At 65.1% G+C, this 56,193-nt stretch carries 50 protein-coding genes (2 of these 50 only partly in view); 32 read left to right on the forward strand and 18 right to left on the reverse strand.

Features of this window, described 5'->3' with window-relative positions:
- On the reverse strand, positions 1–370 hold the 5' portion of the coding sequence (locus ACIPHN_RS14165; protein WP_400437132.1) for a GlxA family transcriptional regulator. The gene continues 602 nt to the left of window position 1, outside the view; only the first 370 of its 972 coding nucleotides appear in the window; the start codon lies at positions 368–370; the stop codon falls past the left edge of the window.
- Positions 371–563: 193 nt separating this feature from the next.
- On the opposite strand from ACIPHN_RS14165, the gene ACIPHN_RS14170 reads away from it, so the two are divergent.
- Positions 564–1,298: a M24 family metallopeptidase gene (locus ACIPHN_RS14170; RefSeq protein WP_400437134.1), complete on the forward strand. Its 735-nt coding sequence runs from the start codon at positions 564–566 to the stop codon at positions 1,296–1,298.
- Positions 1,299–1,365: 67 nt separating this feature from the next.
- Here the strand turns inward: ACIPHN_RS14170 and ACIPHN_RS14175 are convergent, their stop codons facing one another.
- Positions 1,366–3,225: an ABC transporter ATP-binding protein gene (locus ACIPHN_RS14175; protein WP_400437136.1), complete on the reverse strand. Its 1,860-nt coding sequence runs from the start codon at positions 3,223–3,225 to the stop codon at positions 1,366–1,368.
- A 377-nt stretch (positions 3,226–3,602) separates the two neighbouring features.
- On the opposite strand from ACIPHN_RS14175, the gene ACIPHN_RS14180 reads away from it, so the two are divergent.
- From ACIPHN_RS14180 to ACIPHN_RS14195, 4 genes are all read left to right on the forward strand, one after another.
- Positions 3,603–4,259: an HD domain-containing protein gene (locus ACIPHN_RS14180; protein WP_400437137.1), complete on the forward strand. Its 657-nt coding sequence runs from the start codon at positions 3,603–3,605 to the stop codon at positions 4,257–4,259.
- 82 nt (positions 4,260–4,341) lie between these two features.
- Positions 4,342–6,132: an ABC transporter ATP-binding protein/permease gene (locus ACIPHN_RS14185; protein ID WP_400437139.1), complete on the forward strand. Its 1,791-nt coding sequence runs from the start codon at positions 4,342–4,344 to the stop codon at positions 6,130–6,132.
- A gap of 125 nt (positions 6,133–6,257) precedes the next feature.
- A complete protein-coding gene (locus ACIPHN_RS14190) occupies positions 6,258–7,106 on the forward strand; it encodes a D-amino acid aminotransferase (protein WP_400437140.1) in 849 nt (282 codons plus the stop codon).
- 182 nt (positions 7,107–7,288) lie between these two features.
- Positions 7,289–7,570: a DUF493 family protein gene (locus tag ACIPHN_RS14195; RefSeq protein WP_017452757.1), complete on the forward strand. Its 282-nt coding sequence runs from the start codon at positions 7,289–7,291 to the stop codon at positions 7,568–7,570.
- Between the two features lie 100 nt (positions 7,571–7,670).
- On the opposite strand, the gene gcvA is transcribed toward ACIPHN_RS14195, so the two are convergent.
- Entirely contained in the window at positions 7,671–8,591 is a 921-nt protein-coding gene (gene gcvA / locus ACIPHN_RS14200) for a transcriptional regulator GcvA (RefSeq protein WP_400437142.1), read from the reverse strand.
- 186 nt (positions 8,592–8,777) lie between these two features.
- On the opposite strand from gcvA, the gene ACIPHN_RS14205 reads away from it, so the two are divergent.
- From ACIPHN_RS14205 to ACIPHN_RS14230, 6 genes are all read left to right on the forward strand, one after another.
- A complete protein-coding gene (locus tag ACIPHN_RS14205) occupies positions 8,778–9,173 on the forward strand; it encodes a DUF2917 domain-containing protein (protein ID WP_400437144.1) in 396 nt (131 codons plus the stop codon).
- A 35-nt stretch (positions 9,174–9,208) separates the two neighbouring features.
- The gene (gene lipB / locus ACIPHN_RS14210) at positions 9,209–9,907 is read left to right on the forward strand and encodes a lipoyl(octanoyl) transferase LipB (RefSeq protein WP_400437146.1); all 699 of its coding nucleotides are present in this window, start codon (positions 9,209–9,211) and stop codon (positions 9,905–9,907) included.
- 38 nt (positions 9,908–9,945) lie between these two features.
- Entirely contained in the window at positions 9,946–10,944 is a 999-nt protein-coding gene (gene lipA, locus ACIPHN_RS14215) for a lipoyl synthase (protein WP_400437147.1), read from the forward strand.
- A gap of 182 nt (positions 10,945–11,126) precedes the next feature.
- A complete protein-coding gene (ribA, locus tag ACIPHN_RS14220) occupies positions 11,127–11,819 on the forward strand; it encodes a GTP cyclohydrolase II (protein ID WP_400437149.1) in 693 nt (230 codons plus the stop codon).
- 147 nt (positions 11,820–11,966) lie between these two features.
- Entirely contained in the window at positions 11,967–13,139 is a 1,173-nt protein-coding gene (locus tag ACIPHN_RS14225) for a CobW family GTP-binding protein (RefSeq protein WP_400437151.1), read from the forward strand.
- A 156-nt stretch (positions 13,140–13,295) separates the two neighbouring features.
- Positions 13,296–16,136: an EAL domain-containing protein gene (locus ACIPHN_RS14230; RefSeq protein ID WP_400437153.1), complete on the forward strand. Its 2,841-nt coding sequence runs from the start codon at positions 13,296–13,298 to the stop codon at positions 16,134–16,136.
- Between the two features lie 69 nt (positions 16,137–16,205).
- Here ACIPHN_RS14230 and ACIPHN_RS14235 read toward each other — a convergent pair whose 3' ends face one another.
- Positions 16,206–17,141, reverse strand: a complete 936-nt coding sequence (locus ACIPHN_RS14235; protein WP_400437155.1) for an AEC family transporter — start codon at positions 17,139–17,141, stop codon at positions 16,206–16,208.
- Positions 17,142–17,214: 73 nt separating this feature from the next.
- Positions 17,215–17,919 carry a GntR family transcriptional regulator gene (locus ACIPHN_RS14240; protein ID WP_400437156.1) on the reverse strand — a complete coding sequence of 235 codons (705 nt, stop codon included), beginning with the start codon at positions 17,917–17,919 and terminating at the stop codon, positions 17,215–17,217.
- Between the two features lie 180 nt (positions 17,920–18,099).
- Here ACIPHN_RS14240 and mnmC point away from each other — a divergent pair, with 180 nt between their 5' ends.
- Entirely contained in the window at positions 18,100–19,965 is a 1,866-nt protein-coding gene (gene mnmC, locus ACIPHN_RS14245; protein WP_400437158.1) for an FAD-dependent 5-carboxymethylaminomethyl-2-thiouridine(34) oxidoreductase MnmC, read from the forward strand.
- On the opposite strand, the gene ACIPHN_RS14250 is transcribed toward mnmC, so the two are convergent.
- Both ACIPHN_RS14250 and ACIPHN_RS14255 read right to left on the reverse strand, forming a co-directional pair.
- Positions 19,962–20,300: a YXWGXW repeat-containing protein gene (locus ACIPHN_RS14250; protein ID WP_400437160.1), complete on the reverse strand. Its 339-nt coding sequence runs from the start codon at positions 20,298–20,300 to the stop codon at positions 19,962–19,964. The two genes, mnmC and ACIPHN_RS14250, sit on opposite strands and share 4 nt — an antisense overlap.
- A gap of 272 nt (positions 20,301–20,572) precedes the next feature.
- Positions 20,573–21,547: a GNAT family N-acetyltransferase gene (locus ACIPHN_RS14255; RefSeq protein WP_400437161.1), complete on the reverse strand. Its 975-nt coding sequence runs from the start codon at positions 21,545–21,547 to the stop codon at positions 20,573–20,575.
- A 243-nt stretch (positions 21,548–21,790) separates the two neighbouring features.
- Between ACIPHN_RS14255 and ACIPHN_RS14260 the strand changes: the two genes are divergently transcribed.
- Positions 21,791–23,398, forward strand: a complete 1,608-nt coding sequence (locus ACIPHN_RS14260; RefSeq protein ID WP_400437163.1) for an NAD(P)/FAD-dependent oxidoreductase — start codon at positions 21,791–21,793, stop codon at positions 23,396–23,398.
- A 108-nt stretch (positions 23,399–23,506) separates the two neighbouring features.
- On the opposite strand, the gene phaP is transcribed toward ACIPHN_RS14260, so the two are convergent.
- From phaP to ACIPHN_RS14275, 3 genes are all read right to left on the reverse strand, one after another.
- Entirely contained in the window at positions 23,507–24,076 is a 570-nt protein-coding gene (gene phaP / locus ACIPHN_RS14265) for a TIGR01841 family phasin (protein WP_400437165.1), read from the reverse strand.
- Positions 24,077–24,296: 220 nt separating this feature from the next.
- A complete protein-coding gene (locus tag ACIPHN_RS14270) occupies positions 24,297–25,550 on the reverse strand; it encodes a patatin-like phospholipase family protein (RefSeq protein WP_400437167.1) in 1,254 nt (417 codons plus the stop codon).
- A 115-nt stretch (positions 25,551–25,665) separates the two neighbouring features.
- Positions 25,666–25,878 carry a DUF3717 domain-containing protein gene (locus tag ACIPHN_RS14275; RefSeq protein WP_400437169.1) on the reverse strand — a complete coding sequence of 71 codons (213 nt, stop codon included), beginning with the start codon at positions 25,876–25,878 and terminating at the stop codon, positions 25,666–25,668.
- 221 nt (positions 25,879–26,099) lie between these two features.
- Between ACIPHN_RS14275 and ACIPHN_RS14280 the strand changes: the two genes are divergently transcribed.
- The 4 genes from ACIPHN_RS14280 to ACIPHN_RS14295 all read left to right on the forward strand — a co-directional run bounded on the left by ACIPHN_RS14280 (position 26,100) and on the right by ACIPHN_RS14295 (position 30,981).
- A complete protein-coding gene (locus ACIPHN_RS14280) occupies positions 26,100–27,335 on the forward strand; it encodes an SfnB family sulfur acquisition oxidoreductase (RefSeq protein WP_400437171.1) in 1,236 nt (411 codons plus the stop codon).
- A 49-nt stretch (positions 27,336–27,384) separates the two neighbouring features.
- On the forward strand, positions 27,385–28,647 hold the full coding sequence (locus tag ACIPHN_RS14285) for an SfnB family sulfur acquisition oxidoreductase (protein WP_400437173.1): 1,263 nt from the start codon (positions 27,385–27,387) through the stop codon (positions 28,645–28,647).
- Between the two features lie 18 nt (positions 28,648–28,665).
- Positions 28,666–30,045: an LLM class flavin-dependent oxidoreductase gene (locus ACIPHN_RS14290; RefSeq protein WP_400437174.1), complete on the forward strand. Its 1,380-nt coding sequence runs from the start codon at positions 28,666–28,668 to the stop codon at positions 30,043–30,045.
- Positions 30,046–30,192: 147 nt separating this feature from the next.
- Positions 30,193–30,981 (forward strand): MetQ/NlpA family ABC transporter substrate-binding protein, encoded by a 789-nt coding sequence (locus ACIPHN_RS14295; RefSeq protein ID WP_400437219.1) that lies wholly within the window; start codon positions 30,193–30,195, stop codon positions 30,979–30,981.
- Positions 30,982–30,996: 15 nt separating this feature from the next.
- Here the strand turns inward: ACIPHN_RS14295 and ACIPHN_RS14300 are convergent, their stop codons facing one another.
- Complete coding sequence (locus tag ACIPHN_RS14300; protein WP_400437175.1) at positions 30,997–32,466, reverse strand: aspartate/glutamate racemase family protein; 1,470 nt, start codon at positions 32,464–32,466, stop codon at positions 30,997–30,999.
- 267 nt (positions 32,467–32,733) lie between these two features.
- Here ACIPHN_RS14300 and ACIPHN_RS14305 point away from each other — a divergent pair, with 267 nt between their 5' ends.
- Positions 32,734–33,669 (forward strand): DMT family transporter, encoded by a 936-nt coding sequence (locus tag ACIPHN_RS14305; RefSeq protein WP_400437177.1) that lies wholly within the window; start codon positions 32,734–32,736, stop codon positions 33,667–33,669.
- A gap of 11 nt (positions 33,670–33,680) precedes the next feature.
- The gene (locus ACIPHN_RS14310; protein ID WP_400437178.1) at positions 33,681–35,015 is read left to right on the forward strand and encodes a DUF2863 family protein; all 1,335 of its coding nucleotides are present in this window, start codon (positions 33,681–33,683) and stop codon (positions 35,013–35,015) included.
- Between the two features lie 10 nt (positions 35,016–35,025).
- On the opposite strand, the gene ACIPHN_RS14315 is transcribed toward ACIPHN_RS14310, so the two are convergent.
- Positions 35,026–35,355: a hypothetical protein gene (locus ACIPHN_RS14315; protein ID WP_400437180.1), complete on the reverse strand. Its 330-nt coding sequence runs from the start codon at positions 35,353–35,355 to the stop codon at positions 35,026–35,028.
- A gap of 407 nt (positions 35,356–35,762) precedes the next feature.
- On the opposite strand from ACIPHN_RS14315, the gene ACIPHN_RS14320 reads away from it, so the two are divergent.
- From ACIPHN_RS14320 to ACIPHN_RS14335, 4 genes are all read left to right on the forward strand, one after another.
- On the forward strand, positions 35,763–36,608 hold the full coding sequence (locus ACIPHN_RS14320) for a transporter substrate-binding domain-containing protein (RefSeq protein WP_400437182.1): 846 nt from the start codon (positions 35,763–35,765) through the stop codon (positions 36,606–36,608).
- A 252-nt stretch (positions 36,609–36,860) separates the two neighbouring features.
- Positions 36,861–37,349 carry a type II toxin-antitoxin system PemK/MazF family toxin gene (locus ACIPHN_RS14325; RefSeq protein ID WP_400437184.1) on the forward strand — a complete coding sequence of 163 codons (489 nt, stop codon included), beginning with the start codon at positions 36,861–36,863 and terminating at the stop codon, positions 37,347–37,349.
- A 295-nt stretch (positions 37,350–37,644) separates the two neighbouring features.
- Complete coding sequence (locus ACIPHN_RS14330; protein WP_400437185.1) at positions 37,645–38,790, forward strand: helix-turn-helix domain-containing protein; 1,146 nt, start codon at positions 37,645–37,647, stop codon at positions 38,788–38,790.
- Between the two features lie 81 nt (positions 38,791–38,871).
- Positions 38,872–40,674 carry an NAD(P)/FAD-dependent oxidoreductase gene (locus tag ACIPHN_RS14335; protein ID WP_400437186.1) on the forward strand — a complete coding sequence of 601 codons (1,803 nt, stop codon included), beginning with the start codon at positions 38,872–38,874 and terminating at the stop codon, positions 40,672–40,674.
- A gap of 164 nt (positions 40,675–40,838) precedes the next feature.
- Here ACIPHN_RS14335 and ACIPHN_RS14340 read toward each other — a convergent pair whose 3' ends face one another.
- Both ACIPHN_RS14340 and ACIPHN_RS14345 read right to left on the reverse strand, forming a co-directional pair.
- Complete coding sequence (locus ACIPHN_RS14340) at positions 40,839–41,612, reverse strand: amino acid ABC transporter ATP-binding protein (RefSeq protein ID WP_400437187.1); 774 nt, start codon at positions 41,610–41,612, stop codon at positions 40,839–40,841.
- A 10-nt stretch (positions 41,613–41,622) separates the two neighbouring features.
- On the reverse strand, positions 41,623–42,288 hold the full coding sequence (locus ACIPHN_RS14345) for an amino acid ABC transporter permease (RefSeq protein ID WP_198984234.1): 666 nt from the start codon (positions 42,286–42,288) through the stop codon (positions 41,623–41,625).
- Positions 42,289–42,620: 332 nt separating this feature from the next.
- On the opposite strand from ACIPHN_RS14345, the gene ACIPHN_RS14350 reads away from it, so the two are divergent.
- Positions 42,621–43,412, forward strand: a complete 792-nt coding sequence (locus ACIPHN_RS14350; protein WP_400437188.1) for an SDR family NAD(P)-dependent oxidoreductase — start codon at positions 42,621–42,623, stop codon at positions 43,410–43,412.
- Positions 43,413–43,472: 60 nt separating this feature from the next.
- Positions 43,473–44,738, forward strand: a complete 1,266-nt coding sequence (locus ACIPHN_RS14355; protein WP_400437190.1) for a D-amino acid dehydrogenase — start codon at positions 43,473–43,475, stop codon at positions 44,736–44,738.
- Positions 44,739–44,744: 6 nt separating this feature from the next.
- On the opposite strand, the gene ACIPHN_RS14360 is transcribed toward ACIPHN_RS14355, so the two are convergent.
- The gene (locus tag ACIPHN_RS14360; protein ID WP_400437192.1) at positions 44,745–45,188 is read right to left on the reverse strand and encodes a hypothetical protein; all 444 of its coding nucleotides are present in this window, start codon (positions 45,186–45,188) and stop codon (positions 44,745–44,747) included.
- Positions 45,189–45,398: 210 nt separating this feature from the next.
- Between ACIPHN_RS14360 and ACIPHN_RS14365 the strand changes: the two genes are divergently transcribed.
- Positions 45,399–45,974 carry a cell division protein FtsI gene (locus ACIPHN_RS14365; protein ID WP_400437193.1) on the forward strand — a complete coding sequence of 192 codons (576 nt, stop codon included), beginning with the start codon at positions 45,399–45,401 and terminating at the stop codon, positions 45,972–45,974.
- Between the two features lie 135 nt (positions 45,975–46,109).
- Here ACIPHN_RS14365 and ACIPHN_RS14370 read toward each other — a convergent pair whose 3' ends face one another.
- On the reverse strand, positions 46,110–46,775 hold the full coding sequence (locus ACIPHN_RS14370) for a flagellar basal body L-ring protein FlgH (RefSeq protein ID WP_400437195.1): 666 nt from the start codon (positions 46,773–46,775) through the stop codon (positions 46,110–46,112).
- Between the two features lie 313 nt (positions 46,776–47,088).
- Here ACIPHN_RS14370 and folE point away from each other — a divergent pair, with 313 nt between their 5' ends.
- Together folE and ACIPHN_RS14380 are read left to right on the forward strand one after the other, a co-directional pair.
- The gene (folE, locus tag ACIPHN_RS14375) at positions 47,089–47,832 is read left to right on the forward strand and encodes a GTP cyclohydrolase I (RefSeq protein WP_400437197.1); all 744 of its coding nucleotides are present in this window, start codon (positions 47,089–47,091) and stop codon (positions 47,830–47,832) included.
- 2 nt (positions 47,833–47,834) lie between these two features.
- Positions 47,835–48,260: a BLUF domain-containing protein gene (locus tag ACIPHN_RS14380; protein ID WP_400437199.1), complete on the forward strand. Its 426-nt coding sequence runs from the start codon at positions 47,835–47,837 to the stop codon at positions 48,258–48,260.
- Between the two features lie 78 nt (positions 48,261–48,338).
- On the opposite strand, the gene ACIPHN_RS14385 is transcribed toward ACIPHN_RS14380, so the two are convergent.
- Positions 48,339–49,559, reverse strand: coding sequence for an HD-GYP domain-containing protein (locus ACIPHN_RS14385; protein WP_400437200.1), 1,221 nt, complete (start codon positions 49,557–49,559; stop codon positions 48,339–48,341).
- A gap of 296 nt (positions 49,560–49,855) precedes the next feature.
- The gene (locus tag ACIPHN_RS14390; RefSeq protein WP_400437202.1) at positions 49,856–51,283 is read right to left on the reverse strand and encodes an MFS transporter; all 1,428 of its coding nucleotides are present in this window, start codon (positions 51,281–51,283) and stop codon (positions 49,856–49,858) included.
- A gap of 268 nt (positions 51,284–51,551) precedes the next feature.
- Here ACIPHN_RS14390 and ACIPHN_RS14395 point away from each other — a divergent pair, with 268 nt between their 5' ends.
- From ACIPHN_RS14395 to ACIPHN_RS14410, 4 genes are all read left to right on the forward strand, one after another.
- Positions 51,552–52,796, forward strand: coding sequence for an ArgE/DapE family deacylase (locus tag ACIPHN_RS14395; RefSeq protein WP_400437204.1), 1,245 nt, complete (start codon positions 51,552–51,554; stop codon positions 52,794–52,796).
- Between the two features lie 174 nt (positions 52,797–52,970).
- On the forward strand, positions 52,971–54,449 hold the full coding sequence (locus ACIPHN_RS14400) for an ATP-binding protein (RefSeq protein WP_400437205.1): 1,479 nt from the start codon (positions 52,971–52,973) through the stop codon (positions 54,447–54,449).
- The gene (locus ACIPHN_RS14405; RefSeq protein ID WP_400437207.1) at positions 54,439–54,939 is read left to right on the forward strand and encodes a hypothetical protein; all 501 of its coding nucleotides are present in this window, start codon (positions 54,439–54,441) and stop codon (positions 54,937–54,939) included. The genes ACIPHN_RS14400 and ACIPHN_RS14405 overlap by 11 nt, the downstream gene beginning before the upstream one ends.
- Before the next feature lie 54 nt (positions 54,940–54,993).
- Positions 54,994–56,193: the 5' portion of a sigma 54-interacting transcriptional regulator gene (locus ACIPHN_RS14410; protein ID WP_400437208.1), read on the forward strand. 183 nt of this gene lie beyond the right edge of the window; 1,200 of the gene's 1,383 nt are visible here — the first part of the coding sequence; its start codon is at positions 54,994–54,996; its stop codon lies off the right edge, out of view.

The raw sequence follows: 56,193 nt of genomic DNA on the forward strand, positions 1-56,193 counted from the left end.
CATCGAGCAGCCCGGCGCGCGCCAGCAGGAAGGCGCCATTGCAGATGGAGCCATAGCGTGTGGCGCCATGTGCCTGCGTACGCAGCCAGGCGCACAGCGCGGCATCCGGCGCCTGTGCGACCAGCACCGGACCTCCGGCCACCAGCAGCAGGTCGCTGGCATCGGTGACCTCGCGGTAGTGCACATGGGGCGTCAACTGCAAGCCATTGGAACAGGTCAGCGGCCCCGCGCTCGCATCGCCGCCAATGACGCGCAACTGGTATTGCTGCGCCGGCAGCAGGAAGCGGTTGGCCTCGGCGAAGACATCGAGAGGACCGCTGAGATCCAGCGATTGCACTCCCGTGAACGCCAGCAGGGAAACAGTAGACATGGCACGCAGACAGGTGAGGGGTGGAACACCCTGCAGATCATACGCGCGCCGTGATGTCGTGCCGATGCTGGCAGGAATTTGCGTCAGCCTGGCCGGAAAGTGCTGCATGCGCGACTTGGAAATGCGCATCGGGATTTCGATAATGAAGACCTGACGCCATCTCCATCTTCATCTCATCCAGAAAGGACGCATCATGCAAGACACCCTCCAGGCATCGCCATTGCTATCTCCCACTCCTTCTTCGGCAGAGGAGGCGGCGCTGGCCGAGCGCGTCGGTCCGGCGTTTTCTGTCGAGGGCATGCTGGCGGCACGCCAGGCCACACGCAAGGCGATCACGGCGATCGCGGCGCGGGTAGAGCCGGGCATGCTGGAAGAGGATGCCGTCGCGATGGCCAAGGGCGTGCTGCATGAATCGGGCCTGACGCTGTCATGGCATCCCACTCGTGTGCGTTTCGGCCGCAATACCACCCGCGCCATGCGCCAGCCCTCGGAAGCCGGCGTGGTGCTGGCGCCGGATGACCTTTTCTTCATCGATATCGCCCCCCGCTGGCAGGGCTTCGAAGGCGATGGTGGTGCGGCCTTCGCGGTCGGCCAGCACGAGCCCTATCAGCGCTGTGCCAGTGATGCCCAGGCGCTGTTCCACGAATTGCGTGGTCTCTGGCGTGAAGACGGCCTGACCGGACGGGCGCTCTACGAACATGGCCGGCAATGGGCGCAGGCACGTGGCTGGGTGCTCAACTTCGACCTGCCTGGTCACCGGATCTCGGACTTCCCGCATGCGGCCATCCATACCGGTGCGCTGGCCGAGTTCGATGCGGCGCCGACATCGATGCGCTGGATCCTGGAAATCCATCTGCGCCATCCTGAGTTGCCCTTCGGCGCCTTCTTCGAAGACATGTTGCTGGAGGATGAATATTTCGAGCGCTGAGGGCGTAGCGGGACGAAAAAAAACCGCCCGGTTGTCACCGGACGGTCGTTGGCGGGGCGGCCTGGGCTCAGGCCACGGCGGCCTCGGCCTCGCTGTCTTCCTCACCCAGGAAGCCCCCGCTCTGATGCGCCCACAGCCGCGCATAGAGACCATTGGCGGCCAGCAGTTCGCTGTGCGAGCCCTGTTCCACAATGCGGCCCTGGTCCAGCACGATGAGCCGGTCCATGGCGGCAATGGTGGAGAGCCGGTGCGCGATGGCGACCACGGTCTTGCCTTCCATGAGCTTGTAGAGGCTGGTCTGGATGGCGGCTTCCACTTCCGAATCCAGGGCGCTGGTGGCTTCGTCCAGCAACAGGATGGGTGCGTCCTTCAACATCACGCGGGCAATCGCGATACGCTGGCGCTGGCCTCCCGAGAGCTTCACGCCGCGCTCGCCCACATGGGCGTCGTAGCCGCGGCGGCCCTTGGCATCGGCCAGGGTGCCGATGAAGTCGTGTGCCTCGGCGCGCTGGGCGGCGTGGATCATCTCGGCATCACTGGCATCGGGGCGGCCATAGGTCACGTTCTCGCGCACCGAACGATGCAACAGCGAGGTGTCCTGGGTCACCATGCCGATCTGCTCGCGCAGGCTGTCCTGGGTGACATGGGCGATGTCCTGGCCATCGATGGTGATGCGGCCACCCTCGATATCGTAGAAGCGCAGCAGCAGGTTGACGATGGTCGACTTGCCGGCGCCGGAGCGACCGACCAGGCCGATCTTCTCGCCGGGGCGGATCACCAGGTCCAGCTTGTCCACCACCGGGCGGGGCGAGGCACCGCCATAGCTGAAGCTGACACCCTCGAAACGCAGTTCACCGCGCTGCACCTGCAGCGGCCGGGCGTCGGGCGCGTCCTTGACCTCGTGCGCGCGCGCCAGGGTGTTGATGCCATCCTGCACCGTGCCCACGTGTTCGAACAGCGAAGACATTTCCCACATCACCCAGTGCGCGATGCCGTTCAGGCGCAGCGCCATGGCCGTGCTGGCCGCTACCGCACCCACGCCGACCTTGCCCTGCGTCCACAGGTATAGCGAGACCCCGGTGGCGCCGATGATGAGCACCATGTTCAGGATATGGTTGACCACCTCGAAACCCGACACCAGACGCATCTGGCGATGCACCGTGGTGAGGAATTCGCGCATGGCACTGCGGGCATAATCGGCTTCACGACCGGCATGCGAGAACAGCTTGACGGTGGCGATGTTGGTATAGGCGTCGGTGATGCGACCGGTCATCAGCGAACGTGCATCGGCCTGGCTGCGCGCCACCTTCGACAGGCGCGGCACGAAGTAGCGCAAGGCCACCGCGAAGGCGGCCAGCCAGATGAAGAAGGGCGCCAGCATCCACATGTCGAAGCTGCCGACCACGCCGATGAGGGTGGCGAAGTAGATGGTGATGAACACCAGGATATCGCCCACGATCATGCAGAAATCGCGCACCGCCAGCGCCGATTGCATCACCTTGGTGGCGACCCGGCCGGCGAACTCGTTCTGGTAGAAACTCATGCTCTGGCTGAGCATGAGACGGTGGAAGTTCCAGCGCAGCAGCATGGGGAAGTTGCCGGCCAGGGTCTGATGCTTGTAGAGCGTCTGCAAGCCGATCAGCAAGGGGCTGGCGGCCAGGATCAGCAGCAGCCACAGCAGGGTATGGCTTTCCTGCGCCCATAGTTGCGCGGGCTGCACCTTGGCCAGCCAGTCGACGATGCGGCCGAGGGCGGCGAAGAGCATCGCCTCGAACACGCCGATGATGGCCGTCATCAGGGTCATGGCGGCGATGTAGGGGCGCACGCCCCGGGTACAGAACCAGATGAAGCGCATGAAGCCGCGCGGCGGCGGCAGCGGCTGCGTTTCCGGATAGGGATGGACCAGTTTTTCGAACCAGTTGAACATGCAACAAACTCCACAAGATCAGGTGGCGGGCGACGGCGGCGCAGGGCGGCACGGGGGCCGTGGTGAGGCAGGGCAGCGATGCAGCGCAAGCGGCGCGGTCGTACGTCTTTCTATCGTGCGCACCGCAAGGGGACTCGTTCTCGGGTCCAGTGCGCGCTAGGTCATGCGCGGCCGGCGGATCCTTGCTGCTCTGTGGCAAGTGGATCTTCGGGCATGGCCGCGGAAAAGATGGAAGCCGAATGATCTCACATGCCGCCGGCTTGCGTGTGCGGCATCGCCGAAAAACACTTGTCGGAAAATCCGAACGGTGGCCAGCCGTAGCCGTCGGGGGCTTTGTGCGACACTGGCGGATTCGTGACCTCCCTAGCCGATCTGCCATGAACCTGTCCCAGGCCGCCGCTGCCTTCTCTCCCTTCGAACCCCTGGCCCACAGCTTGTTGCCGCATGTCTTCGACGACGCCGGCGATGGCTCGCATGACGTGACGCATCTCCTGCGCGTGTGGCACAACGCCTGCCGCCTGCAGGCCGAGGAGGGCGGTGAGCTGCGCATCCTGCTGGCGGCGGTGTTGCTGCATGACTGCGTGCGGGTGGAGAAGAATTCGCCGCTGCGCAGCCAGGCCTCGACCCTGTCGGCGCAGCGCGCCGGCGAGATCCTGCAGGCGCTGGACTGGACGCAGGAGGACATCGCCCGCGTGGCCCATGCCGTGCAGGCGCACAGCTACTCGGCCGGGTTTGCCGCGCAGACGCTGGAGGCGAAGATCGTGCAGGATGCCGACCGGCTCGATGCTATCGGCGCCATCGGCGTGGCGCGCTGCTTCTATGTGGCCGGGCGCATGGGCTCGGGTTTGCGTGAGGCCTTCGATCCGGCGGCGGCCCATCGCGAACTGGATGACCGCCGGTATGCGCTGGATCATTTCCCGCTCAAGCTGTTTCGCCTGGCCGAGGGTTTCCAGACCGCCAGCGGTGCGCGCATGGCGCAGGAGCGGGAAGCCTGGATGCGCGACTTCGTCGAGCAGTTGCTGGGCGAACTGTAAGGCCCACATTCAGCCCAGCTTAAGTCTGTGTTAAGTCTGCCCCGGCAAGCTGGACAACAATTCCAAATTCCAGGACTCCGCCATGACCGATCGCCAGCCCTCTCCGCCATCGCCACCGCCGCCACCCACCCTCGCCAGGGCCACCCGTGCCGAGATCTGGCGCCTCATCAAGCCCTTCTGGGTGTCCGAGGAGAAATGGCGCGCCTGGGCGCTGCTGGCGGCCATCCTGGCCTTGAACCTGGGCATGGTCTACATCAACGTGCGGCTCAATTCCTGGAACCGCGACATGTACAACGTGCTGCAGTCGCGCGACTATCCGCAGTTCAAGTCGCTGCTGTGGCAATTCTCGGGGCTGGCCTTCGTGTTCGTGGCCATCGCCATCTACAGCGTCTATCTCAAGCAGGCGCTGCAGATCCGCTGGCGCTACTGGATGAGCACGCGCTACCTGGATCGCTGGCTGGCGCATCGTGCCTACTACCGCATCGAGCAGGACCAGGCCGGACGCCTCTCCGACAACCCCGACCAGCGTATCGCCGAAGACCTGCATGCGCTGACCTCCGATACGCTCTCGCTGGTGCTGGGTTTCATCTCCAGCAGCGTGACCCTGTTCTCCTTCATCCATATCCTGTGGACGGTCAGCGGCCCGCTGGCGTTTTCGGCGTTGGGCCAGTCCTGGGTGATCCCCGGCTACATGGTGTGGTTCGTGATCGCCTATGCCACCGTGGGTTCGGGCGTGGTGTGGTGGATCGGCCGGCCGCTGGTGGGTCTGAGCTTCAACCAGGAGCGCTTCGAGGCCAACTTCCGCTTCGGTCTCATCCGCGTGCGCGAGCATGCCGAGGCCGTGGCCCTGTATCGTGGCGAAGCGCAGGAACGCGCCCAGCTGACCGCGCGCCTGGATGACATCCGTGGCAACTGGTGGAACATCATGACGCTGACCAAGCGCTTGAACGTGGCCGTCAATTTCTATGGCCAGTTTGCGGTGATCTTCCCCATGCTGGTGTCGGCGCCGCGCTATTTCTCCGGGGCTATCTCGCTGGGCGTGCTCATGCAGATCAGCGATGCCTTCGGCCAGGTGCAGGATGCCTTGTCCTGGTTCATCAATGCCTTCACCACGCTGGCCAGCTGGAAGGCCAGTATCAACCGCCTGGCCGGCTTCAATGCTGATGTCGAGCGCGCCACCGGCATGCCCCGCACCATCGAGGTGGCACCGCATGCCGGCACGGCCGTGACGGTGGAAGGCCTGCAACTGTCCTTCCCGGATGGCGCGCCCATGATGCGCCGCCTGGATGCACGGGTGGAATCGGGCGAGCATGTGCTCATCAGCGGTCCTTCCGGTTGCGGCAAGTCCACGCTGATCCGCGCCATGGCCGAGCTGTGGCCCTTTGGCGCAGGGCGTATCGGGCTGCCGGCCGGGGCGCCGGTGATGTTCCTGCCGCAACGCAGCTACCTGCCCATCGGCACGTTGCGCGCGGCGCTCTCCTATCCGGCCGCCGAGGGCAGCTTCGACGATGCCCTGATCACGCGCTACCTGGCGCTGTGCCGCCTGTCGCACCTGGCCGGACGGCTGGATCTGGCCGCCAACTGGAGCCAGGCGCTGTCGCCGGGCGAGCAGCAGCGGCTGGCCTTCGTGCGGGTGTTTCTGAACCGCCCCAGCCTGGTGTTCCTGGATGAGGCCAGCAGCGCCATGGACGGCGAGACCGAGGAAGCACTCTACGGCGCCTTGCCGCGCGAATTGCCGGGCGTGACCGTCATCAGCATCGCCCACCGCGAGACGCTGGCGCGCTTCCATGACGTGCGCTGGAAATTCCTGCCCGGGGAGGCCGGTAAGGTCGGTGAAGAAGGTGGTTTCCGGGTCGAAGCGGCGCCGCTGTGAGCCAGCGTAGCCGGGCAGGGTTATACCGTTTTTGCATAGGGTGTAACATTGCCCCGTGCAAAAATGGTTCGATCGCGGCTTGCGTGCGCGCCCCCTTCCTGTTCCCGACCTCTGGAAAATCCATCATGAACGACCCCATCGTCTACCTCAACGGCGAATTCACGCCCCTGTCCGAAGCCCGCATTCCCGTGCTGGATCGCGGTTTCATCTTCGGTGACGGCATCTACGAAGTCATCCCCATGTATCGCCGCAAGGCTTTCCGGGGCCAGCAGCACCTGGCGCGGCTGTTCCGCAGCCTGGCCAGCATCGGTATTCCAAATCCGCATAACGAGGCCGAGTGGATGGAGATCATCGGACGCGTGGTCGAGGCCAATGGCCTGGAGGATCAGATGATCTACCTGCAGATCACCCGTGGCGTGGCCAAGCGCGCCCATGCCTTCCCCAAGGAAGTGGTGCCGACCGTGCTGATCATGACCAATCCCATGGCCTTGCCGCCGGCCTCGGCCATCGAAAAGGGCGTGGCCTGCGTGACCCTGGAAGACCGCCGCTGGCTGAACTGCCAGATCAAGTCCACCTCGCTCCTGGGCAATGTGCTGGCGGCGCAATTCGCGGCCGAGCATCAGGTGACCGAGGCGATCCAGTTCCGCGATGGTTTCCTGTCGGAAGCCTCGTCCTCCAATGTGTGGGTGGTCAAGGGTGGCAAGATCGTAGCGCCCCCCAAGGACAACCTGATCCTCGAAGGCATCCGCTATGGCTTGATGGAAGAGCTGTGCGCCGAACAGGGCATCGTGCTGGAAGCGCGCCGCATTCCGCGCGAGGAAGTGCTGGCGGCCGATGAGCTCATCATTTCCTCGGCCAGCAAGGAAGTCTTGCCGGTGGTCACCCTGGATGGCCAGCCGGTGGGCAATGGCCAGCCCGGTCCGGTGTTTGCCAAGGTGTACGCGGCCTACCAGGCGGCCAAGGCGCGCCTGTAATCCGTTTGCAGCTTGTCATGATGGCGGGCGGCCTCGAGGTTTTCTGCACGTGGGGCCGTCGGCATGGCGTAGAATGCAGGCATTCCCCACGTATTTCCTCCGCTTGAAGCCGGCCGGTTCGTCCCCATCTGAGGACATTGAAACCAGGAGCGCCCAGGCGGACAACGCCAAGGCGGTTTGCCATGACTATGCCCACTATTTCCCCTGAAGAATCCCTGATCGAGTATCCCAGCGACTTCCCCATCAAGGTAGTCGGGATCACCCACGATGCCTTCGCCGAGACCATTGTCGCCATGGTCATCGAGCACGATCCCGAGTTCCATGCGGGCAAGGTCGAGATGCGTCCGTCCACCCAGGGCAAGTACCTGTCGCTGACGCTGACCGTGCGCGCCACCAGCCGCACCCAGCTCGACAACATCTATCGCGCGCTCTCCACGCACGAGATGGTCAAGTTCGTGCTCTGAGCACGGATCGCGTTTTGCCCGCGAGAAACCGGCGCAGCCTGCCAGGCGCGCCGGTTTTTTGTTGCCTGGTCCCGATGCCGGTGCAGCCTCGCCGTCACGCTCACCCCGGCCAGGCGGGGCTGGCGTGGAATTGCGCCATCTCCTCGCTGATCCAGCGCTTGAAGGCCGCTACGCCCGGCTTGTCCAGTCCTTCCGGCAGGTGCACCAGGTAGTGTGCCTCTTCGCAGCGCCAGGCCACGTCGAACAGGCGCACCAGTTCGCCGCTGGCAATCTGCTGGGCCGCGATCAGGTGGCGTGACAGCGCCACGCCCTTGCCATCGGCGGCCTGGCGCAGGGTCAGCGAGGAATCCTCGATCACCAGTCCGCCACCCGGCTCGGGCAGGTCCAGGCCTGCCTCCCGCAGCCAGGGCAGCCAGGACTCGCGCGTATCCATGCGCAGCAGGGTGCAGTGCGCCAGGTCGGCCGGACGCGCCAGCTTCTTGCTGCGCGTGCCGCGATAGGTGGGGGCGGCCACCGGGTAGTAGTAATCGTCGCTGAGTTTTTCCACCACCACGCCGCTGTAGTGGCCGCGCCCGAAGCGCAGGCCCACATCCACCCCGTCCAGGCGCAGGTCGGCCAGGTGGCTGCCCGATTGCAGTACCACCTCGATCTCGGGATGGGCGTCGATGAATTTCCATAGCCGTGGCGCCAGCCAGCGCGAGGCAAACGAGGGCGTGGCCGAGATCACCAGGCGCTGCTGGCGGTTCAGGCTGCGCAGATGCTCGGCGGCCACGGCGATCTCGGAGAGCGACTTGCGGATGGTGGCGGCAAAGCGCTGGCCGGTCTCGGTGATGGAGATGCGCTTGCCGTGGCGGGTGAACAACTGCAGGCCCAGGTCTTCCTCCAGCGCTCGCACCTGGTGGCTGATGGCGCCGGGGGTGACATGGACTTCCTCGGCCGCGCGCGAGAAGCACTCGTAGCGGGCGGCCGCATCGAAGGCGCGCAGGGCGGCCAGGTTGGGGAGCTTGCGCAGGTCTGCCATGTTCATTCCCTTGTGAATTTAATTCGCAATGAGGCCGAATATATATCGTTTTGCTGCGCCCGTGCGGCTTCCTACAATGACAGCACATTCAACACAGTCTCAGGCATTTCAGCTCTGAAAGCCGCACCCGGTCGGGCAAGTCGGCGGGGGCGAGGCTTGCCCGGCGCAACAGCAGAGGTGTCCGCCATGTCAATTCCATTCACAAATGAAAGCAGCATCGCCAGGCTGGAAGAAGGCCAGACCCTGGCCCATCCCCTGCGCAGCGCCGTGCGCATCCGGGTGCGCAGTGGCCTGGTCTGGCTGACGGTGGAGGAGGGCGGCGCCGATGTCTGGCTCAGTCCCGGGCGCGATTTCGATTTCCACGGATGCGGGCTGGCGGTCTTCGAGGCGGTCCGCGGCGCGGCCGAGTTCGAGGTGGTGCCGCTGCCGGGATGGGGTGCGCGCCTGTGGCGCTTCATCAGGGGGCCGGGCCGTCCGTTGGCATCGACGGCTACGCCTGCGGCTGCGTCGGCTTGCCCCGACGCTGGCGATACGGTACGTATCAGCAGGTTGTTGCCACGCGGACTGATCCGCTGGTTCTGACACGGGAAGGACCGAATTTCGCTACACTGGCGGGCATGCAAACCGCTCTACCCACCGCCGCTGCTGCTACCGCCGGCACCGGCGCACGCCTGCCGGAGATCATCCGGCGCGGTGTCGAACCCTACGAGGCCAGTTTCGCCGCCATGCGCGCCTACACCGACGCGCGTGACGGCGACAGCGCCGACCAGCTCTGGATCGTCGAGCATCCGCCGGTCTACACGCTGGGCCTGGGGGCCGATCGCGCCCATGTCCTCCATCCCCACGACATCCCCGTAGTGCAGACCGACCGCGGCGGCGAGGTCACCTACCACGGCCCCGGCCAGGTGGTGATCTACCTGCTCATGGACCTGCGCCGCCACCGCAGCGGGGCGCGCCTGTTCGCCCGCGAATTCGTGCACAACATCGAAGAGGCGGTGATCGACACGCTGGGGGCGTATAATCTGGCCGGTGAACGCAAGCAGGGGGCGCCCGGCATCTATGCCGCCGACGGCCCCTGGCAGGGCGCCAAGGTGGCGGCCCTGGGCTTGAAGATACGCGGCAACGGCTGCACCTACCATGGGGTATCGCTGAATGTGGCGATGGATCTGGCGCCGTTTTCCTGGATCAACCCCTGTGGCTACGAAGGCCTGGCCACCGTGGACATGCAGACCCTGGGGGCCAAGCAGGCCCGCCTGGCCGATGTCCAGGACTTGCTTGCCAACCAACTGATCGCCCGCTTCGCGGGCATGGCTTGAGCCTCCAGCGCGGTGCGCCCGAGGCCGGAACGACCGACATGACTACCGATATCACTCCTGCAGCAGATTCCTCCTCCAATGCCAATGCCGCCGGTGCGGCCCGCGTGAACCCGCTGGACAAGCAGAAGGGCGCCGGCAAGACCGCCTGGATCCCGATCAAGGTGGTGGCCGCCGAAAAGCTGAAGAAGCCGGACTGGATCCGCGTCAAGGCCGGCTCGCCGACCACGCGCTTCTACGAGATCAAGGACATCCTGCGCGCCAACAACCTGGTGACGGTCTGTGAGGAAGCCTCCTGCCCCAACATCGGCGAATGCTTCGGCAAGGGCACCGCGACCTTCATGATCATGGGTGACAAGTGCACCCGCCGCTGCCCGTTCTGCGACGTCGGCCACGGCCGACCCGACCCGCTGGACCCCAACGAGCCGGAAAACCTGGCCAAGACCATCGCCCAGCTGCGCCTGTCCTACGTGGTCATCACCAGCGTGGACCGCGACGACCTGCGCGACGGCGGCGCCGCCCACTTCGCGGCCTGCATCCAGCGCGTGCGCGAGCTTTCGCCCGAGACCCGCATCGAGATCCTGACCCCGGACTTCCGTGGCCGCATGGACCGCGCCCTGGAAATCCTCAAGATGGCCCCGCCGGACGTGATGAACCACAACCTGGAAACCGCTCCGCGCCTGTACAAGGAAGCGCGCCCGGGTTCGGACTACGAATACTCGCTGAGCCTGTTGAAGCGCTTCAAGGACCTGCATCCCGAGGTACCGACCAAGTCCGGCATCATGGTGGGCCTGGGCGAGACCGACGAGGAAGTGCTGCAGGTCATGCGCGACATGCGCGCCCACAATGTCGACATGCTCACCATCGGCCAGTACCTCATGCCCAGCGGCGATCACCTGCCGGTGCGCCGCTACGTGCACCCCGACACCTTCAAGATGTACGAGGAAGAGGCCTACAAGATGGGCTTCGTGCACGCCGCCGTGGGCGCCATGGTGCGTTCCAGCTACCACGCCGACCAGCAGGCGCACGGCCTGGTGTAAGCCGGCCGGCCATCGCGCCGCAAGGCCCCGCCGCGTGCGGGGCTTTTTGTTGCGCCGGGGAAATTCAAATTCCCCGTACAAGTCGCTCAGGTGGCTTGTACGGGACAGCGGGGGCGCTGAAAGAAACCCGGCCGCAAGGTAAGATATGCGGTTCTCAGCATTCGTCTCGAAAGCAGGTTGTCATGTCTTCACCGATCGCACCGGCCGCGACAGCGCCGGAAGAAAAACTGGAATTCGTCAGCTCGTGCAAGTTGCCCATGCCCTGGGCCACTTTCGAGCTGCACGCCTTCTATGATGAAATTTCCGGCAAGGAACATCTGGCCCTGACCCTGGGCGACGTGGGCAATGGCGAACCGGTACTGGCGCGCGTGCATTCCGAGTGCCTCACCGGCGATGCCCTGTTCTCCCAGCGCTGCGATTGCGGCGCCCAGCTGGAGTCGGCCCTGAAGAAGATCGCCAAGGAAGGTCGCGGCGTGCTGTTCTACCTGCGCCAGGAAGGGCGTGGCATTGGTCTGTTGAACAAGATCCGCGCCTACCACCTGCAGGACCACGGCGCCGATACCGTGGAAGCCAATGAACGCCTGGGCTTCCCGGCCGACATGCGGCGCTACACCATCGTCTTGCCGATGCTGGCGCACCTGAAGATCAACAGCCTGCGCCTGATGACCAACAATCCGCGCAAGGTCAAGGCGCTGGAAGACAGCGGCATCACGGTGGCCGAGCGCATCGCCCACATCGCCAACCACAATCCCTTCAATATCGGCTACCTGGGCACCAAGGCGCGCAAGCTGGGCCACCTGCTGCCGGGCCTGGGCAAGGCCGAGGCATCGCCGCAGCCCGAGAAGGCATCGCTGGATGCGCATGACAATGAGTGATGGCACATCGATGCTCGCCTGAGGGCGGCCCTCGCTGAAGAGACGGACCCGGGTGGTCCGTCTTTTTTTTTCCGCGCCGGGTCTGGGTTCCTGACGCATCGGTTAGCATGGGGGCTGGACTGTCTTCCCTCATCCCGTCTTTACACCATGAACCCATCCGTACCCGCCAGCGAGGCGCCCATTCCCGTCTCGCTCCTGACCGGCTTTCTCGGCAGCGGCAAGACCACCTTGCTCAACCACCTGATCACCCAGCCGGAGATGAAGGACACGCTGGTCATCATCAACGAGTTCGGCGAGATCGGCCTGGATCACCTGCTGGTGGCGCACAGCCAGGAAGAGACCATCGTCGAGATGAGCAGCGGCTGCCTGTGCTGCACCATCCGTGGCGACCTCAAGAAGACCCTCAAGGACATCACCTGGCGCTTCGCCGAAGGCGGCCAGCGGCGCTTCAACCGCGTGGTCATCGAGACCACCGGCCTGGCCTCGCCCACGCCCATCCTGCATACGCTGATGACCGACCCCTTCATCTCGGCGCGCTATCGCCTCGATGGCGTCATCGTCACGGTCGATGCCGTCAATGGCATGTCCACGCTGGACAACCACATCGAGGCGGTACAACAGGCGGCGGTGGCCGATCGCCTGCTGCTGACCAAGACCGACCTGGCCGATGGCGCTACCCTGGCCGCCCTGCAGGCGCGCCTGCGCACGCTCAATCCGGGCGCGCGCCAGTTGCAGCCGCAGATAGGGCAGATCGCCGCCGCCGAGCTGCTGGATGCGGGTTTGTTCAAGCCTGGCGAGAAGATGCCCGACGTGGCCCGCTGGCTCAACGAGGAAGCCTTTGCCGAGAAGGCCGCGCACGAGCACCATCATCATCACCATGGTCACCATCACGGCCATGGTCATCATGACCACCACGATCATCATGACCACGATGATCACGCGCATGACGTCAATCGCCACGACGACCACATCCGCGCCTTCTGCTTTACCTTCGACGAGCCCATCGATCCGGTGCTCTTCGATGAATGGCTGAGCTTGCTGGTCGGCTTCAAGGGGCCCAACATCCTGCGCATCAAGGGCATCCTCAATCTCAAGGGCGAGCCGCTGCCCACCGTGATCCACGGCGTGCAGCACATCTTCCATCCCACCGCCACCCTGCCGGCATGGCCCTCGGAAGATCGCCGCAGCCGCATCGTCTTCATCACCCGTGATGTCGAGCAGGCCACCATTGCACGCTCCTTCGATGCCTTCATGCAGGCCCAGGCGATCGAACGCGAGGCGCGCGAACAACAGCAGGCGCGCAACAGCGTGGCCTATTGAGGCCGGCCTGGGTGCTAAACTGTTTCCGGGTGGAAAGTGCCGGGGCGGCGGCAAGGGTTTTTCTTGTCCGTTGGTTAAAAATATCTCCCACCAGGCCGATAACGAGGGATGGGCCGGATTATGATCGGCCTCTCATAGGGAAATAACGATTCGTTTATGCAGCGTGTGATCAACAAGCTGGGGGCAACGTTGTCGGCATCGCTCACGCTGGTGCTGGGACTGTGCGCCACCGTGACGGTATTCGTCGCCACCAGCCACCTGGAAGAAGATGCGGTAAGCCTGGACTTCGAGCGCCGGGCCGGCTTGCGTGCCTTCACCATCCAGCGTGGACTGGAGGAGGCCGTCCAGGTGCAGGCGGTGGTGAACCATTTCTATGCCACCGTGGGCGATCCCAGCCGCGAACAGTTCGAGAGCTTCACGCGGCCCCTGCTGGAGCGCTATCCCTATGTGCGCGCCTTCAGCGTGCAGCGCTTCGTGCCGGATGAGGACCGCCTGGTCTTCGAAGCCCTGCGCCAGGGCACCGTGCCCGACTTCCAGATCACCACCATGGTCGATGGCCGCGCCCAGCGCGCGCCGCAGCAGCCGTCCTACCTGGTGGTCGACTTCATCGAGCCCACCGCCGGCAACCAGGCTGCGCTGGGGCTGGACGTCTCGCACAACGCCACCATCATGACGGCGCTCTCGGCGGCCCTGGCCAGCGGTCGCCCGGCCTCGACCCTGCCCACCCGGCTGGTGCAGTTCGCGCCGGAAGAGCGTGGCCTGCTGGTGATCCAGCCGGTCTACCGTGGTGGCGTGCAACCCACTGACCTGGCCGCGCGTCGCGCCGTGCTGGTGGGCGATACCACCGCCGTGCTGGAACTGGGCAGCCTGGTGCAGAAGATCCTCGACGGCGCCGGCCTGATGGCCGACCACGAGATCGGCTTGCGCATCTACGTCGGCCCGCAGGCCGATGACAGCAGCCTGGTCTACCACCACGATAGCGCGGCCCAGGAAGCCCAATGGGTGGACCAGATCCTCAAGCCGGGCAGCCTGTTCCGGCACCCCTCCAAGACCGTCTCCAGCTTCGACATCGCCGGCCAGACCTGGCATGTGGAAATCAGCATTCCGCCACGTTCGTTGTTCTCAGACCACTACGGGTCGCTCCTGATCCTGCTGGTGGGCGTGATCGCCTCGCTGCTCGGGGCGGCCTACATGCGCGCCCTGTCGATGCGCTCGGCGCGCGTGCAGCAACTGGTGGAGGTCAAGACCGCCGAGCTGCGCACCGCCAATGCCCTGCTCTCGGACGACATCAAGGCGCGCCGCGTGGCCGAGCGCGCCCTGCGGCTGCGCCATCAGGCCATCGAGGCCAGTGCCAACGCCATCCTGATCCTCTCGGCCCAGCAGCCCGACTACGCCATCGAATACGTCAATCCGGCCTTTGCCCGCATCACCGGCTACAGTGCCGCCGAGGCGGTGGGCAAAAGCATCCGCTTCCTGGAAGGCCGGGACAGCGATCCCGAGGGCTTCGAGACCGTCTGGATCGCCATGCGCGAACAGCGCGAGCACAACGTGGTCATGCGCAACTACCACAAGGATGGCTCGGAGCTGTGGAACGACTTCTATATCGCCCCGGTGCGTGACGAGAGTGGCGTGGTCACCCACTTCGTGGCGGCGCTCTACGACATCACCTCCATGAAGCGCTACGAGGCCGAACTGGAATTCCAGGCCAGCCGCGACACGCTCACCGGCCTGATCAACCGCCACATGCTGCGCCATCACCTGGAGCAGGCCATCGGTGCGGCCGAGAGGCAGAAGCAGGCGCTGTGGGTGGTGTTCGTGGACCTGGACCGCTTCAAGTTCGTCAACGACACGCTGGGCCACAAGGCCGGCGACACCCTGCTGCGCACCGTGGCCGGACGCCTGCGCGCGGCTGTGCGCGAAGCCGATTCGGTGGCGCGCCTGGGCGGTGACGAATTCATCATGATCCTGCCCGAGCAGGATGATCTCTCCCTCGACACCCGCAGCCTGCAACGCATCATGGATGCGGTGGCCGCCCCCGTGACCCTGGGTGGGCATACCCTGTTCATGACCTGCAGCCTGGGCGTGGCCTGCTATCCCAACGATGGCACCGATGGCGAGACCCTGATCAAGCATGCCGACATCGCCATGTATCGCGGCAAGCAGACCGGCCGCAACAATTTCCAGTTCTATACCCCGGCCATGAACGAGCAGGCGCTGGAACGCCTGCGCATCGAAGGCGACCTGCGCAATGCGCTCGACCACGGCGAGTTCCTGCTGCATTACCAGCCCAAGGTGGACCTGGCGTCCGGCCGCGTCATTGGCAGCGAGGCGCTGATCCGCTGGCAGCATCCGCAACTGGGCATGGTCTCGCCGGCGCGCTTTATCGGCCTGGCCGAAGAGACTGGCCTGATCCTGCCCATCGGCGCCTGGGTGGTGCGCGCAGCCTGCACGCAATGCCGCCAGTGGCAACTGTCGGGCTTCGACGATATCAGCGTGTCGGTGAACCTGTCGGTGGGCCAGTTCCTGCAGAAGGACCTGGTCTCCTCCATTGCCGACGTGCTGCAGGACACTGGCCTGCCGGCCGCCTCGCTGGAGCTGGAGTTGACCGAGAGCCTGATGATGACCGACGTCGAGCACGCCATCGGCATCCTGGCGGGTTTGAAGAAGCTGGGCGTGCGCCTGTCCATCGATGACTTCGGCACCGGCTATTCCTCGCTGGCCTACCTGAAGCGCTTCCCCATCGACGTGCTCAAGATCGACCGCTCCTTCGTGCGCGACATCACCATCGATGCCGACGATGCGGCCATTACCGCCTCCATCATCTCGCTGGCGCGCCACTTGAAATTGCGCGTCATCGCCGAAGGCGTGGAGACCGACGAGCAGCTCGACTACCTGCGCCACTATGGGTGCGACGAGATCCAGGGCTACCTGTTCAGTCCGCCGGTGCCGGCCGACAAGTTCGAGCAGATCCTGCGCCAGGATCGCGTCATCCTGTAGGCACGGCAGCATCCGCATCAGGGCCGCACGGCAATGCCGCTGCGGCCTTTTTTCATGGGCGCGGGGGCGTCAGTGGTGAGCGATCCAGGCCAGGATCAGGGCGATGGTGGGCAGCGACAGCGTGGTCGAGATCAGGATGGCGCGCGACATCACCGTGACCTCGCGCTGGTACAGCTCGGCCAGCATGAACGGTCCGGTGCCGATGGGCATGGCCGCCAGCAGCACGGCGCTGTCGGCCCACACGCGTGGCAGCGGCAGTATCCAGTAGGCCAGCACGGCCGTGATGGCCGGTTGCAGCAGCAGCTTGAAGGCCACCAGCAACGATACCGACACCCGTGCGCGTTGCGCCACCGGCTGCGCCAGGAACAGGCCCAGCGACACCAGCGCACAAGGACTGGCCGCACCGCCGAGGATCTTGAACAATTGCTGCACCCCGCTGGGGATGGTGACGCCCGAGAGCGCCACCGCGATTCCCGCCACCGGCGCGATCATGATGGGATTGCGCAGCAGCGAGCGGCCCACCTTGGAGACCGTCTGGCCCAGTCCGGCCTGGGCATGCAGGCAGGTTTCAAGCAGCACGATGGCCACCGCGAAGAGCAGGCAGGCCGTCATCACCATGGCGATCACCGAGGGCGGCAAGCCATCGTGGCCGAAGGCGAGATAGCACAGTGGAATGCCGATGAAGCCGACATTGGCATAGGAGCTGCCCAGGCTGTCGATGATGATGTCGGGCGCGGCGGCCTGCTGGCGCGTGCGCAGCCAGGCCGTCACCAGGAACACCACCGCCACGCCGATGGCGAAGACGGCAATGAAGCGCAGGTTGGCGAAGTCCGCTGCGGTCAGGCGCGACATCGAATCGAACAGCAAGGCCGGCAAGGCCAGCCAGATCACGAAGCGGTTCAGTTCGCTGGCCGCCCCCGCCGAGAGGATGTTGCGCTTGCGGCAGGCCCAGCCCAGGAAGATCAGCGAAAAGATCGGGAAGACGATGTTGAAGATGGCGAGCATGGCGGCGCGCAGCCCGGCTGCGCCCTGGTTGTCGGTGTGCTGGAAGGGGGCGAAGTGGCGTGGAGCAGGGTGCTCAGGCCTGCTTTCTCTTGCCGGCGTAGTGTTCGCCGGTCAGTACGTGGGCCAGGTGCTCGGCCGCGCTCTCGGCATGCTGGCGCGCCAGCTTGTCGGCCACCGCCGGGCGAGCGTCGAGCATGGCCTGCAGGATCGCTGCGTGCTCATCCCAGACCGCGATGTGCGAGCGCACGTCCGAGGACAGGATGGCGCCCATGGCACGGCGGATGTGCTGCCAGTGCAGGGCGGTGGTCTCGCCCACCATGGGATTGCCGCAGCTGCGATAGATGAACTGGTGGAAATCCATGTCGGCCCGGATGCGCGCCGACAGGTCGCTCATGTCGGCCAGGTCGCGCCCGGCGGCCACCAGCGCCAGCCCCTCGCGCTCACCGGCGGCGCGCAGCTCGGCATCATGGCTCCAGCGTTCGGCGCTGGTGCGCGCAGCCAGGCCATCGAGCACCGAACGCACCTGGTAAAGCTGCATCAGGCGCAGTGGATCGAGCGCGGTCACCATCACGCCCTTGCGCCCGGCATCCTCGATGAAGCCCTCGCGCTTGAGGATCTGGAAGGCCTGCAGGATGGGCTGGCGCGATACCCCCAGCTGCTCGGCCAGGCCCTCCTGGGTGATCTTGGCATTGGGCGCCAGGCTGCCGGTGCAGATGGCATCCAGGATGGCGTGGTAGACCTGTTCGATAAGCTGCGTGGGGGCGTCGATCTTGTACATGGAAAAGGGCAGGCAAAAGGGCCGGCAAAAAACGGGGTGGACGGAAAGGGATTCTCCATTTCCGTGTTCTGTATGCAGATTATTGTTGCAACGCAGCTTTGTCAAGCCGCAAAGCCGGCGTGGAGGGGCGGCGTAAAATGTCGGCCTTGATCTATCCTTGACCTTGCCCGCGCCCACAAGATGCCCGCCCGTCCCCTCCAACTTGCCTCCCCGGAATTGCTGGCCGCCTGGCGCGCCGATGCCGCCCGGCCTGCCCGTGTATTGGCGGCCCCCGCCAGCGGCCTGCAGGACTGCCTGCGCGCGCAGCACAGCACCACCGTGCTGGACCTGCATTTCGGCCTGGGCCAGGCCTTCCTTGCCACCTGGCGTGCCTTTGCCAGCATGCGCGGGCAGGGCGGGGCGCAGCGCCTGCACTACGTGGCGATCCTGCCGCATCCTCCTGCGCCGGAGGCGTTGCATGATCAGGATGAGGACTTAAGTTATACACAGGCCTTGCGTGCCGTCTGGCCGCTGGCCATGCCGGGCACGCACCGGCTGTTGCTCGATGAAGGCCGTATCACGCTGACCCTGGTATGGGGTGGGCTGGAAGAAGAACTGGCCCGCCTGGATGCCCCCGTCGACCTGTTCTACCTGCATGCCAATGCACCGGCTTTCGATCCCGCCGCACCCGCCTGGCATGCCCACGCCTGTAAGCGCCTGGCGCGGCTGGCCTGGACCGGTGCGCGTGCGCTGGTGTGGGGTGGTGCCGGTCAGGATGCACTGGTGGCCGCAATGCGCCAGGTCGGGTTTGCCGGCGAGGCGGTGGAGGGGGCGCTGGCCCTGCGCTATGCCCCCGCCTGGGCGCGCCCGCCGTCGCACGTGGCGGCGGCCGACACGCCCTTGCAGCGCACACCGGTCCATGCACGCCATGCCCTGGTGATCGGCGCCGGACTGGCCGGTACCGCCATCACCGAACGACTGGGCGCGCGCGGCTGGCGCATCGACCTGGTCGATGCCGGCCCGCAAGCGGCCACGCGTGCCTCCGGCAACCATGGCGGCCTGTTCATGCCGGCGCTGGCGCGTGACGAGAGCCCGCTGGCCCGGCTGACCCGCGCCGCCTTCCTGTTCGCGTCCCAGCGCTGGCAAGCCCTGGGCGGGGTGGGGGTGGACGAGGGCGCGGCCATCATCGGCGAATGCTGCGGCATCCTGCAATTCGGGCGCGATGCCAAGCAGGCCTTGTCCTTCGAGCAGGGCGCGCAGGAGTGGCACTATCCGGCGCGCTATGCCCGCTGGATGTCGGCCGATGAAACGGCTGCCGCGCTGGGCATGGCCACGATGGGAGGGGGGTATTTCTTCCCCGAGGCCGGCTGGCTCAATCCGCCCTCGGTGTGCCGACGCCTGCTGGCCGAGGCCCAGGCGCGGGGTGGCGTGCAGACCCACTTCAACAGCGAGGTCGCCAGCCTGCGGCGGCAAGACGGCCAATGGCAGGCCAGCGACGCTGCCGGCCGGGTGATCGCACAGGCGCCGGTACTGGTGCTGGCCGCAGGTATCCAGGCGCGCCAGTTGTTGCCGGGCATGGACCTGCCGCTGTCTGCCGTGCGCGGCCAGGTCACCCACCTGCCGGCGGCGGACTTCCCATCCTTGCCTTACGCCCTCTGCGGCGACGGCTACCTGACCCGGCCCTACGGTGGCCTGGTCTGCATGGGCGCCAGCTACGACCGGGATCATGATCCCGCCCTGCGCGCCGCCAGCCACGCCGGAAACCTCGATCGCCTGCGCCACATGCTGCCGCAGATCGACGAGCGTGTGAGCTTGCCTGCCGCTGAGGATGCCGCACTGGCCGGGCGGGTCGGCCAGCGTTGCATCGCCCCCGACCGTCTGCCGCTGGTGGGCGCCTTGCCGGGTGAAGAGGGACTTTACGGCGTGTTGGGCTATGCCTCGCGTGGCCTGATCTGGGCGCCGCTCATGGCCGAGTTGCTGGCGGCCATGCTGGAGCGCGAACCCCTGCCCCTGCCACGCGAGCTGGTGGCGGCCCTGGACCCGGGCCGCTTCACCGGAGAGGCTTAACGCACCCAGTGTCCAGGAATGAAGTGCCAGCCGCCACGGGGACCCTGCTGCCAGTGGGCCGGTTCATAGCGGGCATAGCCGCGATGCATGCGTTCCCAATGGCCGGCGGCCCAGACGTGGCGGTGGCCATCCCATGCCCAGTAGCCCGGCGCCCAGACATAACCATGGCGTGGCGGAGGGGCGGCTTCATAGCGCGGCGGCGGCGGCGCATTGCCCACGCGCACGTCGACCCCGACCACCTGCGCCTGGGCGGCGGGGGCCATGGCGACGGTGGCGCCGACAGCGGCAAGGGTGGTCAGGAAGGCGAAGGCGAGGCGTGTCGTTGTGGTTTTCATCGTGTACTCCTGCAGTTGGCAATGGATGATGCGCGGCATCTCGGGAAGGTGTTGCTGGGTTTCGTTCATTCCCGCGTGCCGTGAATCCAATGTAGGAGTGACCCCGCTTCAAGACTGTAATTTTCTGTGTCCAGATGTGTCGTCCGGCGCCTGGCGCACATTGTCATGCCCGCCGCCAGGCCGCGCCAGGACTGGAGGGCGCGGCTGCCGTGGGCACTTGCCGGTAACAACTCCGGGCAGACTGATACGTTGGAGGCGGCCGTTGGCGGGGCTCAGGCCCGGGCCGCACGCACATAGCGCTGTTCCACCACGCGGCTCCCCCATTGCTCGCCCGGGGCTTGCTCGGCCAGCGTGAAGCCGGCATCCAGGTACAGATGGCGCGCCGCATCCAGGCCCTGGAAGGTCCACAGGTAGCAGGCCAGCCGGTGTTCATCGAGGAAGTCCATGGCCGCCTGCAGCAGGCGCCGTCCGACCCCGGTGCCGCGCAGGCTGTCATCGACGATGAACCAGCGCAGGTGGGCCTGCCCGCTCTCCAGGTCGCCATCGATGACGATCGAGGCCAGCGTGCGACCCTGCTCCACATGCAGCCAGAGCTGCCGGCCGGGCGCCGGCAAGCCCTGGGCGAAGGCGCCCAGCTCACTGCCCACCTTGTGCTCGAAATACACGCCGAACCCCGATGCCCGGGCGTAGTAGCGCGCATGCAGGCCGGAGATGTCGCCGATGCAGCCGGGCTGGTAGCCCACCACCAGCGCATCGGACACCGCGCTGTCGCGGCGCGGTGCCAGGTTAGGGTTGTCCCGCGAGAGCGCCTCCGAATACAGCGCCAGCGCGCGCACCAGGCCTTGCTGGTCTTCCGGCACCAGCCGTCGCAGCGCCGCCGAGACCTGGTCGGTGGCGAACTTGTCTATCCTCTTGCGCAAGCCCTGTCCGGCCTCGGTCAGCGACAGGCCCCAGGCGCGGCCATCGCCCGCGACGGCGGTACGCTGCAGCAGGCCCAGCGCTTCCAGCTTGGCCACCTGGCGGCTGGTGTTGGATTTGTCCAGGCACAGGATCTCGCCCAGGTCGCGGGCCTGGATGCCGGGTGTCTGGCCGATCTCGATGATGGCGTGCACCGCCGACGGGGCCAGGTCGCTGCCGGCCAGGGTGCTGCGCATGAAGCCCAGTTCGCGCACCAGCTTGCGCGAGAGTTCACGCAACTGGCGGATGGTCTGTTCGCGCGGGGGCAGGTGCGGGTCGGTGTAGTCCATGGTCATTCCTCGATGGTTGCGATATGCAAGCAGTTAGTCGCCAGATTAACGCCAGATGATTGCGTTGTGCAACTTGTTTGAGGGCCTGCCTGCGGGCTTGTCTCATGCGCGCAACCGGCCGCGGGCTGGGCCGGGCGACGTGGCTGGAGTAGAATGTCGCCTTTCGCGCAGCCCGCCGCATGGCACGCGCCAGGCCGCCTGCGCCGCCTCCTGCATCCCCAGTCTTGTTGAAAGTCCCCGCACATGTTGCGCATCTCTGAGCTAAGCCTTCCGTTGACCCATACGGAAGCAGAACTGAACGCCGCCATCCTCGACCGTCTCGGTATCCAGGCCGATGAGCTGGTGTCCTTCACGCTGTTTCGCCGCAGCTACGATGCCCGCAAGAAGTCGGCCATCACCCTGAACTACACCATCGATGTCGAGGTGAAGGACGAAGCGGCGGTCCTGCAGCGCCATGCGAAGAAGACCAATGTCGCGCCCACGCCCGACACTTCCTATCACTTCGTCACCCGCGCCCCGGCCGGCCTGAAGAAGCGTCCGGTGGTGATCGGCTTCGGTCCCTGCGGCCTGTTTGCCGCGCTGCTGCTGGCCGAGATGGGCTTCAACCCGATCATCCTGGAACGCGGCAAGACCGTGCGCGAGCGCACCAAGGACACCTGGGGCCTGTGGCGCCAGCGCGAGCTCAAGCCCGAATCCAACGTGCAGTTCGGCGAAGGCGGGGCCGGCACCTTCTCCGACGGCAAGCTCTACAGCCAGGTCAAGGATCCCAAGCACTATGGCCGCAAGGTGTTGACCGAATTCGTCGCCGCCGACGCGCCGCCGGAAATCATGTACGTCAGCAAGCCCCACATCGGCACCTTCCGCCTGGTCAAGATGATCCAGCTGATGCGCGACAAGATCGAGAAGCTGGGCGGTGAATTCCGCTTCGAGCAGCGCGTCGAGGATGTGTTGATCGAAGACGGCCAGATCCGTGGCCTGACCCTGGCCTCGGGCGAGCAGATCGAGGCCGACCATGTGGTGCTGGCCATCGGCCACAGCGCCCGCGATACCTTCGAGATGCTGTACGAGCGCGGTGTCTACATCGAGGCCAAGCCGTTCTCGATCGGCTTCCGCGCCGAGCACCCGCAGTCGCTGATCGACAAGTGCCGTTTCGGCCCCAGCGCCGGCCATCCCATCCTCGGCGCGGCCGACTACAAGCTGGTGCACCATGCCGCCAATGGCCGTTCGGTCTACAGCTTCTGCATGTGCCCGGGCGGCACGGTGGTGGCGGCCACGTCCGAGCCGGGCCGGGTGGTCACCAATGGCATGAGCCAGTATTCGCGCAACGAGCGCAATGCCAACAGCGGCATCGTGGTGGGCATCTCGCCGGCCGACTATCCGGGGCATCCGCTGGCCGGCATCGCCTTCCAGCGCGAGTGGGAAAGCCGCGCCTATGAACTGGGCGGCGGCAACTACGATGCGCCGGGGCAACTGGTGGGCGACTTCATCGCCAACCGTCCCTCGACCGCGCTGGGCAGCGTGGAGCCATCCTACAAGCCGGGCGTGAAGCTGGGCGACCTCAACCCCTCGCTGCCCAAGTACGCCATCGATGCCATCCGCGAAGCCCTGCCGGCCTTCGACAAGCAGATCCGTGGCTACGCCATGCACGACGCCGTGCTGACCGGTATCGAGACCCGGACCTCCTCGCCCATCCGCATCAAGCGCGATGACCACAGCCTGCAAAGCCTGAACACCCGCGGCCTCTATCCCGCCGGCGAGGGTGCGGGTTATGCCGGCGGCATCATGTCGGCCGCCATCGATGGCATCCGTGTGGCCGAGGCACTGGCGCTGGATATCGCCGCCCAGGGCTGATCCCGGCGCGACACCAAAGCAAAAGGCCGCTCCGGTTTCCCGGAGCGGCCTTTTTCGTTTGCCTTGCTGGTGTTGCTGGTGTTGCTAGTCCTGCTGATCGCCTACCGATTACTTCTTGGCGCGGGTCGCAGCGACGGTCTTTTCAGCGGCAGCGGTGAATTGCTTGGTCGCGTTGCTCAGGTTGGCTTCCAGGGTTTCCACGGCTTGCTTGCTGGTCTTGGACAGTTGCTCGTAGGCAGCGTTGGCGTTGGTCAGAGTGGCCTTCAGGATGGAGACAGCCTGTTCCGAACCCGGGGGCGCATTCTTGCTGATCTCGTCGATCAGGGCCGACAGCTTGCGGCTGGTTTCGGCGACCTGGGCTTCGGCAGCCTTGGTGAATTCAGCCTGGGTGGCCGAGACGATGCCCGCCAGGTGACGACCGTAGGCGGTGGCCTTTTCGGCGCCCGGTTGGGCTTGGGCGGCGGCAACAGCCAGCAGTTCTTGCGGATCCTTGGCAGCGGCCAGCTGCTTGGCGGCGGCGGTGGCTTCTTCCAGGGTGGCCTTGGTGGCCGACAGGTTCAGGTCGACGATCTTTTCAACGCCTTCGAAGGCCTTGGCGGTGAGGCTGTTGATCAGGTCGAGCTGGGCTTGCAGGTTGGCTTTGGTGGCGGCGGAAAACTGATCTTGGTACGAGAACATCTTCATCTCCTTGGTGATATGACAAATGAGCAGCCGGACAGTCGGCTTTCGAGAGCGGCTTTCGACCAGAATCAACAAACAATCATGATTTGTGCGCCGCAACAATTCCTATTTTATGCACTTCTTTGGTGAAATCAAGTGTTATTTGTGCGCCGCACAAATTTATTTGCGAGGCCGTGGAAATTATGCGACGGCGCACCCAGCAAGGCTTTGCGGCCGATCAAGACGAACGTTCGGTCGGTTTTGCCGCCCTGGCTGCCTTGGACGGGGCCACATGGGTCTCGCCGCTGGGCAGGTCATGCACCACGATGCCGGTATCGCTTTCCGAGAAGGGGCAGCCCTGGCCCAGCGCGATGCCGCGCAAGCCATCCTGGTAACCCTGTTCCCAGCGCCACTGCACCGAGCCCCGGGCGAAGTTGACGTCCTTGGAGGCCATGTTCCAGTCGCGTCCGGCATAGGCCAGGCGCACGATGTGGATGGTGGTATCGGCCCCCAGCTCGGCCATCATCTGGCGGTCTTCCTGGGTCAGTAACTCGCGCGGCAGGCGCTTGTAGAGCGCGTGGGCGGCGCGGCGCAGGCGGTATTGCTGGAGATAGGCGTCGATATGGCGCTGCGAGCGCGAGGCGAAGGTGACATCCTTCTCGCGCGTCTGTACCTCTTCCAGCGTGCGCGGTTCGGGGCCATCGGCGTGCCACAGGTCCACCATCATGCACAGCAGATTGGTACGCGGCTCGTCGTTGAGCACGGTTTCCAGCGGGGTATTGGAGTACAGCCCGCCATCCCAGTACAGCTCGCCGTCCACCCGCACCGGCGCAAAGCCGGGCGGCAGGGCGCCGCTGGCCATGATGTGCTCGGGACCGATGGGGCGCGCCTGGGAATCGAAATTGACCAGCGTGCCACAGGTGACCTTGACCGCCGACACCGTCATGCGGATGCCCGAGGCGCCGTTGAGGTAGTCGAAGTCGACCAGGCGCGCGAGCGTCTCCTGCAATTCGGCCGTGCTGTAGAAGCTGGCTTCCTCGGGCGGCACCGGCAGGCCAGCGGCGAAGGCATTGAAGGGGCGCGGCCGGAAGAAGCCGGGGGCGCCGCGCATGAAGGTGTCCAGCGTGGTCATGCGGGTGGCCAGCGGACGCAGGGTGTCGGGCACCTGGCGCAGGTCGAACAGGTCGGGGTGGGCGACGGTGTCCCAGAATTCGCGCAGGCGGGTGATGCGGGTCTCACGCGGGTTGCCGGCGATGAGGGCGGCATTGATGGCACCGATGGAGGTGCCGATGACCCAGTCGGGCGTGAGGTCGTGTTCATGCAGCGCCTGGTAGACCCCGGCCTGGTAGGCTCCCAGCGCGCCACCGCCCTGCAGCACCAGCGCCACGCGCGGCCGCCGCGTGGCGCTGGCGGTCTTGGCGGCGGTCGTCGCAGGTTTGGCCGCCGGCGTCTTGCGACCGGACGGGGGCGTTTGTTCAGGCTCCTTGCGCATCGTTCTTCCTTTCAGGGTGTTCCAGAGAGATCCGGGAACAGCGGGAACGTTCAGAAGGAGTCTAGGATAACGCGCTTACAGGAAAGTGACGATGACAGAACGCAGCGGTCCGGAATCAGGCCCGGCTGGCGCGCCAGGACTCGATCAGCTGGCGGGCTTGCGGCTCGATCTGTTCCAGCGTCACGTCGTGGCGGCGGTAGAAGATCATCAGGGCGTACAGGCCGGCCAGGACATTGACTTCGGGGGACAGTGCGCACTCCTCTCCGCTGGCCGGGCGCTGGTGGCGCCAGTAGTTGATGGCATCTTCAAGTTCGGTGAGGGTAAGCATGGCGGTGTTTCTGGGTAATGACGTAATGACAAACGTCGGCGCATTCTAGCGCACTTTGTCCGTCTTTTCGCCTGGAACCCGCGTATTGCCGGGCTTTCATGCGGGCAACGCATAAGCAATTGCGCAATGCTTAGTTCGAAATCGCGGCGTGCTTTGCTCTAATGAGACCCCGCATGCGTGCGCCCGTCGGCGCCGCCGCCGATTCTGTAAGGAGTGGTCCCATGTCCGCGCACCTCCCCCATGCCCCGCGCCGCCCCAGCCTGCGTCCGGCCCAGCACATTGCCAGCGAGCAGCAGGCCATCAAGGTGGCGCGCGAGCTGGCCCGGGAATTCGCCGCCGGTGCGGCCGAGCGTGACCGCCAGCGCGTGCTGCCCTTCGCGGAGATCGAGCGTTTCTCGCAAAGCGGCCTGTGGGCCATCTCGGTGCCGCGTGAGCACGGCGGCATCGGCGCTTCCTGGGTGACGGTGGCGGAAGTCTTTCGCATCATCTCGGCCGCCGATCCTTCCATCGGACAGATTCCGCAAAACCACTTCGGCAACCTCAACGTCATCGCCCATGCCGCCAGCGAAGAGCAAAAGCGTTTCTTCTTCGGCGAGGCGCTCGACGGCGCCCGTTTCGGCAATGCCGGGCCGGAACGCAACGGCAAGAACGTGCTCGACGTGCGCACCCGCGCCAGCCTCGACGTGGCCGCCGGTGATGGCAGCTATCGGCTCAACGGCACGCGCTTCTATTCCACCGGTGCGCTCTATGCACACTGGATTCCCAGCCGTGCCGTCGATGACGAGGGCGTGCCGCTGTTCGTCTACAACCGCCACGACGCCGAGGGTTTGCGCGTCATCGACGACTGGTCCAGCTTCGGCCAGCGCACCACCGCCAGCGGCACCGTGGTGTTCGACAATGTGCCGGTGCCGGCGGCACAGGTGCTGGTGGTCAAGGACCTGTTCCAGCGTCCCAACAACATCGGTCCGGTCTCGCAACTGATCCAGGCCGCCATCGACGTGGGCATCGCCGAAGCCGCCGTGCGCGATACGATCGCCTTCGTCACCACCCGTTCGCGCCCCTATATCGACAGCGGCCTGGAACGCGCCGCCGATGACCCCTACATCCTGCGCGACATCGGTCATCTCACCGTGCGCCTGCATGCCGCCGAGGCCCTGCTGGAACGTGCCGCCCAGGTGCTGGACGCCTTGCCCGCGCAGCCCGACTTCGCGCAGATGGCCCAGGCCTCGGTCGCCGTGGCCGAAGCCAAGGTGCTCTCTACCGAACTGTCGCTGCTGGCCTCCGAGAAGCTGTTCGAACTCTCCGGTTCGGCGGCCACGCTGGCGGCCCACAACCTCGATCGCCACTGGCGCAATGCCCGCGTGCATACGCTGCACGACCCGGTGCGCTGGAAGTATTACGCCGTCGGCAACCATGCCCTGAACGGCACGCCGCCGCCACGTCACTCGTGGAGCTGATGCCGGCGTGCATCACTCTCATCCCCCTCATTCTCGTTAGGGAATCGCCATGACCCAGACCGCCATCGCCGAGCTCGCCAGCGCCACGCTCGACTCGCTCCCCCCACCCTCGGCCACGCCGCCGCGCAGCGTCGCCCGCCTCCGCGACGACGCCCAGGCCCTGGCCACCGCCCACCGGCTGGCCGAGGACTTCGCCCGCGAAGCCGCCCTGCGCGACCGTGAACGCAAGTTGCCCTGGGACGAGCTGGAGCGCTATGTGCGCTCGGGCTTGTGGGGCATCACGGTGCCGCGTGAATATGGCGGTGCCGGGGTTTCCTATGGCACCCTGGCCGAGGTCATCGCCATCATCTCGGCGGCCGATGGTTCCATCGGACAGATTCCGCAAAACCATTTCTATGCGGTGGAACTGATCCGCGTCAACGGCAACGAATCGCAGAAGCGCTTCTTCTTCGAACGGGTGCTGCAGGGCGACCGCTTCGGCAACGCCCTGGCCGAACTGGGCACCAGGACCTCGCATGACCGCAAGACCCGCCTGACCCGCAACATCGACGGCCCCGGCTATCGCATCAACGGTCGCAAGTTCTACGCCACCGGTGCGCTCTATGCCGACTGGGTGCCGACCTCGGTGATCGATGAGTTGGGCGTGCAGCAACTGGCCATCGTGCCGCGCCATGCACCGGGCCTGACCATCATCGATGACTGGTCCGGCTTCGGCCAGCGCACCACCGGCAGCGGCAGCGCGGTGTTCGAGAACGTCCATGTACCGGCCGATGCCGTGATCGGGTTTTCCTCGGCCTTCTCGCGCCCGACCCAGATCGGGCCGATGGCACAGATCCAGCACGCAGCCATCGACCTGGGCATCGCCCGGGGCGCCTACCGCGACCTGCTGGAATTCGTGCGCACCCGTTCGCGCCCATGGATCGACAGCGGTGTCGAACGCGCCGCCGAGGATCCGCTGACCATCCGCGAAGTGGGTGACCTCACCATCCAGTTGCACGCCGCCGAAGCGCTGCTGCAACGCGCCGGTCGCAAGGTCGATGCGGCCGCCGCCGACCCCACGGAAGACAGTGTGGCCGCCGCCTCCATCGCCGTGGCCGAGGCGCGCGTGCTGACCAATGACGTGTCGCTGGCGGCCGGCAGCAAGCTCTTCGAACTGGCCGGTTCACAGTCCACGCTGGCCGAGCACAACCTCGATCGCCACTGGCGCAATGCCCGTACCCACACCCTGCACGATCCGGTGCGCTGGAAGTACCACGCCATCGGCAACTACGTACTCAACGGCAAGAAGCCACCGCGCCACGGCGCGCTCTGACGCATCCCGGGAATCATCATGGCCAAGAAGGAAATCCGTCTCAACGCATTCAACATGAATTGCGTCAGCCACATCAACCACGGCCTGTGGACGCATCCGCGCGACCGCTCGCAGGACTACACCGACATCGCCTACTGGACGCAGCTGGCGCGCCTGCTGGAGCGCGGCAAGTTCGACGGCCTGTTCCTGGCCGATATCGTCGGCGTCTATGACGTCTACCAGGGCAACACCGATCTCACCTTGCGCGAGACGATACAGTTGCCCGTCAACGATCCCTTGCTGCTGGTCTCGGCCATGGCGGCCGTGACCGAGCACCTGGGCTTTGGCGTCACGGCCAATCTGAGCTACGAGACGCCCTTCCTGTTCGCCCGCCGCATGTCCACGCTGGACCATCTCACCGCAGGTCGGGTGGGCTGGAACATCGTCACCGGCTACCTCGACAGCGCCGCCCGCGCCATGGGCCTGCACGAACAGCTGGAGCACGACCAGCGCTACGACCGCGCCGATGAATTCATGGAGGTGGTCTACAAGCTCTGGGAAGGCAGCTGGGAAGACGGCGCCGTGCTGCGCGATCGCGCGCGCCGGATCTATGCCGACCCGGCCAAGGTGCACAAGATCCACCATCATGGCGACTACTACCACGTCGAAGGCATCCACCTGAGCGAGCCCTCGCGCCAGCGCACACCGGTGCTCTACCAGGCCGGATCCTCGGGACGCGGCCAGGCCTTCGGTGCGCGCCATGCGGAGTGCGTGTTCATCTCCAGCCAGAGCCGCGATGCCACGCGCAAGCTGGTGCAGAGCATCCGGGACGGCGCTGCGCGTGAAGGGCGCGATCCGGATGCGATCAAGATCTTCATGGGCCTGACCGTAGTCACCGGCCGCACCGATCAGCTGGCGCAGGAGCGCTTCCGCGAATACGCCAGCTATGCCAGTCCCGAAGCCGGGCTGGCGCATTTCTCGGCCGGCACCGGCATCGACTTCTCACGCTTTGACCTGGATGAACCGATCCGCGCCGCCAAGACCAATGCCATCGAATCGCTGGCCAAGACCGTCACCCAGCCCGAGCTGAACTGGACCAAGCGCAAGCTGTTGCAGCAGCTTGAACTGGGTGGGCGCTACGCCAGCATCGTCGGCTCGCCTGAGCGCATCGCCGACGAGCTGGAGGCGTGGGTGGCAGAGACCGGCATCGATGGTTTCAACCTCACGCGCACGGTGACGCCGGAAAGCTTCGAAGACTTCGTCGACCTGGTGATTCCGGTGTTGCAGGAGCGCGGATCTTACAAGCGTGATTACGCCAGCGGTACGCTGCGCGAGAAGCTGTTCCAGCGTGGCGCGACCCTGCCGCAAGAGCACGTGGGCGCGGGTTTCCGCGTTGCGGCCAGTGCCGAGCATGCCTGATCCGGTGGCCGCGCAATCACATGCGCGCGCCACATAAGCAAGCCTGAAAAGATTCCTTCCCCGACCCGACGGGCGCACCTACAGTTGTTCTTTTTACAGTCGGGGAAGCGGATGAACTACGTAGCAAAAACCGTGTTGGCATGGGCCATGTTCGTCATGGCGGGATGGACGGCGACGTCGCCGGCAGCAGCGGCAGAGGAAAGGGTATTGCGGGTCGGTGTCACCAGCGGTCCGCATGCACAGATCTTCGAGCAGGCGCGGCGCGTCTTCGAGCGTGACAATCCCGGCTACAAGATCAAGATCATCGAGTTCAACGACTACATCCAGCCCAATGCCGCACTGGATGCTGGCGAGCTCGATGCCAACAGCTACCAGCATCGGCCCTTCCTGAATGCGCAGATCAAGGCGCGCGGCTACAAGCTCTATGCCGAGGGCAAGACCATGATCGGCCCGATGGCGATCTATTCAAAGAAGTACCGCAAGCTCGATGACATCCCGGTGGGCGCCAAGATCGGCATCCCCAACGATCCCGCCAATGAAAGCCGGGTGCTGCTGTTGTTGCAGAAGCACGGCGTGCTCAAGCTGCGCGCCGGCATCGATCCGCTCACCGGCACCAATGCCACGCCCATCGACATCACCGACAATCCGCGCAAGTGGAAATTCATCGAGATCGATGCCGCGCAACTGCCACGCACGCTCGACGACCTGGATGCCTCGGCGGTCAATGCCGACTATGCCGCCAAGGCGGGCCTGAGCCCGGCGCGTGACAGCCTGGTGGTGGAGAGCGGCGACAGTCCCTATGCTTGCCTGATCGCCGTGCGTGAGAAGGATCGCGCGCAACCCTGGCTGGGTCGGCTGGTGCAGGCCTACCAGTCCGACGAGGTCAAGCGCTACATCGAGACTGAATTCAAGGGCGGCATTCTGGCAGCGTGGTAAGGATTTCCTCTTTGTTCAGCCGGCGCGCCGCTCACCGGCCAGCGCCACACAACGGCGCGCCAGCGTATCGGTAGGATCGACCAAGGTGATGCGCTGGCCATCCTCTTGTACCAGCTCGGCCATGGGCAGCAGCAATGGCAATTCGGTACAACCCAGGATCACCACCTGGGCGCCTTGCCGCACCAGGTCATCGAGACCGGCGCGGATATCGTCCTGGCATTGCCCTTCGGTATAGCCCGCCTTCACGCCGTGGCGGCCATAGATGGCCTGCATCACGCGCTCCTGCATGTCCGCTGAGGGCCTCAACTGCTGCAAGCCCTGTTCGGCCAGGGCGCGTTCGTAGACCCCGCTGCCCAGCGTACCGGAGGTGGCCAGCAGACCGACTTGCTTCAGTGCGGGGAAGCGCTCGCGGATGCTCTCTACCGTCACCGTCAGCATGTTGACGATGGGGATGGACAGGCGCGGCTGGATGCGTTCCACATAGGCGTGCGCAGTGTTGCAGGGAATGGCGATGAGATCGGCGCCGCCGTCTTCGAGCTTCTTGCAGGTGGCGTAGAGGGCGATGGTCGGATCCTGCCCCTGGCCGATCAGGTTCTCGGTGCGGTCGGGGATCTGCGGATTCTGCTCGACGTGCAGCTTGATGTGATCCTGGTCGCGCGCCGCCGGTGTATTGCGCACCACCTTCTGCATGAAATCCACGGTCGCCGCCGGCCCCACGCCGCCCACCACGCCCACCTTGAAGGGCTTGCTGGTGGCCTGGCGCTGGCCCTCGGCGATATAGCGCGCATAGACCTGGTTGCTGTCGATGACGGGGATGGCCAGCGTCGACAGGCGCGCCAGGGCCTGTGCCACCAGGGCCACCTCGGTCAGGCCCGGCAGGATCACTTGCGCGCCCTGCGCCTGCAGGCTGGCGGCGGCGCGGTCGAGCTTCATCAGCGGTGCGCCATCCAGTTGCCCGGTCTTGATGCCGCCGGGACCATAGACGGCGTCGGTGACCAGGTCGCCGTCGGCGTCCAGGCGTGGATAGAGCAGCTCGAATCGCGGCGCCGGGAAGTAGCGCTCGAACAGGCCGCTGGCGCGCGTGTAGTCGGAGGCCAGCACACCGATGCGGGTGGACTGCGGATAGGCCTGCTCCAGATGGTGGCGCAGCGCTTCCATCATGTCCACGATGGGCAGGGTGGTATTGGCCTTGAGTTCGTCCAGGAAGGTGTGGCTGAGGAAGCAGGGCAGCACCACAGCGCCCACACCGCGTTGTTCGAAGTCGCGGATCATGTCGAACACATAGAGCTTGCGCTCGGTGGTGGCGGCGCTGGTGGCGCCGCTGCTGCCCAGGGGATGCTGCTCGAACACCACGTCGGCTTCACCGATGCTGCCGCGCGCGGCCATGGCCTGCATCAGCTTGAAGAACACATCGGCCGAGGCCAGCGGACCGAGGCCGCCGATGATGCCGTAGGAGCGTCGGGGGCTGGCGGGAGTGGGGGACATGGTGCTTCCTTTCATGCGCGATGATGTGGCGCGGGCAGGCCCTAGTATGCGCCGCGATGCGGACCCGGCCCATGCATGGCGTGCATGGATGGCGGCGGGCATCGGGGCGGGGGTGGTTTTTCCTATGCGTAATGAACATAGGTGTGGCACATAGGCACGCACCACAGCGGCGCATCGGGAGCGAACGGTTAAAATGCGGGCTTGGCGACGGGGCCGTGATTGCAGGGTTCCCGTCGATCTCTCCACTCCTGACAAGACCAACGACACATGAGTTATACCCCCAGCCGCCCCCTGGGTTACGGCTGCCTGATCCTGAGCATGTCCCTGGTGGGCGCCTATGTCGCCCTGACCAAGCCACTGGCGGCGATGCTGCCGGTGTTCCTGCTGGCCTGGCTGCGCTTTGCCATCGGTGCGGTGGCGATGGTGCGCTGGATGAAGAAGCCGGCCGATGAAAAACCGCTGAGCACGCAGTCGCGCTGGCTGGTGTTCCTGGAATCCTTCCTGGGCAATTTCCTTTTCACGCTGTGCATGATCACGGGCGTCTCCATGACCAACGCGGTCTCGGCGGGCGTGATCATGTCCGCCATCCCGGCCGTGGTGGCGGTGATGAGCTGGATCTTCCTGAAGGAAAAGATCAGCCTGCGCGTCTGGGGCGCGGTGGCCTGCGGGGCGATCGGCATCGGCCTGTTGTCGCTGGCCAAGGATACCCACGGCGCGGCTCCTGCGGCCAATGCCGCCGGCCAGTATGCGTGGCTGGGCAATGTGCTGGTGTTCTGCGCGGTGCTGTGCGAGGCTTCCTATGCCGTCATCGGCAAGAAGCTCACCGCCGTGCTCACCCCCAAGCGCATCAGCGCCGTCATCAACCTCTGGGGCCTGTTGCTGATGACGCCCATGGGTTTCTATACCGCCCTGCATTTCGACTTTGCCGTGGTCCCCGTCGATATCTGGGTACTGCTGCTGTTCTATGGACTGGCAGCCAGCGTCTGGACGGTGTGGCTGTGGATGACCGGCCTGAAGGTGGTGCCGGCCGCCCGTGCCGGCGTGTTCACCGTGATGCTGCCGGTGTCGGCGGCACTTGTGGGCGTGGTCGTCCTGGGCGAGAGCCTCTCGGCGCTGCAGGCCAGCGCCTTCGCCGTGGCATTGGCCGGCATGTTGCTGGCGACGCTGCCCGGTCGCAATACCGATTCACTACCGCTGCATTGAGCGAGGAAGCCATGAACCAACCCAAGCGCCCACAGGGCAAGCCGCAGGCACCTGCATCGAAGAAATCTCCAGCAGCCAAGCCCGCTGCACGCCCGGCCGACAAGCCCCAGGGACCGACGCGCGACAAGCCCCGGACCCACGTGGCCACCGATGCCTCGCGCCGCCGCCAGTTCAATGCCCACGCGGCTTCCCAGGACCTGGACGAGGACGAGCAGCGCGTGCTGCAGATGGTCGCCCTGGCCAGCGCGGTAGGGGCCGGCACACCGGATGCCAGTGGTCGCCGTACCGGCCAGGAAGAGCTGGAACGCATGGTGCGCAATACCCTGCGCCAGCGTGACGACGACACCCTCTACGAAGCGCTGGAGCAGTTGCACTACGACGACCAGCGCGGCCATGCGCTGCTGCGCGAGGTGGCCGAGGAGGGGGCTGACATCATCGTGCTGCGCCGGGGCGAGAAGGAGCTGGAGATCAATGCCTTCCTGATTCCCTTGCTGGTGCGCACCCGTGGCGGTTTGCGCCAGGCGCAGGCACTGGCGGATGGCGACGCCTTCGATGCCCTGCGCGCCAGCCTGCAGGACGCCGGACTGGAGAGCAAGCGGGCGCGCGTGGTGCTGGTGCACCATCTCTATCACCCGGAAGAGATCGATGCCCTCAGCTATGGTGAAGTCGAGGCCATGAACCGTGACGCCTTCGCCTCGCTGACCGACAAGAAGATCATGAGCGTGCCCGCCATCGAGCGCAGCATGCGCGGCTGGCCGGACAGTGCTTTCGGCGCCGACGATGAGGTGCTGGAATTGCGCTTCCTGCTGGGCTTCTCGCTCAAGGACCTGGACGATGCCTTCTATGCGATCCCCGCCGATGAAGCGGCCGCCGATGCCTATTTCGAGCAGCGCGCCCAGCGCTTCCGTCAATGGAGCGAGCAGGTCACGCCGCTGATGCAGCAATGCCTGGTCGGCCAGTCGGGTGAGGCGGCACAATGCCAGTTGCACTTCCTCTACCAGGATCTGTTCCACGGCGCCAAGCGCACCGGCAACAGCGAATACCGCACCCTGCAGATCCTTTCGGAACTGGAACAGGGACTGGCCGAATCCGGTGTCGATGCGGCGCAGGTAACAGCCATCCTGGCGGTCGGGGAAGACGAGGGCGAGACCTTGCTGCAGGTGGTCCTGCGCCAGGATCAGCGTGTCGTGGCGCGGGTCGGGCAGGTCATCGACGAGGACCTCCAGGAGAGCCTGTTCGAACTGGCCGACGCGGTGGCGTCGCTGGGTGTGGCGGCGCTCAGGCTGGCCGATGGCATCGATGCGAACGGTGTGGCCGTGCGCGAGCGCGACTTCCCGGCAGCCTAGGGACCAGCCCCTAGTCGAGCAGGGCCTGCAGGCTCACGCCTTCGGGCTGGCAGCGGAAATACAGCTCCACCTGCATCGGCCGCCAGCCGCGCACCAGCTGGCGCAGGTCGGCCTTCATCTTCTGCTTGCCGCAGAAGTCGTAGGCCTTTTCCTTGGCCGCGGCGGTGAGCGCCGGGATCGACATGGTGTAACTCACACCGGTGGCCGAGACCATGAACATGTCCTGGTTCTCTGCCTTGATGTCGGTGAAATTGGCGCAGCCGGCCAGGGTAGCGGCGCCGACGTAAGCGGCGACGATGCCGCCGGCGCGTGCGCGCCGGCTGGAGTGTTGTATGCGCATGAGACCCCCTTGTATTGCTCATGATGCGGCGCCCTGGAACGGCGATGTTGCCGTCCGGCACGAATGCCGCAATGACAGCCTACGCCCGCCATGGGCGGCAGTGGGCGGGGCTTACCCGGTTTTACCCGGATGGCGTGGCTGTAAAAAAACCTTCAGTTGTGCAAGGACGCTGGCCCAGGCCGGGCATTGGCGTTCAATGACGTGCACCCGGTCCATCACGCTGGTTTTTCCTGTCTGCTGAGAGCATGAGCGCGGCCAGTCCCTGCGGCTGGTATTTGGCTGCGCGGGTCCTGCATGGCTGGGCTAAAATCGACGGCGCTGCCCGGGCGATACCGGGCTGGCATCCAGTTTGCGCACGCCGGCACCAGGGGCCGACGGCGCCATCCGCCAATCAGGGAGAACAGAGAATGACCAACCGTCGCAGTTTCATCACCAGCGTGGCCGGCATCGCCGCCGCGTCCGCCTTGCCCAACGTATTTGCCCAGGCCGCCGCTGCGACTGGCGCGACCGAACCGACCCTGGCGCGCGTGCAGCGTACCAAGACCCTGCGCATCGGCGCGGTGCGTGGCGCGGCTCCCTACTACAACAAGGACCTGGCCAGCGGTGAGTGGAACGGCTTCATGATCGATTTCGCCAAGAGCCTGGCGGCCAGCCTGAACGTCAAGCTGGAAATCAACGAGACCACCTGGGGCAACTCGGTGCTGGACCTGCAGACGCACAAGATCGATCTCTTCTTCGGCATGAACCCGACCCCGGCGCGCCGCGAAGTGATCGGCTTCACCGAACCGCTGTTCCTGAATGCCTTCACCGTGGTCTCCAAGAAGGAATACAAGAGCTGGGCCGACCTCAACAAGCCCGAGGTGAAGATCGCCGTGGACATCGGTTCCTCGCACGACCAGATGATCAGCCGCGTCTGTCCCAATGCCACCATCGTGCGCCTGGAAAAGGCCGACGACGCCACCCTGGCGCTGCAGACCGGCCGCGTCGATGCGCAGGTGCTGGTGTGGCTGCTGGCGCTGAACATCCTCAAGAAGAATCCCTCGTTGGGCAAGATGTATGTCCCCATGCCGCTGGAGGCCACCTCCACCAACATCGGCATCCCCAAGGAAGAGGACAAGGGCTGGGTCGAGACCATCAACAAGTGGATCGTCGCCGAGCGCGCCGCCGGCAAGATCAAGCCAACCGTGCTGGGCAACCTGCAAAAGCTCTCCGGTGTGAAGCCGGAAGATGTGCCGCCGCAGATTCCGCTGTAATGGCCTGCGCCTGAGGCGCTATTGATGAAGAACCCGCATCGGTGACGGTGCGGGTTTTTTATTGGCAGGCTGGGCGTTTCAGGGACGGCGATCGAGCAATATCATCGATATTCAACAATATGCCGATGGGCTAACGAACCGCTTCACTTTAGTCTGTCGAGTTAGACAGGATCAGGACTGAGCATTCAAATCGTCGTCGAATGCATCGATTTCCAAATGGGAGGGACAACCTACGCATCAAGAGGACATCTGATGTTGAACTACGATCCCATGGTGGGGGAGATACTGCAATGTCATTTCGGGAAAGCGTATGTACGACGCAGCGATGGACGCATCGAGATGCAAAGTCGGTCGATGGAGACGCGCTTGCCGCCAGAAATGGTGAAGAACCGGCTGGTCGTGGTACTGAATAACAGGATTGGTGGCGGATGCATAGTGGTTCCCCTCTCCAAAACTCGCGATCCTGATCGCCTGAGCAGGCGCTGGCATGTCGAAATCGTTGAGGAGCTGATCGCTCCATGTGGACATTTCACTCGCACGGCCAGATTCGCTACCGCCGAACAGGTACAGGTAGCCAGCAAATTCCGCCTTGCCAGGCTTGCCGCAGGCCCGAAGCAGCATTTGCCGCGGGAGCTGGTCGCTGAAATTCAGTGCGCGGTAGTGCGGGCTATTGGTGGCGGTGCGTTGCTTGTCAGGGACAAGATGCGGAAAGACCATCGGGAACAGCGCGGTGATGATTGACAGGTGTGGGGGGCGTTTGGAATAATCGTCGCACTGCCCTTGAGGCGCCGTAGTAAATTTCCCCTTCTAGGGATCCGCAAAAGCCCAGCATTCGCTGGGCTTTTGTCATTGGGGGGCTTGGCTTGTCTCACGCCAGCCTTCTCCCAAAGACCTTGAGACAAGCGTCTCATCATCCCCCCATGCTGCGCCGCAGGGTAACCCGCATCGCGCGCTGTGCTACAACGTCACCCATTGCATCGCCTGTCGTCTGTTCCCCCGGAGTTGGTCTCGCCCGTTGCGAGCTTCAGGAGCCGCCATGCCCTACGTTGCCAAAGTCAGTCATCTCGATCGCGTGCGCCGCCTGCTGGATGGCCGCGTGCCTGCCGCCGACAGCCCCTACCTGCAACGGCTGAGCTCGTCCTATCTGCGCTCGCTGGACCAGCATCACCTTGATCCGGGTGACATGAGCGGGCCGCGCGTACTGAGTTCGGGCGAGCTGCGCGAGGTGCAGCAGGGGGAGGAGGATTTCCTGCGTGCCTCGGGGCAATGCCTGTCGATGCTGCACCAGACCGTGCGCGAGGCCGACTATTGCGTGATGCTCACCAATGCCGCCGGCACCACCATCGACTATCGCGTGGACCGCGAGCGACGTCACGACTTCAAGCGCGCCGGGCTCTATCTCGGCTCCTGCTGGTCCGAGAGCGAGGAGGGCACATGCGGCGTGGCCTCGGTGCTGCAGGATGCGCTGCCGATCACGGTCCACAAGACCGACCATTTCCGCGCTGCCTTTACCACCCTGACCTGCAGCGCCGCACCCATCTTCGCCCCCTCGGGCGAGCTCATCGGCGTGCTCGATGCCTCGGCCATCCGCTCGCCCGACGAGCGCGACAGCCAGAGCCTGGTCAACCGCATCGTGCAGCAGAGCGCCACGCTGATCGAGGATGGCTACTTCCTCAACGCCATGGCCTGCGCCTGGGTATTGCTGGTGCATCGCAGCCGCCACTATGTCGAAGCCCAGCCGGAGATCCTCATCGCCTTCGATGCCCTGGGCAATATCATCGCCGCCAATCGTCGCGCCCGCGAATGCATCGCCGCGCTTACGCATTTGCCGCGGCCCATGGATGAGGTCTTCGACCTGCATTTCGAACGCCTGCTCGATGCCCGTGCGCTGCAGGAATTGCACCTGTTGCGCCTGCATGGCGGCACCACCCTCTATGGTCGCGTGCGCGCGCCGGTGCAGCGGGCGGTGCGCCCCGCGCGGCCTGCACCGGTGGCGGATGTGACCGGCAGCAGCGGCGCTCCGATCGATGCCTCATCCCGCCAGGAGCGCGACCAGATCGTGGCTGCGCTGACCGAATGCAAGTGGCGGGCGCAAGCCGCCTCGCAACTGCTGGGCATGTCGCGCGCCACGCTGTACCGGCGCATGGCGCGCTACCAGATCCTGCCGCCGCACCGACGTTAGCGGCGGCTTTCCCCAGGCGGACGCAGAGCCGCCATCACCGTTGCACCACCATGATCTATTTCACGATAGAGGAGACTTGTCATGCCTGAAGAAACCGCCAGCCAGCAGATCGCCAACACACTGGAAAACCTGCAAGCCGCCTTGCGCCGGGGCGACGCCGCCGGCGCCGCCGCACTGTTCGAGGAGGAGGGCTACTGGCGCGACCTGATCGCCTTCACCTGGAACCTCAAGACCCTGGAAGGCCGCGCCCAGATCAGCGCCATGCTGCAGGCGCAATTGCCCCAGCTGCGCGACATCCAGTTCCGCGCCGATCCTGCTGAAACGGCCACCCGTGCCGATGGCATCACGCAGGGCTGGATCCTGCTGGAAACCGACATCGCACGCGGCAAGGGCTACCTGCGCCTGCGCGATGGCAAGATCTGGACGCTGCTCACCAGCGCCTACGAACTCAAGGGCCACGAAGAGCCCCGCGGCGAACATCGTCCGCGCGGTGCCGTGCATGGCGTGCATACCGACCGTCGCACCTGGAAGGAAGAGCGCGAGGCCGAGGCGCGCGAGCTGGGCTACCAGCAGCAGCCGTATTGCCTCATCATCGGCGGCGGTCAGGGTGGCATTGCCCTCGGTGCGCGGCTGCGCCAGCTGGGCGTGCCCACCATCATCATCGAGCGCAACGAGCGCGCCGGCGACAGCTGGCGCAAGCGCTACAAGTCGCTCTGCCTGCATGACCCGGTGTGGTACGACCATCTGCCCTACATTCCCTTCCCCGAGAACTGGCCGGTGTTTGCGCCCAAGGACAAGATCGGCGACTGGCTGGAGATGTATGCCAAGGTGATGGAGCTGAACTACTGGGGCTCCACCATCTGCAAGTCGGCCCACTACGATGAACAGGCCCAGCGCTGGACGGTCGTGGTCGAGCGCGAGGGCCGCGAAGTGGTGCTGCAACCCACGCAACTGGTGCTGGCCACGGGTATGTCGGGCAAGGCCAACGTCCCCAGCTTCCCCGGTGCCGACGGCTTCCAGGGCGAACAGCATCACTCCTCGCGCCACCCTGGTCCGGATGGCTATCGCGGCAAGAAGGTGGTGGTGGTGGGCTCCAACAATTCGGCCCATGACATCTGCGCGGCCCTGTGGGAAAACGGCGTGGACGTGACCATGCTGCAGCGTTCCTCCACCCACATCGTCAAGTCCGATTCGCTTATGGAACTGGCCCTGGGCGATCTCTACTCGGAGCGCGCGGTGGCCGGCGGTCTCACCACCGGCAAGGCCGACCTGCTGTTTGCTTCGATTCCCTACAAGGTCTTGCCGGCGTTGCAGAAGCAGGTCTTCGACAAGATCCGCGAGCGCGATGCCGACTTCTACCGGCGTCTCGAAGAGGCCGGGTTCATGCTCGACTTTGGCGACGACGATTCGGGCCTGTTCATGAAATACCTGCGGCGCGGCTCCGGCTACTACATCGATGTGGGGGCCTCCGAGCTGATCGCCGATGGCAAGATCCGCCTGAAGAGTGGTGTCGACGTCAAGGAGATCCGTCCGCATGGCATCGCCCTGAGCGACGGCAGCGAGTTGCCCGCCGACGTCATCGTCTACGCTACCGGCTATGGCTCGATGAATGGCTGGGCCGCCGACCTGATCTCGCGCGAGGTGGCCGACAAGGTGGGCAAGTGCTGGGGCCTGGGCTCGGCCACTACCAAGGACCCGGGGCCGTGGGAGGGCGAGCAGCGCAACATGTGGAAGCCCACGCAACAGCAGGCCCTGTGGTTCCATGGCGGTAACCTGCATCAGTCACGCCACTACTCGCTCTATCTGGCCCTGCAATTGAAGGCGCGCATGGAAGGCATCGCCACCCCGGTCTATGGCTTGCAGGAGGTGCATCACCTGCGCTGATGGCAATGCGTATGTGCCAATGAAAATGGCGCGCGGCTCAATGCCTGCGCGCCATTTTTTCTGACGTCAGGAGCGACGTAACGATCAGTGATTCTTCATTACGCCGACATCACACCGACATCACACCGACATCACACCGACATCACACCGACATCACACCGACATCACGCATTGAAGCGTGACAGGAAGGCCTGCGTGGCCGCCTGCTGCGGATTGTCGATCACCTGCGACGGCGGACCGGCTTCCACCACCACGCCATCACGCATGAACACCACCTGGTCGGCCACTTCGCGGGCGAAGGCGATCTCGTGGGTCACCAGGATCATGGTCATGCCATCGGCGGCGAGTCCCCGGATGACGTTGAGGACTTCGCCCACCAGCTCGGGGTCCAGCGCCGAGGTGGCTTCGTCGAAGAGCATCACGTCCGGCTGCATCGCCAGCGCGCGGGCGATGGCGATGCGCTGCTTCTGGCCGCCCGAGAGCTTTTGCGGATACATGTCGGCACGGTCGGCCAGGCCCACCTTCTGCAACAGTTCCATGGCCTTGGCGCGGGCTTCGGCCTTGGGGGTGCGCAGCACCGTGACCATGCCTTCCATAACGTTTTCCAGCGCCGTCATGTGCGGGAACAGGTTGAAGTGCTGGAACACCATGCCGGTGCGGGCACGGAAACCGGCCAGTTCACGGTCGCCCGGCAGGCGCGATTTCTTGCCGTCGAATTCGAAGTGGCGCTGGCCGATGCGCACCGATCCCTGATCGGGTACGGTCAGCAGGTTCAGGCAGCGCAGCAGGGTCGACTTGCCCGAACCCGAAGGGCCGATCATGGCGACGACGCTGCCCCGGTCGATCTGGATGGAAATATCCTTGAGCACCACATGGTCGCCGAAGGCCTTCTTGAGATTGCTGATCTGGATCATCGCATTGCTTGCAACGTTGTTCATCGTGTTCTCCTCAACCGTGCTGGGCCGACAGGCGGTTTTCCAGGCGCTTGGCCCAGATGGTGGCCGGCAACAGGATCAGGAAGTAGATGATCGCCACCAGGGTGTAGATCTCCAGCGGGCGATAGGTCTCGTGGGCGATGATCTGGCCCTGGTAGAGCAGGTCAGGCACGGCCAGCACCGACAGCAGCGAGGTGTTCTTCAGCTGCATGATGGACTGGTTCACCAGCGGCGGCGTCATGCGCTTGAAGGCTTGCGGCAGGATCACGCGCTTCATCAGCTGGAAGCGCGTCATGCCCAGCGCCCAGCCGGCCTCGGACTGACCCAGGTCGATGGAGACGATGCCGCCCCGGATGATCTCGGAATAGAAGGCGCCACCATACAGGGCCAGCGACAGCATGGCCGCCATGCCGGGCGACATCTCGATGCCCAGCAGTACCGGCAGCGCGTAGTAGAACCACACCAGCTGCACCAGCACCGGCGTGCAACGGAAGACCTCGACGAAGGCACGCAGGGGACCGGAGATGAACGGGTTGGTCGACAAGCGGCCCAGGCCCACCACCAGCCCCACCAACAGGCCCAGCGCGATACAGGCGATGGTGTAGCCCAGCGTGTAGACGAAGCCGATTCCTATGATGCTCCTGAATTGCCAGAGCGAGCCGAAGTCCCATTGATACATCTGTTGTTTTCCTTGGTTACGATTCTCGGGGTGACGGCGCAGCGAGGCTGCCGACGTCACGCAAGCAGTGTGTACACGCCGCATGCATGAACCATGCCGTGCTGGCCCGGTGGGCTTGCGCGTGCGATGGCAACAGGGGAGAGCATGGGGAGCGTGCGGTATATCGTTTAGAGAAATTGCCGCAGGGGCAATCCGCGAACCCGGCCATTGTAATGGAGAACGGCCCGGCAGCCCACGTCGTAGCAGGCTTTGGCTAGAATGGCGGATTGCGCGTTTTGCGTCGATGCGTCAATTCCCGGCGTTCGGGAAAGCGCCTCACTTCATCCAGGACCATGAGCCCAACTTCCTCCGCCGAGGGCGGCAATTCTCTTCCTACTCCTCGTTGCATCCTCATCACCGGCGCCGCGCGCGGTATCGGTGCGGCCGTCGCCACCACGGTGGCGGCTCCCCAGGTATCGCTGGTGCTGCATGCGCGCAGCGATTCGCCGGAGTTGCAGGCGGTGGCGCAGCGCTGCCGCAGCCAGGGCGCCGATTGCGTGCTGGCGCTGGGCGACATGGCTGAACCCGGCACCGCCGGGCGATTGCGCGATGCGGCCCTCAACCATGCAGGACGACTCGATGCGGTGGTCGCCAATGCCGGCTTCGCCGATCGCCAGCGTATCGGCGAGCTGAGCGATGCCGACTGGTCGCGGTCGCTGGAGGCCTTGCTGACCGGCTTCTTCCGGCTCACCACGGCATGCCGTGAAGCGCTGCAGGACAGCGGCCAGGGACGCGTGGTGGCGGTCAGCTCCTTCGTGGCGCATGTCTACCGCCTGGGCGAATCGGGCTTCCCGGCATCGGCGGCAGCCAAGGCCGGCATCGAGGCGCTGGTCAAGTCGCTGGCGGTGCAGCTGGCACCGGACGGCGTGACGGTCAACGCGGTGGCGCCCGGCTATGTCCAGAAGAGCGACCCGGCCAAGTCCGCCATCGATCCGGCCGCATGGCAGGCGGCGCTGGCGCGCATCCCCCTGCAGCGCCTGGGACAGCCACAGGAGATCGCCAATGTGATCGGCTTCCTGCTCAGCCCTGCGGCCTCCTATGTCACCGGACAGGTGTGGCATGTGGATGGCGGACTGACCCTGTAACGAAATCATATAAACGATTTATATCGATATATCCATCTTTAGAAAACCTGGAACAACATCATGCGCATCATCGTGCTGGGCGCCGGCATCGTCGGCGTCACCACTGCCTATTTCCTCCGCGAGCGCGGTCATGACGTGGTCGTCGTCGAGCGTCGCGCCGAGGTGGCGGCCGAGACCAGCGTCGGCAATGCCGGTCACGTCTGTCCCTCCTATGCCACGCCGTGGGCGGCACCGGGCATGCCGGCCAAGTCGCTGAAGTGGTCGCTGCAGAGCTGGCTGGGCATCGAGGCGGCATTGCGCTTCACGCCACGCCTGGATGCGCATCAATGGAAGTGGCTCAAGACCTTCCTGGCGCAATGCACGCCCGAGCGCTACGCCGTCAACAAGGCCCGCATGGGACGCCTGGCGCGCTACAGCCACGGCCAGTTGAAGCAGATACGCGAGCGTCTGGATATCCGTTATGAAGAGACCACCGGCGGCAACCTGCAATTGTTCCGCACGCAGGAAGGGGTGGACAATGCCGGGCTCTCGACCCAGGTACTGGCCGAGGCCGGTGTGCCCTTCGAGCTGCTCGATGCGGAGGGTTGCGTGGCCTTCGATCCGGGCCTGCATGCGGCGCGCCATGAATTGAAGGGCGGCCTGCTGCTGCCCATGGACGAGACCGGCAATTGCCCCCTGTTTGCCCGTGCGCTGGCGGGGTGGCTGCAGGCCCATGGCGTGGAATTCCACTTGTCCACCGAGGTCCAGGCCATCGAGGTGGCCGGCGGCCAGGTCAGCGGCCTGCGCACCCGGGATGCCACCTTGCGCGCCGATGCCTATGTGGTGGCCTGTGCCAGCGCCTCGGTGCCGATGTTGAAACCGCTGGGACTGGATCTGCCCATCTATCCGGTCAAGGGCTATGCCATCACGGTGCCGGTGGCCGATCCTGCCGGGGCACCGCGCAGCGGTGTGATGGACGAGTACTACAAGGTCGCCATCACCCGCATGGGCCAGCACATCCGCGCGGCCGGTACCGCCGAGATCGGCAGCTGGGATACGCGCGTGACGCCGCGCGATTGCGCCACGGCGCTGAAGTCACTGAAGAATCTCTATCCACAGGGCGCCGACCTGGCCCGGGTGGAATACTGGGCCGGCCTGCGCCCGATGACGCCGGATGGCGCGCCGCTGATCGGCGCTACCCGCTATGGCAACCTGTGGCTCAACGCCGGTCACGGCTCCAATGGCTGGACCACCGCCTGCGGGTCCTCGCGCATCATCGCCGACAAGATCAGTGGCGTGGCCAGCGAGATCGAGAGCGCGGACCTGGAGCCGCAGCGGGTGATCTGATGTGGCTCAGTGGTCGAACAGCGTGTCGACGTCGGCGCCGTTGCTGAAGGTGCTCACTGCCCAGCCGGTGGGGGCCTTGTAGAAGATGAACTGCCAGGGAATGGCCTGGCGTTCGGTCTTCTCGATGTAGGTCAGCTTGATGAGCGACTCGCCCACTTTCTCGGAACGGATGAATTCATAGCCGACCGAATTGCCCACCAGCGCTTCGATGGCCATGCGCGAACTGCGGGCGTTGGTGCGCGCGTTTTCCATGGCACGGATGTCGACCAGGGCGTAGGGCGAGAGCAGGCCGTAGGCATCGTCGGTGCGGCCGGCACCGGCCTGGGCCATGACCTTGTCGGCCAGGGTACGGACCTCGGCTTCGGACTTGAGCGTGTCGGCATGCGCGGCATGCAGGGCGCCGCCCAGTGCGAGGGCGGCCACGAGGGTAGAGGGGATGAGGCGCGGCATGTGAAGGTCTCCTGGGAAGATCGGGTGCGCCTATTGTGCCAGCACTGCGCGCGCCTGCCTGCTTATCTCGTCCCGGCAAGGTGTAAAGCGCCCCGGCGTGCAGCGTAAATCAGGGTAAAACGCGGCTTGCGCATGCAGTGGCGCGGATATGATGGGCAGCCTGTAACCCGTGACTCGACAAGGCGGGTTCTGTCTCGGGGGGAGAGCATCATGCGCACCATCATCACCGCCACCTTGCTGGCGACGTCGCTTTCGGGTTGTATCGTCACTTCCAGCAATACCCTGGTCGATGCGGTGAGCCTGGTCGGTACCGCTGCCTCCGGCGTGAAATCCTTCTCGCCCAATTCCACCCAGAATCCCATCGTCTACAGCAAGGATGCCATCCGCGATGTCTGCATCGAGTGGAACGGTTCGGTCGCGCTGAGCGATTTCGTTCCGGGCCTGCAGGGCGAATTGCAGAAGCACGGCGTCCAAAGCCGCGTCTATGACGCCGGCACCCAGGCGCTGGCCTGCCCGGTGACGCTGACCTATGTCGGCTATGTCAAATGGGATACCAAGGTCTTCTCGGACGCCTATACCCCCTACCTGACCTACGCCGCGCTGACCCTGCGTCGCGATGGCCGGGTGCTGGGGACGGCGCAATACCGCATGGGCTCCTTCGGCCAGGACAAGTGGGCGTCACCGGGCGACAAGCTGGCTCCGCTGATCGATGCGCTCTTCCCCGGCAATCCGGTGGTGGCCGATAATTCTTCGGACAACCTGCGCGGCGGCGGCAACGGATTCTGAGGCGCCACTATCGCGGCACCGACAAGAGGGCAAGAAGGCAAGAAGAAACGGCAAGCGTGATGCTTGCCGTTTTTTGTTGCCCTGGCGTTTTTGCGTATTGGCCGACCGGCGCCTGGCCGGCCGGCACATCGGCCATTACCAGATGGTCAGCAGACGGCGGAAGAAGTTGCTGTCGGTGCTGGCGTCGGCAATGGAGCCACCGCCGACCTGCTCCAGGCGCGCATCGGCGACATTGGAGGATTCGACGATGCCGCCGCGGATATCGCGGGTCCGCACTACACCCGAGAAGCGCAGGGTGTTGACGTTGCCGTTGACGCCGATACGCTTTTCGCCCGCCACCACCAGGTTGCGGTTGGGCAGGACTTCGGTGATGGAGACCATCAGGGTGCTGGTCATGGTGTTGGTGTTGCTGCTGTCACCCGACCCCTTGAAGGTATTGCTGCCCGAGGCCGAATAGTTGGCATCGTAGAGCTGGGTGAACAGGCCGCCCAGCGGCGCGCCCGAGCCCGGTCCCTGTTGTGCCAGGGTGGTGGCGCGGCTGTTGTTGGTGGCGGCCTTGTTGCTGCTGCTGATCGATTCGGAGATGTCGATCTTGATGATGTCGCCCACGTTGTAGGTGGTCGGTTCCTCGAACAGCTGGGCGCTGGAGACGCGGAAGATGGCGCCATTGTTTTCCACGTTGGCCACCTGGTAGGCCGGCCGCACGCTGGTGGGGCCGGTGACCATCGGTGCCGGGCTGTTGCAGGCCGATAGCGAAACGGCCAGCGCGCAGGCGCCGGCAAGACGATACTGGAATTTCATGGCGATCCCCCCCGAATGGCGCCCGGGCTGGATGCCCGGCGCAGGGCCGACGCGTGTTGCTACGCGCGGCGGCGCGTGCATGGATGATGGTGGTGTTCGATGTAAGCAGCGGTTAGCTGTATGTAAAGACCGGAAAACTATCTTTAATGGTGGTTAAGTCCGGTAAGCGTCGCCGCCGGTGCGACACCCTCTCGACGAAGCGGCCGTGCTGCACCATGGACAGGCCGGGCGCGTCCATGCGATCCGCCGTTTCGGGGCATAATGGCGCCACTCCCTAACTTTGCGGTTCCGCCTGGCGGCCCCGCATTCCAACATGGCAACAGAAAAGAATCAGGCCCCGGTGGCCACCGAGCCCGGTGCGCCCAGCGTGCACGAGCAACTGGTGTCGGCCCGGATCCGCCAGCGTATCCAGGCTGCCGGCGTGCGCTTCCATGCCAACGACAATATCTCCGCCTTCATCGAAGAGGGTGAGCTGGCGCAATTGCAGGCCGAGGTGCAAGGCAAGCTGGCCGCCGTGCTGGAGAGCCTGGTGATCGACGTCCAGAGTGACCACAATACCCAGGACACCGCCAAGCGCGTGGCCAAGATGTACATCAACGAAGTGTTCCGCGGCCGCTACCAGGCGGCGCCGCCGGTGACCGAGTTTCCCAACATCGAGCGCCTGAACGAGTTGATGATCGTCGGCCCCATCACGGTACGCAGCGCCTGTTCGCATCACCTGTGCCCGATCATGGGCCGGGTCTGGGTCGGCGTGATGCCCAACGAGCATTCCAACCTGATCGGCCTGTCGAAATATGCGCGCCTGCTGGAATGGGTGATGAGCCGTCCGCAGATCCAGGAAGAGGCGGTCTCGCAGGCAGCCGACCTGCTGATGCAAAAGCTGCAGCCCGATGGCCTGGCCATCGTCATGGAGGCCGACCACTTCTGCATGCACTGGCGCGGCGTCAAGGACATGGATTCCAAGATGATCAACAGCGTCATGCGCGGTTCCTTCCTGCGTGACGCCAACCTGCGCCGCGAATTCCTGGCGCTGATTTCCCACCATCAACGAGGTTAATCATGCTGGTTCGCCTGATCTATGCAAGTCGCGCCAAGACACCGGTCACCCACGAGATGATCGAGTCCATCCTGTCCAGCGCGCGCCAGCGCAATCCTCAGCTGGGCATCACGGGCGTGCTGTGCTACAGCGATACCATCTTCGTGCAGGTCCTCGAAGGCGGTCGCGACCAGGTCAACCGGCTCTACGCCAGCCTGCTGCGCGACGAGCGCCATCATGAGGTGATCCTGCTGGCCTACGAGTCCATTGATGAGCGCCAGTATTCGTCCTGGACCATGGGCAAGATCCGGCTGGACAAGATCAACCGTTCGCTGTTGCTGAAGTATTCGGAATGCGGCGAACTCAATCCCTACCAGGTCTCCTGTTGCTCGACCGTGGCCCTGTTGAACGAGCTGGCCTCGACGGCGGCATTCGCGCAGCGTGACTGAGCGTGTTGGCCGATCCGGTCCCGACGTGAAAACGGCGCCATTGCGGCGCCGTTTTTTTTCGTCTTCGCCGAGCCCCTGTCAGAGCAGGTCGATGTTGGGCAGGTTGCGGATGCCCCACTTGGCCGGATCGGCATAGGCCACGATCTTGTCGGTGCCGCGCGCCAGGTCGATGATCTCGGTCTTGAGCGGCATGCGGCTGGTGGTGGAGTAGAACACCTTCACGCTTGGATTGAGCAGGCGGTCCGGTCGCTGGTCCACCACCAGTCCCAGTCGGCCCGACTGCAGGATCACGCAGGAACCGGTGGGGTAGATGCCGATGGCCTTGACGAAGGCTTCCATGGTCACCGGATCGAAATGCCCGGCGCTGCCGGCCATGTGGCGGATCGAGCGCGCCGGATCCCAGCCGGCCTTGTAGGGACGATTGGAGGTGATGGCGTCATAGACATCGCACACCGCCCCCATCTTGGCCATGACCGAAATATCGCTGGCTTTGAGGTTGTACGGGTAGCCGGTGCCGTCGATCTTCTCGTGGTGATGCAGGGAAACATCCAGGGCGGCATCGCTGATGCCTTCGATCTGGCGCAGGATGTGATGGCCTTGCACGGTGTGCGAACGCACCGAGGCGAATTCTTCCTCGGTCAGCTTGGCGGGTTTGTTGAGGATGTCCAGCGGTACGGCCATCTTGCCCACATCGTGCAGCAATCCGGCCATGCCGGCCTGCTTGATCTGGTCCTGGCCCAGGCCCAGCTGGTTGCCCAGCGAGATCATCATGGCGCAGACCGCCACCGAGTGCATGTAGGTGTAGTCGTCGGTGGTCTTCAGGCGAGCCAGGCTGATGAGTGCGTCGGCATTGCGCGAGACCGAGGCGGTGATCTCGGTGACCAGCTCGGCGGCATCCTTGACGTCGACCGCGCGGCCCATGCGCGCTTCCGAAAACATGTGCAGCACGGTGGACTTGGAGGCCGAGATGATGCGCACGGCGCGCTCTCGCTCTACTGCCGTTTCGGTGCGGGCCAGCTGTTTGACCGGAGCGGGCGAGACGAGCGTGTCAGTGCCGGATGAGGCCGTGTCGGGCGCATCGTCAATGTCCTGCTCTTGCTCCGCGGTGGGCGCAACATCACGACCCTTGGAGGTGTCGATGGTGACCGCTTCCACGGAGCATTCCTGCAGGGTCTGCAGGTCTTCAAGACTTTCCACCTTGAATGACTTGCGCCAGAAGGGATGATTGATCCAGCCTCCCGGAATGGAGTGGACATACATGCCCAGGCGCAACTGTTCTATGGCGATGGATTTCAACATATCGAATTCAGGTCTTCTGCCTGTCACTGTTGACCGCACTGGGTACGGTTCGATTCCCCTGATGAAATGGACGCCAATGTTCTCGTGCAATGACTCCTTGAGGACCGGTCGCGCCAGCATTGGCGCCCGGTCTGGTTTTATCGTATCAGAATGTGTTTTGCTTTAGCGCTTGCATCGGCCTTGTCCCGGTAAATTTAGCGATTGCCTTGTGCGGAATTTATGCTTGCTAAATTTACCTTGTCCCGGTGACCATGCGGCGAAATATTTTCCGATATCGTCTGGCGATGGCGACCCGCTTATTTCCTGGCGGGTGGGGCGTAGGGATTGGTGGTCAGCAAGCGCAGGAAGCTGGCGATGCAGGCCACGCCGGCGAAGGCTGCGCCGAAGCCCAATGCGAAGCGCGAGCCGTGAGTTTCCGAGAGATTGAAGCACAGCGCCACCAGTGCGGCGCCGACGCTCTGGCCCAGCAGTCGCGCGGTGGCCACGATGCCGGAGGCACCGCCGCTGCGATGCGGTGGCGCGCTGGTCATCAGGGCCTTGAGGTTGGGCGACTGGAAGAAACCGAAGCCCATGCCACAGAGCAACATGCGCCAGCTGATCTCCCAGACGCTGGGCGCGGCCGGCATGAAAGTCATCGTCAGTAATCCGGTACACAGCAGCGCCAGGCCGACACCACCCAGGATGCCCACCGGGTAGTGATCGGACATGCGCCCGGCGATAGGGGCCATGATGGCCACGGCCACCGGCCAGGGCGTCATCAGCAGGCCGATTTCGACCTGGCTGCGGCCGAGGTCGTGATGGAAGAAGAAGGGCAGCGAGACGAACGCCAGGCCTTGCGCGGCGAAGGAGCAGACCGCCGTCACCGCCGAGAGCGAGAACATGGGATGGCGGAACAGGTCCACCGGCAGCATCGGCGCCGGGTGCGACAGTTCGCGGCGCAGCAGCAGCAAGCCACAGACCACGGCCGCGCCCAGCTCCAGCCCGACCACACTGGCCTGGGCCTGGTGCGCGCCTTCGCCGATGGCCAGGATCAGCAGCCCGAAGGCGGCAGCATTGAGCAAGGCGCTACGGGTATCGAAGGCATGCGAGGACAGCGCCGTATGCGGCAGCGAGGGCAGGGCCAGCACGATGGCCAGCAGGCCCAGCGGTACGTTGACGGCGAACAGCCACGGCCAGGGCGCGATGGCGAGGATGCCGGAGGCCACGCTGGGACCGACGGTGAAGGCGATGGCCACGATGAGCGTGTTCAGGCCCACGCCCCGGCCCAGGGAGCGGGTCGGATAGATGAAGCGGATCAGCGCCGTGTTCACGCTCATGATGCCGGCCCCGCCCAGCCCCTGCAGGAAGCGCGCGACCACCAGCGTGGGCAGCGACCACGCCACCGCGCACAGCAGCGAGGCGGCGGTGAACAGCACCAGCCCCCAGATGTAGATGCGGCGATAGCCGATGATCTCGCCCAGCGCCGCCAGCGGCAGCAGCGACACCATCATTGCCAGCTGGTAGGCAGTGACGATCCATACCGAGCCGGCCGGCGTGGTGTGCAGGTCCACGGCCATGGCCGGCAGGGCGGTATTGGCGATGGCCGTATCCAGCGTGGCCAGGCCGACGGCGATGAGCAGGGTGAGGATGGCGCGACCGCGTTGTTCGGGCGGTAAGCCCTCTCCGGCAATGACGATGTGGTGTTTGTTTTCTGTGGTGCTGGTGGATGAGGGCAGCGATGACATGGGGTTCTTGGCGAGAGCGGTCAGGCGTGCCGCGCGAGGCTGGCAGGGGCCGCTATTGTGTTGTTGAGATTGGGGAAAGCGATATCGGCGAGCCAATAAAAGGACGCCCGTTCACGAAAAACAGACGCTGCCTCTCGTGGTGCTGCGCGATCCAATGATAGCGGGGAACGCGTTGCCGCGCAGGCGCAGGTCACCAGCGGCGCATGCTGAGCTATGATGGTGGTTTGCGCCGGCGGGGCTGGCGCGTCTTGATGACGGAGTCGCGAGCATGTCCAAAGAGCAGTTGTCGCAGCGCCTGTGCGCATGGATCGATCAGCATTTCGACGAAGAGGTCGGGGTCCTGCAGCAGTTGATCCGCATTCCCACCGATACGCCGCCGGGCAACAACGCGCCGCATGCCGATGCCGTGGCCGAGCTGGTGCGTAGCTGGGGCTGGAACGCCGAGAAGCACGCGGTGCCGCAGCAGCAGGTCATCGCCTATGGCATGCAGAGCATCACCAACCTGATCGTGCGTCGTCCCTATGCGGACGGTGGTCCGACCGTGGCGCTCAATGCGCATGGTGACGTGGTGCCGCCGGGTGAGGGCTGGAGCCATGATCCCTATGGGGGCGAGATCGCCGATGGCCGCATCTATGGCCGTGCCGCTGCCGTCTCCAAGAGCGACTTCGCCAGCTACCTGTTTGCCACCCGCGCCCTGGAGGCGCTGGGTGCGCCGCTGCGCGGGGCGCTGGAACTGCATTTCACCTATGACGAGGAGTTCGGCGGCCTGCTCGGCCCGGGCTGGTTGCTGGAGCAGAAGCTGACCCGTCCGGACTACGTGCTGGCGGCCGGCTTCAGCTACAACGTGGTGACCGCCCACAATGCCTGCCTGCAATTCGAGGTGACCGTGCATGGCCGCGCCACCCATGGCTCCATGCCCGAGACCGGCCACGATGCGCTGCAGGCGGCCAATGCCATCCTCAATGCACTCTATGGCGCATTGCCGGGCCTGAAGGAGATCCGTTCGTCCATCCCCGGCATCAGCCACCCGACCATGATCGTCGGCCGCATCGATGGCGGTACCAATACCAATGTGGTGCCGGGCAAGGTGGTGCTGAAGATGGACCGCCGCATGATTCCCGAGGAAGATCCGGTTGAGGTCGAAGCCGGCGTGCGCAAGCTGATCGAGGATGCGGTGGCCGGCCTGCCGGGCATCCGCGTGGAGATCCGTCGCCTGTTGCTGGCACGCGCGCTGCGTCCGCTGCCGGGCCACGAGAAGCTGGTCGAGAGCCTGCTGCGCAATGCCCAGGCGGTGATGGGCGAGGCGCCCACGACCAATGGCTCGGCGCTCTATACCGACGCCCGCCTGTATGGTGAAGCGGGTATCCCGGTGGTGTTGTTCGGCGCCGGTCCGCGCACGCTCATGGAATCCAATGCCAAGCAGGCCGACGAGAACCTGGCCCTGGATGACCTGAAGAAGGCGACCAAGGTGGTCGCGCTGATGCTGCTGGACTTCCTGGGCGCACAGGGCTGAGGGTGCCGGTGCACCGGGCGGGAGATTTGTTAGTTTTTCCGCCGGGAACAAGTTGATTACAATGTGTGCCCGCGAGCTGCTGCCGGATGTTTCTTGCAGGCATCTTGCGGGCCGGGTGGCCGATCCTGGCTGTCCGGGTAGAGAAGCAAGTCTTGAGGGACCGAGATCAATCGCATGTTGAACGCCATCGAGCAGACCCATCCATCGAGCCCGCAGCCGGCATCCAGGCCCGGTTACCTGGGTTTGTCCTTCCGCCAGCTGCTGCTGGCCGCTTTCCTGCTGATTGCCGCCTTGCTCAGCGGCACTTCCATCCATGCCCTGTTCACGCTGGACCGCATGTCGGCCAACAGTCGCGAGACGGCGCGGCAGGCGGTGCAGCTGACCGAGGCCGCGCAACGCCTGTCCGAGCGCACCGTGGCCATGGAGCGCAGCGCCCGCCAATACCTGGTGCTGGACGACGCGGCCTTCCGTGACCGCTTCAACGAGGCGCGCGAGCAGGCGCGCCAGGCCCTGGGGGAATTGTCCGATTCCCTGCCGCAGGCGTCGCGCGACCTGTTCAGCCAGTGGGGTGTCTATGTCGATGAGGCCGGCGCCGTGCTGGAAGCGGATTCGCGCAAGGACAAGGGTGAGCAGTTCAAGCTGTTCCAGGATTTCGCCCGCCTGCCGCCCCTGAACGAGCGCATTGCCCTGGAGAGCCGGCGCGAGGTGGACCGTCGCAACAATGCCCTGTCGGCCGCACTGGAGCAGCAGCGCCAGATGCTCAGCGCCCAGGTGGTGGGCGCCATCGTGCTGGCGGTGCTATTGGCCTTCGGCTTCGGCCTGTGGCTGTCACGTCCGCTGGCGCGCCTGGAGCAGGCCATCAGCCGTCTCGGGGACAATCGCTTCGACCAGCCCATCGACGTGCGCGGCCCGGCCGATATCCGTCGCCTGGGTCAGCAGCTGGACTGGTTGCGCAAACGCCTGGCCGACCTGGAGGCCGAGAAGTCGCGCTTCCTGCGTCATGTCTCGCATGAATTGAAGACGCCGCTGTCGGCCCTGTGCGAAGGCGCGGCCCTGCTCGACGACGGTGTGGCCGGCCAGCTCAGCGAGAACCAGCGCGAGATCGCCCGCATCCTGCGCCAGAATACCCAGTCCCTGCAGACCCAGATCGAGGATCTGCTGCGCTACAACGAGGTATCCTTCGATGCCCAGCGCATCCATCCGGTCCCGGTGGACCTGCGCGCCCTGCTGCACAAGGTGATCGACGACCAGCGCCTGCAATGGCTGGCGCGCGAGCTGAAGGTGGAGATCGAGGGCGCCGCACGTACGGTGGTGGTGGATCCGGAAAAGATGGCGATCGTGCTGGCCAATCTCTTGTCCAATGCCGTGCGCTTCAGTCCCCAGGGCGGGTTTGTCCGCTTCCTGCTCACCGATGTGCCGGGCCAGGTGCGGGTCGAATGCATCGACCAGGGGCCGGGCGTGGCACCCACCGATGCGGCGCGCATCTTCGAGCCGTTCTACCAGGGCCTGCACCAGCCTCCCGGGGCGCGGCGCGGCAATGGTATCGGACTGTCGGTGGTGCGCGAGTATGTGCAGGCGCATAGCGGCAAGGTCTATCTGGTCCCGCGCGAGGGTGGTGCGCATTTCCGAATCGAGTTGCCTGATGAAAAATAAGATCCTGTTACTGACATGTTGCGCGCTCCTAGCGGCGTGCACGACGCAGCCGCCAGCCCCCACTGCCACCATCAAGCTTATCCATTCGGCCAGCAATATCGATGAGCTGCTGGCCTACAACGCGCAATTGCGCAAGATGACTCCGGCCGAGCTGGGACGTGAGCTGTCGCGGATCAATGCGTATCCGGCCAGCCCGTCCAACACGGTGCGCCGCGCCATGGCCCTGTCGCTGACCCGCGATGCCATCGATCTGGCCAAGGCCGAAGCCCAGCTATGGAACGTCATGGGCGATAACAGCGTCGAAGCAGAGAAGCTCAAGCCTCTGGTGCAGTTGCTGGTCGGACAATGTGCCGACCTGCGGCGGGTGGCCGACAGTGCCGAGAAGTCCGCGGTGCAGTTGAAGGAAGCCCAGCGCAAGGTCGATCAGTTGAACGACAAGCTGGAGGCGCTCAAGAACATCGAACGGACCCTGCCGGCCGGCGCCAGGTAACGCCTGCTACCATCCGCCGTCGGGGCCCGTTCCTTTCATGGAACTGGAGTCCCGATGGGAAAGACCTCTCCCCTGATGCTGGTCGATGATGATCCCGACCTGCTGCGCCTGCTGACCCTGCGCCTCAATGCCAGTGGTTATCGCATCCTGGCCGTGGAAAGCGCCGAAGCCGCGCTGGCCCAACTGGCCATTTCACTCCCGGCCCTGGTCATCACCGATGTACGCCTGCCCGGCATGGATGGACTGGCCCTGTTCGGCGAGATCCGCAACCGCTATCCCAGCCTGCCGGTGATCCTGCTGACCGCGCACGGCACCATCCCCGATGCGGTCGATGCCACCACCCAAGGCGCCTTTGCCTATCTCACCAAGCCCTTCGATGGCGCCGTGCTGCTGGACAAGGTCGCCCAGGCCCTGAGCTTGTCGGCGCCGGCCCAGGAGAGTCCGGACCAGGCCTGGCGCGCCGACATCATCAGTCGCAGCCAGCGGGTGGCCGAGTTGCTGGCCGAGGCGCAACTGGTGGCGGCCTCCGACGCCAGCATCCTCATCCGTGGCGATAGCGGGACCGGCAAGGAGGTGCTGGCGCGCGCCATCCACCGCGCCAGTCCGCGTGCCGACTTGCCCTTTATTGCTGTCAATTGCGGCGCCATTCCCGAGGCCTTGCTGGAGTCCGAGCTGTTCGGCCACGTCAAGGGCGCCTTCACCGGCGCGATCGAGCATCGTGAGGGCTTGTTCCAGGCGGCGCATGGCGGCACGCTGTTCCTCGACGAGATCGGTGACATGCCGCTGCCGCTGCAGGTCAAGCTCTTGCGTGTCCTGCAGGAGAAGACGGTGCGCCAGGTCGGTGCCACCCAGGCCGGCGAGGTGGATGTGCGCATCATTTCCGCCACCCATCGCGACCTGGAGGTGGCCATGGGGGAGGGCACGTTCCGTGAGGATCTGTACTATCGCCTCAATGTGGTGACCCTGCACCTGCCGGCGCTGGAAGAGCGGCGCGAGGATATTGCGCTGCTGGCCAATCATTTCCTCAAGCTCATTTCCGCCAAGTATCCCAAGCGCCTCACCGGCTTTGCCGCCGACGCGCTGGAATTGCTGAGCCTGGCGCAATGGCCGGGCAATGTGCGCCAGCTCTATAACGTGGTGGAGCAGGTGTGTGCCCTGTCGACGACGCCGCTGATTCCGGCTTCGCTGGTGCAACGGGCGTTGCGCACGCCGACGCTGGACCTGCTGCGCTATGCACACGCCAAGCAGAAGTTC

The organism is Herbaspirillum sp. NPDC087042 (assembly GCF_044745245.1).
In the GTDB taxonomy this organism is placed as follows: Bacteria; Pseudomonadota; Gammaproteobacteria; order Burkholderiales; family Burkholderiaceae_D; genus Herbaspirillum.

Bases quoted from the DNA above. Each gene is read 5' to 3' on its own strand.
- ACIPHN_RS14395 (WP_400437204.1), top strand. From the start codon at position 51,552: ATGTCCAAAGAGCAGTTGTCGCAGCGCCTGTGCGCATGGATCGATCAG.
- ACIPHN_RS14250 (WP_400437160.1), bottom strand. From the start codon at position 20,300: ATGAAAACCACAACGACACGCCTCGCCTTCGCCTTCCTGACCACCCTT.
- phaP (WP_400437165.1), bottom strand. From the start codon at position 24,076: ATGTTCTCGTACCAAGATCAGTTTTCCGCCGCCACCAAAGCCAACCTG.
- ACIPHN_RS14315 (WP_400437180.1), bottom strand. From the start codon at position 35,355: ATGCGCATACAACACTCCAGCCGGCGCGCACGCGCCGGCGGCATCGTC.
- ACIPHN_RS14190 (WP_400437140.1), top strand. From the start codon at position 6,258: ATGAACGACCCCATCGTCTACCTCAACGGCGAATTCACGCCCCTGTCC.
- ACIPHN_RS14370 (WP_400437195.1), bottom strand. From the start codon at position 46,775: ATGAAATTCCAGTATCGTCTTGCCGGCGCCTGCGCGCTGGCCGTTTCG.
- ACIPHN_RS14280 (WP_400437171.1), top strand. From the start codon at position 26,100: ATGTCCGCGCACCTCCCCCATGCCCCGCGCCGCCCCAGCCTGCGTCCG.
- ACIPHN_RS14310 (WP_400437178.1), top strand. From the start codon at position 33,681: ATGAACCAACCCAAGCGCCCACAGGGCAAGCCGCAGGCACCTGCATCG.
- ACIPHN_RS14405 (WP_400437207.1), top strand. From the start codon at position 54,439: ATGAAAAATAAGATCCTGTTACTGACATGTTGCGCGCTCCTAGCGGCG.
- ACIPHN_RS14270 (WP_400437167.1), bottom strand. From the start codon at position 25,550: ATGCGCAAGGAGCCTGAACAAACGCCCCCGTCCGGTCGCAAGACGCCG.
- ACIPHN_RS14330 (WP_400437185.1), top strand. From the start codon at position 37,645: ATGCCCTACGTTGCCAAAGTCAGTCATCTCGATCGCGTGCGCCGCCTG.
- folE (WP_400437197.1), top strand. From the start codon at position 47,089: ATGGCAACAGAAAAGAATCAGGCCCCGGTGGCCACCGAGCCCGGTGCG.
- ACIPHN_RS14225 (WP_400437151.1), top strand. From the start codon at position 11,967: ATGAACCCATCCGTACCCGCCAGCGAGGCGCCCATTCCCGTCTCGCTC.
- ACIPHN_RS14350 (WP_400437188.1), top strand. From the start codon at position 42,621: ATGAGCCCAACTTCCTCCGCCGAGGGCGGCAATTCTCTTCCTACTCCT.
- lipB (WP_400437146.1), top strand. From the start codon at position 9,209: ATGCAAACCGCTCTACCCACCGCCGCTGCTGCTACCGCCGGCACCGGC.
- ACIPHN_RS14230 (WP_400437153.1), top strand. From the start codon at position 13,296: ATGCAGCGTGTGATCAACAAGCTGGGGGCAACGTTGTCGGCATCGCTC.
- ACIPHN_RS14285 (WP_400437173.1), top strand. From the start codon at position 27,385: ATGACCCAGACCGCCATCGCCGAGCTCGCCAGCGCCACGCTCGACTCG.
- ACIPHN_RS14355 (WP_400437190.1), top strand. From the start codon at position 43,473: ATGCGCATCATCGTGCTGGGCGCCGGCATCGTCGGCGTCACCACTGCC.
- ACIPHN_RS14180 (WP_400437137.1), top strand. From the start codon at position 3,603: ATGAACCTGTCCCAGGCCGCCGCTGCCTTCTCTCCCTTCGAACCCCTG.
- ACIPHN_RS14290 (WP_400437174.1), top strand. From the start codon at position 28,666: ATGGCCAAGAAGGAAATCCGTCTCAACGCATTCAACATGAATTGCGTC.
- ACIPHN_RS14295 (WP_400437219.1), top strand. From the start codon at position 30,193: ATGTTCGTCATGGCGGGATGGACGGCGACGTCGCCGGCAGCAGCGGCA.
- ACIPHN_RS14340 (WP_400437187.1), bottom strand. From the start codon at position 41,612: ATGAACAACGTTGCAAGCAATGCGATGATCCAGATCAGCAATCTCAAG.
- ACIPHN_RS14305 (WP_400437177.1), top strand. From the start codon at position 32,734: ATGAGTTATACCCCCAGCCGCCCCCTGGGTTACGGCTGCCTGATCCTG.
- lipA (WP_400437147.1), top strand. From the start codon at position 9,946: ATGACTACCGATATCACTCCTGCAGCAGATTCCTCCTCCAATGCCAAT.
- ACIPHN_RS14175 (WP_400437136.1), bottom strand. From the start codon at position 3,225: ATGTTCAACTGGTTCGAAAAACTGGTCCATCCCTATCCGGAAACGCAG.
- ACIPHN_RS14255 (WP_400437161.1), bottom strand. From the start codon at position 21,547: ATGGACTACACCGACCCGCACCTGCCCCCGCGCGAACAGACCATCCGC.
- ACIPHN_RS14240 (WP_400437156.1), bottom strand. From the start codon at position 17,919: ATGTACAAGATCGACGCCCCCACGCAGCTTATCGAACAGGTCTACCAC.
- ACIPHN_RS14385 (WP_400437200.1), bottom strand. From the start codon at position 49,559: ATGTTGAAATCCATCGCCATAGAACAGTTGCGCCTGGGCATGTATGTC.
- ACIPHN_RS14235 (WP_400437155.1), bottom strand. From the start codon at position 17,141: ATGCTCGCCATCTTCAACATCGTCTTCCCGATCTTTTCGCTGATCTTC.
- ACIPHN_RS14300 (WP_400437175.1), bottom strand. From the start codon at position 32,466: ATGTCCCCCACTCCCGCCAGCCCCCGACGCTCCTACGGCATCATCGGC.
- ACIPHN_RS14320 (WP_400437182.1), top strand. From the start codon at position 35,763: ATGACCAACCGTCGCAGTTTCATCACCAGCGTGGCCGGCATCGCCGCC.
- ACIPHN_RS14335 (WP_400437186.1), top strand. From the start codon at position 38,872: ATGCCTGAAGAAACCGCCAGCCAGCAGATCGCCAACACACTGGAAAAC.
- ACIPHN_RS14170 (WP_400437134.1), top strand. From the start codon at position 564: ATGCAAGACACCCTCCAGGCATCGCCATTGCTATCTCCCACTCCTTCT.
- ACIPHN_RS14195 (WP_017452757.1), top strand. From the start codon at position 7,289: ATGACTATGCCCACTATTTCCCCTGAAGAATCCCTGATCGAGTATCCC.
- ACIPHN_RS14345 (WP_198984234.1), bottom strand. From the start codon at position 42,288: ATGTATCAATGGGACTTCGGCTCGCTCTGGCAATTCAGGAGCATCATA.
- ACIPHN_RS14205 (WP_400437144.1), top strand. From the start codon at position 8,778: ATGTCAATTCCATTCACAAATGAAAGCAGCATCGCCAGGCTGGAAGAA.
- mnmC (WP_400437158.1), top strand. From the start codon at position 18,100: ATGCCCGCCCGTCCCCTCCAACTTGCCTCCCCGGAATTGCTGGCCGCC.
- ACIPHN_RS14185 (WP_400437139.1), top strand. From the start codon at position 4,342: ATGACCGATCGCCAGCCCTCTCCGCCATCGCCACCGCCGCCACCCACC.
- ACIPHN_RS14325 (WP_400437184.1), top strand. From the start codon at position 36,861: ATGTTGAACTACGATCCCATGGTGGGGGAGATACTGCAATGTCATTTC.
- ACIPHN_RS14380 (WP_400437199.1), top strand. From the start codon at position 47,835: ATGCTGGTTCGCCTGATCTATGCAAGTCGCGCCAAGACACCGGTCACC.
- ribA (WP_400437149.1), top strand. From the start codon at position 11,127: ATGTCTTCACCGATCGCACCGGCCGCGACAGCGCCGGAAGAAAAACTG.
- ACIPHN_RS14400 (WP_400437205.1), top strand. From the start codon at position 52,971: ATGTTGAACGCCATCGAGCAGACCCATCCATCGAGCCCGCAGCCGGCA.
- ACIPHN_RS14260 (WP_400437163.1), top strand. From the start codon at position 21,791: ATGTTGCGCATCTCTGAGCTAAGCCTTCCGTTGACCCATACGGAAGCA.
- ACIPHN_RS14365 (WP_400437193.1), top strand. From the start codon at position 45,399: ATGCGCACCATCATCACCGCCACCTTGCTGGCGACGTCGCTTTCGGGT.
- ACIPHN_RS14360 (WP_400437192.1), bottom strand. From the start codon at position 45,188: ATGCCGCGCCTCATCCCCTCTACCCTCGTGGCCGCCCTCGCACTGGGC.
- ACIPHN_RS14275 (WP_400437169.1), bottom strand. From the start codon at position 25,878: ATGCTTACCCTCACCGAACTTGAAGATGCCATCAACTACTGGCGCCAC.
- ACIPHN_RS14390 (WP_400437202.1), bottom strand. From the start codon at position 51,283: ATGTCATCGCTGCCCTCATCCACCAGCACCACAGAAAACAAACACCAC.
- gcvA (WP_400437142.1), bottom strand. From the start codon at position 8,591: ATGGCAGACCTGCGCAAGCTCCCCAACCTGGCCGCCCTGCGCGCCTTC.